This is a genomic window from Venatorbacter sp. C2-1 (assembly GCF_022832715.1).
In the GTDB taxonomy this organism is placed as follows: Bacteria; Pseudomonadota; Gammaproteobacteria; order Pseudomonadales; family Oceanobacteraceae; genus Venatoribacter; species Venatoribacter alkanivorans.
In genome coordinates, this window is record NZ_CP094879.1 from 743,700 (window position 1) to 801,370 (window position 57,671).

52 protein-coding genes (2 of these 52 cut by a window edge) are annotated in these 57,671 nt (G+C 54.2%); 28 read left to right on the forward strand and 24 right to left on the reverse strand.

From position 1 onward, the window contains the following. On the reverse strand, positions 1–1,663 hold the 5' portion of the coding sequence (locus MT343_RS03275) for a sensor domain-containing protein (protein WP_145469898.1). Its footprint begins 2,510 nt before the window's first position; the window shows 1,663 of its 4,173 coding nt (coding positions 1–1,663); the start codon lies at positions 1,661–1,663; its stop codon lies off the left edge, out of view. 215 nt (positions 1,664–1,878) lie between these two features. On the opposite strand from MT343_RS03275, the gene ettA reads away from it, so the two are divergent. The 5 genes from ettA (at position 1,879) to MT343_RS03300 (ending at position 7,123) form a co-directional block, all read left to right on the forward strand. After that, complete coding sequence (gene ettA / locus MT343_RS03280) at positions 1,879–3,540, forward strand: energy-dependent translational throttle protein EttA (protein ID WP_145469897.1); 1,662 nt, start codon at positions 1,879–1,881, stop codon at positions 3,538–3,540. Positions 3,541–3,699: 159 nt separating this feature from the next. Beyond that, positions 3,700–4,065, forward strand: coding sequence for a PilZ domain-containing protein (locus tag MT343_RS03285; protein ID WP_145469896.1), 366 nt, complete (start codon positions 3,700–3,702; stop codon positions 4,063–4,065). A gap of 69 nt (positions 4,066–4,134) precedes the next feature. Then, positions 4,135–4,800, forward strand: a complete 666-nt coding sequence (locus MT343_RS03290; protein WP_145469895.1) for a fumarylacetoacetate hydrolase family protein — start codon at positions 4,135–4,137, stop codon at positions 4,798–4,800. Next, positions 4,800–6,035, forward strand: coding sequence for a molybdopterin molybdotransferase MoeA (moeA, locus tag MT343_RS03295; protein WP_145469894.1), 1,236 nt, complete (start codon positions 4,800–4,802; stop codon positions 6,033–6,035). Before MT343_RS03290 ends, moeA begins: the two co-directional genes overlap by 1 nt. 83 nt (positions 6,036–6,118) lie before the next feature. Then, positions 6,119–7,123: a cytochrome-c peroxidase gene (locus MT343_RS03300; protein ID WP_145469893.1), complete on the forward strand. Its 1,005-nt coding sequence runs from the start codon at positions 6,119–6,121 to the stop codon at positions 7,121–7,123. A gap of 82 nt (positions 7,124–7,205) precedes the next feature. Here MT343_RS03300 and ssb read toward each other — a convergent pair whose 3' ends face one another. Together ssb and MT343_RS03310 are read right to left on the reverse strand one after the other, a co-directional pair. Next, a complete protein-coding gene (gene ssb / locus MT343_RS03305; protein WP_145469892.1) occupies positions 7,206–7,874 on the reverse strand; it encodes a single-stranded DNA-binding protein in 669 nt (222 codons plus the stop codon). After that, positions 7,858–9,258 carry an MFS transporter gene (locus tag MT343_RS03310; protein ID WP_145469891.1) on the reverse strand — a complete coding sequence of 467 codons (1,401 nt, stop codon included), beginning with the start codon at positions 9,256–9,258 and terminating at the stop codon, positions 7,858–7,860. Before MT343_RS03310 ends, ssb begins: the two co-directional genes overlap by 17 nt. 285 nt (positions 9,259–9,543) lie before the next feature. On the opposite strand from MT343_RS03310, the gene MT343_RS03315 reads away from it, so the two are divergent. From MT343_RS03315 to MT343_RS03325, 3 genes are all read left to right on the forward strand, one after another. Further along, complete coding sequence (locus tag MT343_RS03315) at positions 9,544–10,224, forward strand: LuxR C-terminal-related transcriptional regulator (protein WP_145469890.1); 681 nt, start codon at positions 9,544–9,546, stop codon at positions 10,222–10,224. Positions 10,225–10,288: 64 nt separating this feature from the next. Next, positions 10,289–13,126, forward strand: coding sequence for an excinuclease ABC subunit UvrA (uvrA, locus tag MT343_RS03320; RefSeq protein WP_145469889.1), 2,838 nt, complete (start codon positions 10,289–10,291; stop codon positions 13,124–13,126). Further along, positions 13,123–13,707 carry a tRNA-uridine aminocarboxypropyltransferase gene (locus MT343_RS03325; protein WP_145469888.1) on the forward strand — a complete coding sequence of 195 codons (585 nt, stop codon included), beginning with the start codon at positions 13,123–13,125 and terminating at the stop codon, positions 13,705–13,707. Before uvrA ends, MT343_RS03325 begins: the two co-directional genes overlap by 4 nt. Positions 13,708–13,794: 87 nt before the next feature. Here MT343_RS03325 and MT343_RS03330 read toward each other — a convergent pair whose 3' ends face one another. The 3 genes from MT343_RS03330 to MT343_RS03340 all read right to left on the reverse strand — a co-directional run bounded on the left by MT343_RS03330 (position 13,795) and on the right by MT343_RS03340 (position 16,731). Beyond that, complete coding sequence (locus tag MT343_RS03330; RefSeq protein WP_222428585.1) at positions 13,795–14,223, reverse strand: phosphate ABC transporter substrate-binding protein; 429 nt, start codon at positions 14,221–14,223, stop codon at positions 13,795–13,797. A gap of 11 nt (positions 14,224–14,234) precedes the next feature. After that, positions 14,235–15,359, reverse strand: coding sequence for a porin (locus MT343_RS03335; protein ID WP_145469887.1), 1,125 nt, complete (start codon positions 15,357–15,359; stop codon positions 14,235–14,237). A 109-nt stretch (positions 15,360–15,468) separates the two neighbouring features. Then, entirely contained in the window at positions 15,469–16,731 is a 1,263-nt protein-coding gene (locus MT343_RS03340) for an adenylate/guanylate cyclase domain-containing protein (protein ID WP_186435979.1), read from the reverse strand. A gap of 260 nt (positions 16,732–16,991) precedes the next feature. Here MT343_RS03340 and MT343_RS03345 point away from each other — a divergent pair, with 260 nt between their 5' ends. Both MT343_RS03345 and serB read left to right on the forward strand, forming a co-directional pair. After that, positions 16,992–17,162 (forward strand): hypothetical protein, encoded by a 171-nt coding sequence (locus MT343_RS03345; RefSeq protein ID WP_186435978.1) that lies wholly within the window; start codon positions 16,992–16,994, stop codon positions 17,160–17,162. 36 nt (positions 17,163–17,198) lie between these two features. Beyond that, positions 17,199–18,410, forward strand: a complete 1,212-nt coding sequence (gene serB / locus MT343_RS03350) for a phosphoserine phosphatase SerB (protein ID WP_145469885.1) — start codon at positions 17,199–17,201, stop codon at positions 18,408–18,410. A gap of 74 nt (positions 18,411–18,484) precedes the next feature. On the opposite strand, the gene MT343_RS03355 is transcribed toward serB, so the two are convergent. The 3 genes from MT343_RS03355 to epmB form a co-directional block, all read right to left on the reverse strand. Continuing rightward, a complete protein-coding gene (locus MT343_RS03355) occupies positions 18,485–20,584 on the reverse strand; it encodes an EAL domain-containing response regulator (RefSeq protein WP_145469884.1) in 2,100 nt (699 codons plus the stop codon). Positions 20,585–20,701: 117 nt separating this feature from the next. Next, the gene (locus MT343_RS03360) at positions 20,702–22,519 is read right to left on the reverse strand and encodes a GTPase (protein WP_145469883.1); all 1,818 of its coding nucleotides are present in this window, start codon (positions 22,517–22,519) and stop codon (positions 20,702–20,704) included. A gap of 133 nt (positions 22,520–22,652) precedes the next feature. After that, positions 22,653–23,675, reverse strand: a complete 1,023-nt coding sequence (epmB, locus tag MT343_RS03365; protein WP_145469882.1) for an EF-P beta-lysylation protein EpmB — start codon at positions 23,673–23,675, stop codon at positions 22,653–22,655. A gap of 47 nt (positions 23,676–23,722) precedes the next feature. Between epmB and efp the strand changes: the two genes are divergently transcribed. Together efp and epmA are read left to right on the forward strand one after the other, a co-directional pair. Then, a complete protein-coding gene (gene efp, locus MT343_RS03370) occupies positions 23,723–24,289 on the forward strand; it encodes an elongation factor P (protein ID WP_145469881.1) in 567 nt (188 codons plus the stop codon). 77 nt (positions 24,290–24,366) lie between these two features. Beyond that, positions 24,367–25,290, forward strand: a complete 924-nt coding sequence (epmA, locus tag MT343_RS03375; protein ID WP_145469880.1) for an EF-P lysine aminoacylase EpmA — start codon at positions 24,367–24,369, stop codon at positions 25,288–25,290. 1 nt (position 25,291) lies between these two features. Here the strand turns inward: epmA and MT343_RS03380 are convergent, their stop codons facing one another. The 5 genes from MT343_RS03380 to MT343_RS03400 all read right to left on the reverse strand — a co-directional run bounded on the left by MT343_RS03380 (position 25,292) and on the right by MT343_RS03400 (position 30,408). After that, positions 25,292–25,762 (reverse strand): GNAT family N-acetyltransferase, encoded by a 471-nt coding sequence (locus tag MT343_RS03380; protein ID WP_145469879.1) that lies wholly within the window; start codon positions 25,760–25,762, stop codon positions 25,292–25,294. Between the two features lie 220 nt (positions 25,763–25,982). Continuing rightward, positions 25,983–26,849: a DUF2167 domain-containing protein gene (locus MT343_RS03385; protein WP_145469878.1), complete on the reverse strand. Its 867-nt coding sequence runs from the start codon at positions 26,847–26,849 to the stop codon at positions 25,983–25,985. A 145-nt stretch (positions 26,850–26,994) separates the two neighbouring features. Further along, a complete protein-coding gene (asd, locus tag MT343_RS03390) occupies positions 26,995–27,852 on the reverse strand; it encodes an archaetidylserine decarboxylase (RefSeq protein ID WP_145469877.1) in 858 nt (285 codons plus the stop codon). 8 nt (positions 27,853–27,860) lie between these two features. Then, on the reverse strand, positions 27,861–28,697 hold the full coding sequence (locus MT343_RS03395; protein WP_145469876.1) for a sulfurtransferase: 837 nt from the start codon (positions 28,695–28,697) through the stop codon (positions 27,861–27,863). 82 nt (positions 28,698–28,779) lie between these two features. Further along, the gene (locus MT343_RS03400; RefSeq protein WP_145469875.1) at positions 28,780–30,408 is read right to left on the reverse strand and encodes an HDOD domain-containing protein; all 1,629 of its coding nucleotides are present in this window, start codon (positions 30,406–30,408) and stop codon (positions 28,780–28,782) included. Positions 30,409–30,613: 205 nt separating this feature from the next. On the opposite strand from MT343_RS03400, the gene motA reads away from it, so the two are divergent. Both motA and motB read left to right on the forward strand, forming a co-directional pair. Next, positions 30,614–31,465, forward strand: a complete 852-nt coding sequence (motA, locus tag MT343_RS03405; RefSeq protein ID WP_145469874.1) for a flagellar motor stator protein MotA — start codon at positions 30,614–30,616, stop codon at positions 31,463–31,465. Further along, positions 31,465–32,490 carry a flagellar motor protein MotB gene (gene motB / locus MT343_RS03410; protein WP_145469873.1) on the forward strand — a complete coding sequence of 342 codons (1,026 nt, stop codon included), beginning with the start codon at positions 31,465–31,467 and terminating at the stop codon, positions 32,488–32,490. The genes motA and motB overlap by 1 nt, the downstream gene beginning before the upstream one ends. 71 nt (positions 32,491–32,561) lie before the next feature. Here motB and rsgA read toward each other — a convergent pair whose 3' ends face one another. Next, a complete protein-coding gene (rsgA, locus tag MT343_RS03415; RefSeq protein WP_145469872.1) occupies positions 32,562–33,593 on the reverse strand; it encodes a small ribosomal subunit biogenesis GTPase RsgA in 1,032 nt (343 codons plus the stop codon). Between the two features lie 364 nt (positions 33,594–33,957). Between rsgA and orn the strand changes: the two genes are divergently transcribed. After that, a complete protein-coding gene (gene orn, locus MT343_RS03420; protein ID WP_145469871.1) occupies positions 33,958–34,500 on the forward strand; it encodes an oligoribonuclease in 543 nt (180 codons plus the stop codon). 76 nt (positions 34,501–34,576) lie between these two features. Here the strand turns inward: orn and MT343_RS03425 are convergent, their stop codons facing one another. Beyond that, positions 34,577–35,626: a sensor domain-containing diguanylate cyclase gene (locus MT343_RS03425; protein ID WP_145469870.1), complete on the reverse strand. Its 1,050-nt coding sequence runs from the start codon at positions 35,624–35,626 to the stop codon at positions 34,577–34,579. 112 nt (positions 35,627–35,738) lie between these two features. After that, positions 35,739–36,836, reverse strand: coding sequence for a tRNA epoxyqueuosine(34) reductase QueG (gene queG / locus MT343_RS03430; RefSeq protein WP_145469869.1), 1,098 nt, complete (start codon positions 36,834–36,836; stop codon positions 35,739–35,741). A 65-nt stretch (positions 36,837–36,901) separates the two neighbouring features. Between queG and MT343_RS03435 the strand changes: the two genes are divergently transcribed. The 13 genes from MT343_RS03435 to MT343_RS03495 all read left to right on the forward strand — a co-directional run bounded on the left by MT343_RS03435 (position 36,902) and on the right by MT343_RS03495 (position 50,442). Continuing rightward, the gene (locus MT343_RS03435; protein ID WP_145469868.1) at positions 36,902–38,422 is read left to right on the forward strand and encodes an NAD(P)H-hydrate dehydratase; all 1,521 of its coding nucleotides are present in this window, start codon (positions 36,902–36,904) and stop codon (positions 38,420–38,422) included. Continuing rightward, complete coding sequence (gene tsaE, locus MT343_RS03440) at positions 38,422–38,898, forward strand: tRNA (adenosine(37)-N6)-threonylcarbamoyltransferase complex ATPase subunit type 1 TsaE (RefSeq protein ID WP_145469867.1); 477 nt, start codon at positions 38,422–38,424, stop codon at positions 38,896–38,898. Before MT343_RS03435 ends, tsaE begins: the two co-directional genes overlap by 1 nt. Further along, entirely contained in the window at positions 38,895–40,223 is a 1,329-nt protein-coding gene (locus tag MT343_RS03445) for an N-acetylmuramoyl-L-alanine amidase (RefSeq protein WP_145469866.1), read from the forward strand. Before tsaE ends, MT343_RS03445 begins: the two co-directional genes overlap by 4 nt. Before the next feature lie 18 nt (positions 40,224–40,241). Continuing rightward, positions 40,242–42,125, forward strand: coding sequence for a DNA mismatch repair endonuclease MutL (mutL, locus tag MT343_RS03450; RefSeq protein ID WP_145469865.1), 1,884 nt, complete (start codon positions 40,242–40,244; stop codon positions 42,123–42,125). Then, positions 42,125–43,084: a tRNA (adenosine(37)-N6)-dimethylallyltransferase MiaA gene (gene miaA / locus MT343_RS03455; protein ID WP_145469864.1), complete on the forward strand. Its 960-nt coding sequence runs from the start codon at positions 42,125–42,127 to the stop codon at positions 43,082–43,084. Before mutL ends, miaA begins: the two co-directional genes overlap by 1 nt. A gap of 105 nt (positions 43,085–43,189) precedes the next feature. Continuing rightward, complete coding sequence (gene hfq / locus MT343_RS03460) at positions 43,190–43,444, forward strand: RNA chaperone Hfq (RefSeq protein ID WP_145469863.1); 255 nt, start codon at positions 43,190–43,192, stop codon at positions 43,442–43,444. Between the two features lie 17 nt (positions 43,445–43,461). Further along, entirely contained in the window at positions 43,462–44,772 is a 1,311-nt protein-coding gene (hflX, locus tag MT343_RS03465; RefSeq protein ID WP_145469862.1) for a ribosome rescue GTPase HflX, read from the forward strand. 97 nt (positions 44,773–44,869) lie between these two features. Beyond that, positions 44,870–46,051, forward strand: a complete 1,182-nt coding sequence (hflK, locus tag MT343_RS03470; RefSeq protein WP_145469861.1) for an FtsH protease activity modulator HflK — start codon at positions 44,870–44,872, stop codon at positions 46,049–46,051. After that, on the forward strand, positions 46,051–46,920 hold the full coding sequence (gene hflC, locus MT343_RS03475) for a protease modulator HflC (protein WP_145469860.1): 870 nt from the start codon (positions 46,051–46,053) through the stop codon (positions 46,918–46,920). Before hflK ends, hflC begins: the two co-directional genes overlap by 1 nt. Before the next feature lie 114 nt (positions 46,921–47,034). Next, the gene (locus MT343_RS03480; RefSeq protein ID WP_145469859.1) at positions 47,035–47,232 is read left to right on the forward strand and encodes a DUF2065 domain-containing protein; all 198 of its coding nucleotides are present in this window, start codon (positions 47,035–47,037) and stop codon (positions 47,230–47,232) included. An 11-nt stretch (positions 47,233–47,243) separates the two neighbouring features. Beyond that, complete coding sequence (locus MT343_RS03485; RefSeq protein ID WP_145469858.1) at positions 47,244–48,410, forward strand: ATP phosphoribosyltransferase regulatory subunit; 1,167 nt, start codon at positions 47,244–47,246, stop codon at positions 48,408–48,410. Between the two features lie 24 nt (positions 48,411–48,434). After that, complete coding sequence (locus MT343_RS03490) at positions 48,435–49,727, forward strand: adenylosuccinate synthase (RefSeq protein ID WP_145469857.1); 1,293 nt, start codon at positions 48,435–48,437, stop codon at positions 49,725–49,727. A 262-nt stretch (positions 49,728–49,989) separates the two neighbouring features. Then, positions 49,990–50,442 carry an acyl-CoA thioesterase gene (locus MT343_RS03495; RefSeq protein WP_145469856.1) on the forward strand — a complete coding sequence of 151 codons (453 nt, stop codon included), beginning with the start codon at positions 49,990–49,992 and terminating at the stop codon, positions 50,440–50,442. 107 nt (positions 50,443–50,549) lie between these two features. On the opposite strand, the gene sph is transcribed toward MT343_RS03495, so the two are convergent. The 7 genes from sph to pgi form a co-directional block, all read right to left on the reverse strand. Further along, complete coding sequence (gene sph / locus MT343_RS03500) at positions 50,550–52,055, reverse strand: sphingomyelin phosphodiesterase (protein ID WP_186435977.1); 1,506 nt, start codon at positions 52,053–52,055, stop codon at positions 50,550–50,552. Between the two features lie 99 nt (positions 52,056–52,154). Further along, positions 52,155–52,865: an acireductone synthase gene (mtnC, locus tag MT343_RS03505; RefSeq protein ID WP_145469854.1), complete on the reverse strand. Its 711-nt coding sequence runs from the start codon at positions 52,863–52,865 to the stop codon at positions 52,155–52,157. 12 nt (positions 52,866–52,877) lie between these two features. Continuing rightward, the gene (locus tag MT343_RS03510; protein WP_145469853.1) at positions 52,878–53,423 is read right to left on the reverse strand and encodes a 1,2-dihydroxy-3-keto-5-methylthiopentene dioxygenase; all 546 of its coding nucleotides are present in this window, start codon (positions 53,421–53,423) and stop codon (positions 52,878–52,880) included. A gap of 9 nt (positions 53,424–53,432) precedes the next feature. Then, positions 53,433–54,056, reverse strand: a complete 624-nt coding sequence (locus MT343_RS03515) for a methylthioribulose 1-phosphate dehydratase (RefSeq protein ID WP_145469852.1) — start codon at positions 54,054–54,056, stop codon at positions 53,433–53,435. 9 nt (positions 54,057–54,065) lie between these two features. After that, positions 54,066–55,082, reverse strand: coding sequence for an S-methyl-5-thioribose-1-phosphate isomerase (gene mtnA, locus MT343_RS03520; protein WP_145469851.1), 1,017 nt, complete (start codon positions 55,080–55,082; stop codon positions 54,066–54,068). 163 nt (positions 55,083–55,245) lie between these two features. Continuing rightward, positions 55,246–56,862: a methyl-accepting chemotaxis protein gene (locus tag MT343_RS03525; protein WP_145469850.1), complete on the reverse strand. Its 1,617-nt coding sequence runs from the start codon at positions 56,860–56,862 to the stop codon at positions 55,246–55,248. 178 nt (positions 56,863–57,040) lie between these two features. Continuing rightward, a protein-coding gene (gene pgi / locus MT343_RS03530; protein WP_145469849.1) for a glucose-6-phosphate isomerase crosses the window boundary here: on the reverse strand, positions 57,041–57,671 show its 3' portion. 1,028 nt of this gene lie beyond the right edge of the window; 631 of the gene's 1,659 nt are visible here — the last part of the coding sequence; its start codon lies beyond the right edge, outside the window — the gene reads right to left on this strand; the stop codon is at positions 57,041–57,043.

The window sequence follows — 57,671 nt, forward strand, 5'->3', positions numbered from 1 at the left end:
CTTTCTTGCGTTCGGTGACATCCAGAACGGTCATCAGTGCCTGACCGGGAGTGCCGGAGCGCAGGCTGAGGTTGACCCAGAAATCACGCTGCTCACCGCTGAAGATGCGCAGCGGTAATTCAAATTCGGTGGTGTTCAGTTTCAGATCAACCGCACGTTGCAGAGCAGAGCGCAGTTCGCGGCTGCCCTGTACCAGTAAGTGGCTGTAATCCTGCAGCAGTTGCTGGCGGTCGCGGGCTTTGGTCATGCGCACGGCGGCATCATTGATATTCACCAGACGGACGCTTTCCAGCTGACCATCAAAGTGAGAGATATCCAGCAGACAATGGGCAACGCCGGCTTCTTCAAACAGGGCTTTATAGCGTGAACGGCTCTCTTCCAGCGCGCTGGTGGCATGTACGGCATCGGTAATATCGCGCAGCAGCCAGACGATGCCGGTAATGCGCCGGCCTTCGTACAGCGGGTTATATCCCTGCTCAAGAATGCGCTGTTCTTCACCAATGCGGACGGTCAGCTGGCGGCCGTTATCCTGCAACAGCTCCAGTTCATCGGCGGTCAGGCCACGGTTCCAGAGCGCCTGTTTGTCAGGCCAGACATCGGCCAGGCTTTCGCCAATAAAGTCGCGCTGGCCGTTCTCAATCAGCAGTGCAGCCCCTTTGGGGTTAACGTAGTTGATCAGGCCAAAAGCATCGGTGGAGATCAGGGCATCATCGATTGACATCAGCACCCGGTCGGCGCGTTGTTCGGTCTGACGGCGGATAATTTCCAGCTCGGCGGCACGGCGCTCCTGACGGCGCAGGAATATCCACAGTATGCCGGCCAGCACCGAGAAAGTTGCCAGTACCACCAGGGGAGGATGAATGCGGCTCCATAACTGGGCCCGGGCGTCTTTAGCGACCGGCAGGGCAATAACATCCCAGTGAGTGAAGGGGATGTTGGTACGGTACAGAATCTGCTGTTCTTCGGTTTTAGTCAGCCTGGGCTGATGGGATGAATCGGCGTAGTAGTGTTCACGGATACCAATGGAATTATCGCGGGTATCCAGCAGCAACATCTCGAAGCCGGGAAATTCGCCATTGTAAATAATGCTCGACAGCTTGCTGTAGGAACGGCGACTGACAAACATATAGTGATGGCCGCTGGGGGCCTGAAAACGGGTGTAAAAGTAATAGCCGCCTTTGCCACCATAGCGCAGGGAAAACATGCCTTTTTCGCCACCCAGGCTCTGGATATTGGTATAGATGTCGCGGGTTTCATCGGCGTGCAGCGGCGCGCCCTGATGCATCAGATAATGGCCATCATCATCAAACAGCACAAAGCCGGTCAGGTTGAAGAAGGATTGCTTCATCTCTTGCCAGAGCCGGACGGCAGCCGCTTCGTTGCCACTGGCCGACTGTTCCAGCAAAGCGGCATAGCCATGGCTGAACATGGTGTTTGCGGCCAGACCGGCCTGTGCCAGCAGCCCGGATTGCTGGACGTAGTTTTCCAGCGTCAGCGCCACTTCTTTACTGAATGCCTGCTGATCATGGTGCCACTGACGATAGCCGTTACCGGCCAACACCAGTGCCAGAAAGACAAAACTGAGCAGAAACAGCGGGAAGTTAATCAGCGTTGAACGGCGCAGGTCGTCCTGGCCGGCCCGCTGTAACAGGCGAAACAGCATGGTTAATGAATCTTATCTTTATTAATCATCATGGCCGAAGTATAGACAGCTTAAGGTGGGATAGGCGACTTAATATGGCGCTGATGACATTTCTGTGACTTTGCCCGCAGCAAATCGCGTGTACAGGCAGAAAAAGCCCGGAGAACGGCCTGTTATGTTGCCATTGGCGACGCTTTTCAGTAGCTTTGCCGCCATCTGATACGAGGTATTTTTCCATGGCACAGTATGTATTCACCATGAACCGTCTGGGCAAGATTGTTCCGCCCAAACGCCAGATTCTGCGTGATATTTCCCTTTCGTTCTTTCCTGGCGCCAAAATCGGCGTGCTGGGTCTGAATGGTTCCGGTAAATCCACCCTGCTGAAAATTATGGCCGGTCTGGATACCGACATTATCGGTGAGGCACGTCCGCAACCTGATCTGAAAATCGGTTATCTGCCGCAGGAACCGGAGCTTGATCCGGCCAAAGACGTTAAAGGTAACGTCGAAGATGGCCTGCGTGAGCTGATTGATGCCCGCGCAGCACTGGATGCCGTGTATGCCGCTTACGCCGAGCCGGATGCCGACTTCGATGCGCTGGCGAAAAAACAGGGGCAGCTGGAAGCCTTTATTGAAGCGGCCGGCGGTCATGATATGGAGCGCCATATGGAAGTCGCCGCCGATGCGCTGCGTCTGCCACCCTGGGACGCCGACGTGACCAAACTGTCCGGTGGTGAGCGCCGCCGCGTGGCATTGTGCCGTCTGCTGATGTCTAAGCCGGATATGCTGTTACTCGACGAACCCACCAACCACCTGGATGCAGAATCCGTGGGCTGGCTGGAGCAGTTCCTGGAAGAGTATCCGGGCACTGTGGTGGCCATTACCCACGACCGTTACTTCCTCGATAACTGTGCGGAATGGATTCTGGAACTGGACCGTGGCCATGGCATTCCGTATCAGGGCAACTACACCACCTGGCTGGAAGCGAAAGAAAAACGCTTAGAGCAGGAAAAGAAACAGGAAGAAGCACACTCCAAAGCCATCAAGCATGAGCTGGAGTGGGTTCGTCAGGGGGCTAAGGGCCGTCAGGCGAAGAGCAAGGCACGTCTGGCCGCGTTTGAGGAAATGAACTCACGCGAATTCCAGACCCGTAACGAAACCAACGAAATCTACATTCCACCCGGCCCGCGTCTGGGCGATAAGGTGATTGAGTTCCATAACGTTACCAAAGCCTATGGCGACCGGGTGCTGATCGATGACCTGAGCTTTACCGTACCGCCGGGTGCCATCGTCGGTATCATCGGTGGTAACGGTGCCGGTAAATCGACCCTGTTCCGCATGATTGCCGGTACGGAACAGCCGGATTCCGGCTCAGTGGTCATCGGTGAAACCGTGAAGCTGGCCTTTGTTGAACAGCTGCGTGATGAACTGGACGACAAGAAAACCGTATGGGAATCCATTTCCGACGGTCTGGATATGATCAACATTAACGGTAAAGACTACCCAAGCCGCTCTTACATCGGCCGCTTTAACTTCAAAGGCGGCGATCAGCAGAAGCGTGTTGGTGAACTGTCCGGTGGTGAGCGTGGTCGTCTGCAGCTGGCCTATACCCTGAAGCAGGGCGCCAATGTGTTACTGCTGGACGAACCGTCCAACGACCTCGACGTAGAAACCCTGCGTGCGCTGGAAGAAGCGGTACTGGCTTTCCCGGGTGCAGTAATGGTGGTTTCCCACGATCGCTGGTTCCTCGACCGTATTGCCACCCATATTCTGGCTTACGAAGGCGACTCCAAAGTAACTTTCTTTGAAGGTAACTACACCGAGTACGAAGCCGACCGTAAGAAGCGTCTGGGTAATGATGCCGCGCCTAAGCGTATGAAGTACAAGCGTCTGGCGTAAATCGTTGCCGGAAGCCAGCTGCTGTCAGCATCTGGCTTCCGGCGTTCTCTTTCTTTTCTGTCATAAACGTCAGCCTCAGCGGTTTGCGATCTCAGCAATACGGACTAAACCTTTATACATCTGTGGGCATAATGCCCCGGAATATGACAGAGGTAAGTCATGGATTCTCGGCAGTTCAAACGTGTGCATTTCCTTCAGCGGGTTCAGGTTGAAACCGATGGGGAGCGGCTTGAAACCCATTGTCTGGATATCAGTTTGCGTGGTGTGTTACTGGTGCGTCCGGAAAATGTTAACTGGCGCCTGGAGCAGCAACTGGTGGTAACCCTGGTTTTGTCGCCGCAGGAAACCATCGAAATGCGCTGCTCGCTGGTGCATATCGACGATGACGTTGTCGGCTGTGCCTGTGATTCGATGGATCTCGACAGCATGACCGCATTGCGCCGTCTGCTGGAGCTTAATCTGGCCGATCCACAGGCTGTACACCGCGAGCTGGCCGAACTGGTGCGCCCGAGTCCTGCGGACTAGATCCTTCTCCCGGCGAGCCGGGTGACAAGGTATAGTAACGGCCTGTGATCCTGATCAGGCCGTTTTTTTATGTATTTTCCCATCCTCGAAGGTCAGCCCTTTACCCATTCAACCGGCAAAATTGTCTGTGTCGGACGTAACTATGCTGAACATGCCCGTGAACTGAATAACCCCATTCCCAGCCAGCCGATTCTGTTTATCAAACCCGCTGACGCTGGAGTGTCTATGGCGCCATCGTTCCGTATCCCGCAGGGGCAGGGGTCTGTGCATCACGAACTGGAAATCGCGGTGTTGATTGGTCAGCGCTTATGTCACGCCGCTGAAGATGACGTTCCGGCCGCTATTGCCGGTGTGGGCCTTGGTCTGGATCTGACCCTGCGTGATGTGCAGGACGGACTGAAAGCGAAAGGCCAGCCCTGGGAAATCGCTAAAGGCTTTGATGGCGCTTGTCCGCTGAGTGATTTTGTTGCCGCCTCGCGGGTGGAAGACTGGCAGCAGTTGAGTCTGACCCTGGTGCGTAATGGCAAAGTACAACAGCAGGGCTGCAGCGCCGATATGCTGTTCCCTTTGCTGCCGCTGATTGCCCATATGAGCCGGATTTTCACGCTGAATCCGGGCGATATCATTATGACCGGCACCCCGGCTGGTGTTGGACCTCTGCAGCCCGGCGACCAGCTGGAAGCCCGTCTGCAGGACTGGCTCAGTGTGCACTGCAGTGTTGAGGAGATGGGCTGATGGCATCCTGTGATATGCCGGGTCTGACACCGCTGGATCAGGCACTGGAAAGCTTACTGGACGGTATTGAAACACGGAGCGATAAAGAACTCATCAGGCTGGAGGAGGCGCTGGGTCGGGTGCTGGCTGATGATGTCTGCAGCACGCTGAATGTCCCTCCGGCTGACAACTCGGCGATGGATGGTTATGCCGTGCGGGCTGCCGATTTAAGTGCCGGCTGCGAATTAACCCTGTTGGGTAAAAGCATGGCGGGTCATCCCTTCAGCGGCAGCGTTGGTCAGGGGGAATGTGTCCGTATTATGACCGGCGCACTGCTGCCTGCCGGAGCCGACACCGTGGTCATGCAGGAAAATGCCGCTGTGCTGGAAAGCGGCCGGATACAGTTTCAGGCTGGCGCGCCACAGGGCGACAACGTGCGCTATTGCGGCGAGGATATCCGTGCAGGGCAGGTGATTCTGCATGCCGGGCGGCGTCTGCGTCCGGCGGACGTTGGCCTGCTGGCCAGTATTGGCATTGCCGGGGTCAGTGTGCGGCCGCGACTGAAAGTTGCATTGCTGGCGACCGGTGATGAGCTGGTGATGCCGGGTGAGCCTTTGGCAGATGGGCAGATTTATCAGAGCAACAGCTTTACCGTGGCGTCTGTTGCCAGACGCCTTGGCTGTGACGTGCTGGATCTGGGCAAAGTGGATGACAACCCCGAAGCACTGCGTCAGGCCTTTATTCAGGCCGACCGTCAGGCCGATGTGGTCATTACCTCTGGTGGTGTATCGGTGGGTGAAGCCGACTACACCAAAGATATTCTCGCCGAGCTTGGCGAAATCAGTTTCTGGAAGCTGGCGATTAAACCGGGTAAGCCCTTTGCCAGCGGCCGTCTGCCCAACAGCGTATTTATCGGCTTGCCCGGTAATCCGGTATCGGCACTGGTGACCATGCATCAGCTGGCGGTGCCGATGCTGCGCAAACTGGCCGGTGAAACGCAGACTGCAGCGCTGCGTCTGCCGGCAGTTGCCGCCAGTGTTATCCGCAAAAGTCCGGGACGCACGGACTTCCAGCGTGGTATCTGGCAACTGAATGAACAGGGCCAGATAGTGGTGCGGCCAACCGGTGGGCAAAGCTCCGGTGTGCTCAGTTCGATGAGTCAGGCTAATTGCTACATCGTATTGGAGCAGATGCGTGGCCGGGTCGAAGAAGGTGAGAGCGTTATGATCGAGCCTTTTGATGCTTTACTGGGATAGTGTTGTTCAGCAGCCGGTGGAACTCTCATGAGTCGTCTCCGTCCTACGCCGCTTACTGCACTTAACCTGATGAAGAGTAATTTATGATCCCGACAATCTGCCGGGTCGCAGCGACCCCTTTCACAGTGGGCCTGATGGCCTTTGCTGCTTTGAGCGCCATGTTATCGGCACCTGCCAGTGCAGATGCTCTGCAACAGCAGGCTCAGGCTGTATTTGGCTCAGGAGAAGCGCCCAAACCGCATTTTTCAAAAGCCGAAGCAGCATTGGGCCGGGTGCTGTTCTTTGATACCCGTATCGGTCGCGATGGCACTAACTGTGGTACCTGTCATGAACAGAGTAAAGGTGGGGCCGATGGACGCAAAACCGCGCTGGGAGCCTTCGGCCGGCAAGGTAAGCGGAATACACCGACCATTGTCGATATCGTGCCGCAGATCAGCATGCACTGGACCGGCGACCGGGAATCTCTGGCGGATCAGGCGATACGCGCACTGACGGCGCCACCGGCCTATGCTCATGCTTCGACCGATGAAGCGCTGGCGGTTATTAAGGCCCTGTCAGATCTGAATGAAGGTTTTAATGCGCTGTACGATGATGGCGTCACCGCCGCCAACTGGGGTAAAGCGTTAAGCGCTTATCAGGAGCATCTGGTAACCACCTCGGCTTTCGACCGCTATCTGCAGGGCGATGCTCAGGCTCTGAACGCAGCGCAGAAAGAGGGGTTAAAAACCTTTATCAATACCGGCTGTGCAGGCTGCCATAATGGCCGCTTGCTGGGCGGAACCTCTTACCAGAAGTTTGGCATTGTGGCCGACTACACGCAGTATACCGGCTCGCAGGAAGACATTGGCCGTATGGCATTTACCGGTAAGGAAAGCGACCGCCGGGTATTCAAAGTGCCACCGTTACGTCATGTGGTACAGACCGCACCTTATTTTCACGATGGTTCTGTGGCAGAGCTGAAGGACGCCATCGACATCATGGCAAAAGTGCAGTTAGGGCGAACGCTGAGTGACGATGATAATCAGGCAATTCAGACCTTCCTGCAGGCGGTTACTGCGCCCATGCCGGCTGAGTTGCAACGGCCATAACCGGACGGCCCCGCTGACAGACAATAAAAAACCCTGCATTGGCAGGGTTTTTTATTGCTCTTATAACCGCCGGGGCGGTTAATCAGAATGGGATATCGTCATCAAAATCGTCAAAGCTGTTGCTTGGCTGTGGTGCGTGCTGCGGCTGTTGCACCGGAGCCTGAGCTGGCTGCTGGTAACCACCCTGATAGGCTGGTGGTTGCTGAGCATGCTGTGGAGCCTGTTGCGGTGCCTGTTGCGGAACATGCTGCGGTGCCTGTTGCGGAGCTTGCTGATAGCCACGCGGAGCCTGAGGTGCGGCCATCGGAGCTTGCTGTGGTGCTGCCTGAGGAGCCTGCTGATAACCCTGTGGTGCGTTCATGCCCATAGGCTGGCTCATTGTCTGTGATGGCGCTGAGTAAGACCCCATATTGTCGCCACGGCCATCGAGCATCATCATATCGTTGGCGATGATTTCGGTGGTGTAGCGTTTAACGCCGTCTTTTTCCCATTCGCGGGTACGCAGTTTACCTTCGAAGTAGGCTTTTGAGCCTTTTTTCAGGTATTGCTGAATAATTTCTGCCAGCTTGCCGTATACCGTAATACGGTGCCATTCGGTGGATTCTACTTTCTGGCCGGTCTGTTTGTCGTTGTAGCTTTCGTCGGTGGCCAGTGTCAGATTGGCCACGGCGTTGCCATTCGGCATATAACGAACTTCAGGGTCACGACCCAGAGTACCAATGAGTGTCACTTTGTTAACGCTGCGACCCATGCTCTTCTCCTGTGGAATGAATGATGGCCAATGCCTGTGTTCGATCAAAGGCATCAGCACTGACTTTTAAATAGATTGCGCCTTCACTGGCAAGCAGACTGACTTCCGAGACTCCGGTCAGTGCCATCAATTGTGCAAGTTGTTGTTCGCTGCAGCCATCCGTGCTGTCCAGACGAACACTGGTAAGGTGTTGCGGGGCGGAAGACTGTGACATAAGCAGCACCCAAAGTATCACTAATGCCCCCAGTCCGACAAATAATGCACTGCTGCCGTACTGGCTCATAAGCCAGCCGCCGAGGCTGCCGCCGGCAAAGGCGCCGAGGAACTGCATGCTGGAATAAATGCCCATGGCGCTGCCCTTGGCGCCGGCCGGAGCAATCTTGCTCAGCCAGGATGGCAGGCTGGCCTCCATCAGATTAAAGCCCCAGAAATACAGCAACAGCAGCACAACCCAATGCCACATTTCAGCGGCTGCTGACATACCAAACAGGCTGAGAGCAATAACGCAGGCACCGGTAATCACTACGCTTTTCATTTTGCGTCGCTTCTCGGCGATGATGATAAAGGGCACCATTAATACGAAGGCACTGAGAAGTACCGGTAAATACAGCCAGCTGTGATGCTCTGCCGGTAAATCCAGCTTCAGCAATTGTCCGGGAATGGCGATAAAAATAGCCACCATTAAGGCGTGCAGCAGGAATATCCCCAGATTGAGCGGCCACAGCTGGGTATTACGCAGCTGAACACCGACTTCGCTCAGTACCGCTGAGGCATCGCGATGGGGCAAAACGGGTGGTGTTGGAATAACAAACAGCGTTACCAGAATGCCCAGCAGGGCAAGTACGCCGGTCAGGCCAAAAATCAGGCTCAGACCGCCTAATCCGGCAAGCCATGGCCCCAGTACCAATGCGACAGAAAAAGACAGGCCGATGCTGGCGCCAATAGACGCCATCGCTTTCATGCGGTTTTCTTCGCGGGTCAGATCCGTAACCAGTGCCATAATCGCACTGGCAATGGCGCCACCACCCTGTAGCGCGCGGCCAAGAATAACACCGTACACGCTGTCGGCACTGGCGGCGATCAGACTGCCAAGAGCAAAAATCAGCAGGCCACCGATAATAATAGGTTTACGGCCAAAGCGGTCCGACAGGGTTCCGGCGGGAATCTGCAGCAGCGCCTGAGTGAGGCCATAGACCCCCATCGCCAGACCAAGCAGTTGTGGCGTAGCGCCATCGAGCTTCTGTCCTTCGATCATCATCACCGGCAGCACCATAAACAGCCCCAGCATACGCAGGGCATAGAGTGACGCGAGGGAGACGACTGCACGCTGTTCGACGGCAGAAATGCCGCTGTGCTCAGTTTCTGGAGAGGTAGAACTCGACATACTCACTGGTATTCCGGTTGGTACAGCTAAAAAGTGCGCCAGTTTAACAGCAATGCCGTCTGTGGATTAAGTCTTAAGCACGGTTATCTGCAGATTGCTTGTTTACGGTGGCTCCGGACAGACCCGGGAATGGTACGGAAGTTCTTCAAAAAGCCGTGGGTCAATCCGTAAAACTACGAAAAAAAGTCATGCTCAAGTGGCAATTTGCATTGGATTGCGTACACTCTTAGCACTGGTTTTGGAAGACCGGTTAAGGATCAGCAACAGGCATAAAGGAGTTATGTTATGGATCGTCAGGCAAGCCTCCCAGGTCGTCGCATTATCTTATTCGGCCAACAAAATCTGCAGAATTCCATTCTCATTGGTTACATTCACCAGCGTACAAATATCGACTGCCAGCTGGTCAGCGTGCCGGAATGGCGTGAAGACTGGAATCGTTACCCCTGTAAAACGCTTGTGCTGGTTGACGCTGAATGCGCACGTCCGGAAAAACTGCATGATTTACTGGAGCAGGTGTACGAGCAGCCGGTGGATATAAAGGTGGCTTTCTTCAATACTCCGCATAATCATCCGGTTGAACGCCTGATGGCCTGGCCAATGGTCAATGGTCTGTTCTATCGTGAGTGTTCACAACAACAGCTGAGCAAAGGCATTGTTGGCCTGTTTGAAGGCGAATACTGGCTGCCGCGTCAGCTGGTTGGGCAGTATCTGGAACGCACCCGCCATAAGCCCCGTAAAATGACCACCACCACCACGGTACTGACCAAGCGCGAGAAGCAGATCCTGCGTTTAACTGCGACTGGCGCGACTAATATCGAAATTGCGGACAAGCTCAACGTCAGCATGCATACAGTTAAAACCCATATTTATAACCTGTTCAAAAAGATTGGTGCGGGCAACCGTATTCAGGCTGTGAACTGGGCTAAAGAGTATATGGAAGAGCTGTTGCACGAATCAGTTGAATAAGCGGCTGAACTCAACCTCTGCCTGAACTACAATGGCGGCTTTTCTCTGATGTGATGAGCCGTCTATGGATAAGATTCAGGTGAGAGGGGCCCGTACCCACAATCTCAAGAATATCGATCTGGATATTCCCCGTGACAAGCTGGTTGTTATTACGGGGCTGAGTGGCTCGGGCAAATCCTCTCTGGCATTTGATACGCTCTACGCCGAAGGGCAGCGCCGTTACGTCGAGTCTCTGTCGACCTATGCCCGTCAGTTCCTGTCGATGATGGAAAAGCCCGATGTTGATCTGATTGAAGGTCTGTCACCGGCTATCTCCATCGAACAGAAGTCCACCTCACACAACCCCCGCTCGACCGTTGGTACGGTTACCGAAATCTACGATTACCTGCGTTTGCTGTTTGCCCGTGTTGGGGTGCCACGTTGCCCTGAGCATGAAGTCGCACTGGAAGCCCAGACGGTCAGTCAGATGGTCGACAGCATTATGGATCTGCCGGATGACAGTAAACATATGATTCTGGCGCCGGTAGTACGTGATCGCAAAGGCGAACATCTGCATGTGTTCGACAGCCTGCGTTCACAGGGTTTTATCCGCGTGCGGGTGAATGGTCTGGTCTGTGATCTGGACGATACACCGGAGCTGGATAAACGCCGTAAGCACAGCGTCGAAGTTGTGGTGGACCGCTTTAAGGTGAAAGAAGGTATTGAACAGCGTTTGTCAGAGTCGCTGGAAACCTGTCTGGAGCTGAGCGGTGGCCTGGCTCTTGTGGCCTCGATGGATGACGATAAAGCCGAGCCTCTGCTGTTTTCGTCACAATTTTCCTGTCCGCATTGTGGTTATAGCTTATCCGAGCTGGAACCGCGTCTGTTCTCCTTTAACAATCCGGCCGGTGCCTGTACCAGCTGTGATGGTCTGGGTGTAAAACAGTATTTTGATCCGGAGCTGGTGGTGCACGATCAGAATCTGAGCATTGGTGAAGGTGCGATCCGCGGCTGGGACAGACGCAGCATTTACTATTATCAGATGCTGAGCTCGGTGGCTGAGCATTATGGTTTTGATATTGAGAAAAACTTCGGCAAATTAACCGCTAAACAACGCGACCTGCTGCTCTACGGCAGTGGCGATGAAGCGGTGAATTTTAATTACGTCAATTCCCGTGGCGACCAGATTATCAAGGCGCATCCTTTTGAAGGTGTGCTGCCAAACCTCGAACGTCGCTACCGCGAAACCGATTCGCAGATGGTGCGCGAAGAACTGAGTAAATATCTCAGTGTACAGCCATGCCCATCCTGTGAAGGCTCACGTCTGCGGGTTGAAGCACGTAATGTGTTTGTCGGCGATAAAACCATTCATGCCTGTACAGCGATGCCGGTTGAGCAGGCATTTGATTATTTTACGGAGCTTCACCTGGCTGGCCATCGTGGTGAAATTGCCGAAAAAATCCTGAAAGAAATCCGCGAGCGCCTGCGTTTTCTGGTTAACGTCGGACTCGAATATCTGACGCTGAACCGCAGTTCCGATACTTTATCCGGTGGTGAAGCGCAGCGTATCCGTCTGGCGTCGCAGATTGGTGCCGGTCTGGTTGGCGTTATGTATATTCTCGATGAACCTTCTATCGGTCTGCATCAGCGCGATAACGACCGTCTGCTGAAAACCCTGTTTCATCTGCGTGATCTGGGAAATACCGTGCTGGTGGTCGAACACGATGAAGATGCCATCCGCAGCGCCGATTATTTAATTGATATCGGCCCCGGGGCTGGTGTGCATGGTGGCGAAGTGATTGCACAGGGCACGCCGGAGCAGGTGTTTGCTAATCCAAACTCGGTTACCGGACAGTTCTTATCCGGCAAGCGTTCTATCCATGTACCGGAAAAACGTACGCCTTATGATCAGAATAAGGTTCTACAGTTAAAAGGCGCCCGTGGTAATAACCTGAATAATGTCGACCTGACCATTCCGCTGGGACTGATGACCTGCGTGACCGGCGTGTCCGGCTCCGGTAAATCCACTCTGATTAACCGCACATTATTCCCGTTGGCTTCAACAGCGTTAAATGGTGCCACGACCCTGAAAGCCGCTGAGTACGATTCGATCGTTGGCCTGAAGCAGCTGGATAAAGTCGTCGATATTGATCAGAGCCCGATAGGACGGACACCACGTTCCAACCCGGCAACCTACACCGGTATTTTTACCCCGGTACGGGAATTATTTGCCGGTACGCAGGAATCCCGTTCCCGTGGCTATAAAGCCGGACGTTTTTCATTCAACGTGAAAGGTGGCCGTTGTGAAGCCTGTCAGGGTGATGGCGTTATTAAGGTAGAAATGCACTTCCTGGCTGATATCTACGTTCCCTGTGATATCTGTAAAGGCAAGCGCTACAACCGCGAGACGCTGGATATCCGTTATAAAGGTAAAAATATCCACGAAGTGCTGGATATGACGGTTGAAGATGCGCGTGAATTCTTCGACGCTATTCCGGCGGTGGCGCGTAAATTACAGACGTTGATGGATGTTGGCCTGAGTTATATCCGCCTTGGTCAGGCAGCGACAACCTTGTCTGGTGGTGAAGCTCAGCGGGTAAAACTGGCGAAGGAATTATCGAAACGCGATACCGGTAAAACGCTGTATATCCTGGACGAACCAACCACCGGCCTGCACTTCCATGATATTGAACAATTACTGGCGGTATTGCATCGCCTGCGCGATGACGGCAATACCATCGTGGTGATTGAGCATAATCTGGATGTGATTAAAACCGCCGACTGGATTGTTGATCTTGGCCCTGAAGGTGGTTCCAAAGGTGGTTATATTATTGCCGAAGGAACGCCGGAAGAGGTGGTGAAGAATAAAGCTTCACACACCGGTCACTTTCTTAAATCGTTGCTTAAACCGCGGAAAAAATGAGCTCAGAGTTTGTTCAGAAACGCCGGCACTGTGAACAGTGCCGGCGTCCTCTGTCGGTTTGTCTGTGTCCGTACATCCACGTTTTTTCCAGTCCGGTAGAACTGATTATCTGGCAGGATCCTACCGAGGCGCGTCATCCTTTATCAACAGCACCCTTACTGCATAAAAGCATTGCTGGCAGTCGTTTGCTGGTGGCTGATTGCCTGCAACCACAGGATATTTTTGCTGCAGGTGAGCAGAGTACAACAGCGCTGCTGTATCCGTTTACACATAAACCCGCATTGGCAGAAAACGCGCGTATTCACATTCGGCAATTACTGATATTGGATGGAACCTGGCGTAAAGTCCGGCGTTTATTGCACCTGAATCCCTGGCTGAATGATTTACCTCATATTGTTTTAACACCACAACAACCCAGTGGTTATGCAATACGTGCATCACAGCAATGTGGTGGGTTGTCGACTATTGAGGCCGGTGTCAGTGCATTGCAATGGCTTGATCCGTCGCAGGATTATCAGCCTGTTTTACGGGTATTGAACAGAATGGTCGAAGTTCAGCAGGGTTTTGGTCATAAGGGCTGAAGGTGCAGCGAATATTCTGGGTTTTTATTTTCGGACATAAAAAAAGGCGCCGAAGCGCCTTTTCAGAGTATTTAATATCTGAATAAATCAGAATTTAAAGACAACCTTAACCGAGCTATCCACGACAGATGAGTCGACATAACCGATAAGGTTAGGGTTTTTAGAGACCAGATTTTTGATGTCGGCATCTGAGCCAGATTCTTTTGGCGGAGTACCTTTACCGGTAAAGATCAGTCGCGACCAGTAGGCTTTTAACTGGCTGGAGCTTTTGCCCAGCACTTTATCGTTAAAGGCTTCACGGCTGGCAGAACCTTCGTTCTGATCGACGGGAATCGCCTGACTGCCATCGGGAAAGTTCGACGTCTTTCCCAGAAAAACCCGTGAAATGGTATCCTGATCCAGTGCAGAGTTGGCGTTGGAAGCGCTGACAATCACAGCAACTTCGGCATTGGCCAGAGCAGTGACAAAGAACGTCATGGCAATGGCAAGTCGGGAGATCACTTTAAACATATTCATATACTCTCTCCTTAAAATACCAGACTCATACCGACATTATAGAGCAGGCCGGATTCACCTTTTGCACCATTAACCAGTTCTTCGTCATGCTGTTGAATATCGACTTTAAACGCTGTACTGCTGTCGTAGTCATAACGCATCCCGAGGATAATACTGTTTTCTTTGGACTCTGCATTTTTCTGGACCTGACCGACAACACCAGACTCAAGATCATCTTCTGCAACGGTATAGGTCAGGTGCACTGTTGCATCACCGAAGCGCTGGGCAGCACTGATCAGATAGGCGCTGTCATCGTTGAGTAATGCGGTAGTCTGGTCCAATGCAGTCCATTCAGCAATTACCGCAGTACTGCCGTTATCGTATGACACGGATGCCTGATAGAACTTGGCTTTATCTTCATCGGCAGTGAACTCATCACCGACGCCAGCAAGAGCACCGCCTGCTGCAAGATTATCGAGGGCGCGGCCATTAGGCCCAGCCAAAGCTGCATTTGCATCTAAGGTCAGATCTGCCTGGTGATAACTCAGACGGGCACCGAAGTCACCGGAGTTCAGGCTGAAAACCATACCCGCTGCGCGGCGCAGTTCAATGTGGTAGGTGTCGCCGCTCAGCGTAAAGTCGTCATTGTAGCGACCGGTGTAAGCCTGGATAGAACCGTCCATGCCGCCGATGGCGAAGCGGTGTGTCACATCAACACCACTGATGGATGAAAATGCATCCAGACGATAAACAATTGAAGGCGGACGCACCCAGTTATAGGCGTAGCCTACTTCAAGGAAGTCTGAATAATAGAAAAATGGTGTACGCAGACGACCCATACGGATGTCGGTATTTTCATTGGCTGCGTAAGTAACATATGCCCAGGATGCTTCAGTGCTGTAGTTATCGCTGCCGCGGGATATTAACTGGACGGTGGCTGATGTTGTGTCGTTGACCTGCTTGGACATCTGCAGCCCAACCACTGTGCCGACATCGAATGAAACGCCGTCATCGTAACCATCCAGTGAAATATCTTCGGTGGACAGATTGCCGGCGGTTACATTCATGAAGCCATTAATATTTAAATCGTCAGAAAAAGCAGCGGGGCTGCAGGCCAGCAGCACTGCCGCTGCCAGGCCAGATTTGCGAAGAACCATGGATAGTATCCTCTACTGTTGGTTTCACAGATAACCTTAGTAGAGGTCTGGAATAGTTCAAATTGGCAATGTTTTTATTTTCTTCTGTGTTTTGGGGAATAAAAGATCTTCAGGCATTTTCTGTCATTGCGGTGATATGTTTGATCTGCCGCTGAATTAACAATTGGTTCTTTTCGGCCAGACTGTTAAGCCAATAGCTGGCCTGCTCACGTCCGTGTAAATCGGATACCATCGGCCCTTCTTCCCAAGCAATACCTGCATCCTGAGGGATATGGCTGAGCAGCTCCTGACTGACCAGCAGGCGACGTTCTTCACCACTGGTAGCAAGGTGGGAAGCCCAGTGCACTGTATCGCCGATCAGGCTGCACTGGATTTGCTCATCATCACTTAATGGTGCCATCAGTACCGGGCCCCAGTGGGCGGCAACGCGGAATTCGACCGGGAGTGTTTTGCTGTCGTGATCGCGAAGATGAGAGATCAGGCCGAGGAATAATTGCGCGGCATAAAGGCAGTGCAGGGCTTCATTACCGTGTCCTGATTGCGGGTCGCGTGACATACCGAACAGCATGACAACACCATCTCCCAGATAACGATCCAGCTTGCCGTTATAAAGTTTGGCCGCATGGGACAAAAGCCGATGATATTGGTTGAGGGTTTTACTCAGTTGCTCAGCACTCAGACGGTTCTGAAGAATTTCGAGATCCTGAATCTCAATAAACAGCAGTGCGCATTCATGGTAACGCAGCAGCTCACCTGTGGCCGGCGGAGCAGAAATGAAACGTCCCAGCGCTTCCTGCATCGCACGTTGCTGTTGCTCTTTAATGGCAATGTTATTCAGGGTGCTGTGCAGCTGTTTCAGGTCGGACAAAAGCGGTGGTGGTGGCAGGTGCAGAAGGTCTTTGCCTTCCTGCCAGTTAGACAGGCGTTGTTGTAACTGGCGTAAATAATGGAGATAGCGTTCGCTCAGCTGATACACGACAAGAGCTGCCAGCAGTGCTGCCAATGCGCTGGCAATTAATCCGAGGGCAAAATAGCGGCGGGCAGTTTGTTCCGCGCTGCTGAGATTGATGTCGGCGCGCAGTAGCCCAATGGACAGATTGTCCTGAGTAACCGGCTGGCTGATCTCAATGCTGTCCGGTGATGGCCGGCCACTTTCGGCGATGACCTGCTGGCTGGCATTGAGTACACGGATGGCATCGATTTCGGGTCCCTTACTCCAGTCGCTCAGGGTAAGGCTGATACTGATGCGGTCCTGACGCAGCAGGCTGGGTGCGAGGGCAACGGTCAGACGCTGTAACTGGCGCTGTGCATCCTGACGCAGCTTTGCAGACAGCTGGGTTTCCAGATGGGTGTATGTCAGGCTGCTGATCAACAGGCCTGTCAGTAAAATCAGAAAGGCTGCGAGCAGGCCGCAAATTTGACTTGTATTCAACTTTTGCCCAATCAGGCTGGCGATCCGCATCACATTACTCAAACAAACGAAGATTTCCTCAACATTGGTGGTATTATATGCGCCGCCTGCAGTAACGCTAGGGCGAAACGGCAATTGTCAGTCCTCTTATTTGAGGACAGCGGATGATCATCCGGCATGCTGTAAACCGAATTTATAATTTTGATGAATGGGGATTCACCATGAGCGACGTGAAACAGTCTCTGCAAGATAAGCTGCAACAACTGGAAAAAGGTCTGTACCTGATGAGCGTTGACCGCGTACGCGCGCTGTCTGTACATGAAACCGTTGAGCTGATCGAAGAGCTGCGTGCGGTTGTTGCTGCTGCCAAAGCTGACGCCGGCAAACTGTAATTGCATCAAACTGATCTGCCTGCAGGTGTAACGTCCGTGACTGAATTGGTTCTAATCCGAGTGACTGGGGCCGATAAGCCCGGGTTAACCTCCAGCATCAGCGCCATTCTGGCGCAATATGATGTCACCATTCTTGATATTGGCCAGGCCGAAATCCACGACACCTTGTCGCTGGGTATTCTGGCCGCCATTCCTTCCCGTGCCGAATCGGCACCGGTATTAAAAGATGTGCTCTTTAAGGCTCACGAGCTGGGCCTGTCTGTCCGCTTTACTCCGGTTACACCGGAAAGCTACGAGCATTGGGTTAATGGTCAGGGCAAGCCGCGTCATATTATTACGCTGCTGGCCCGTGCCATTGAAGCCGATGCTATTGCCCGTATTACGGCAATTGTGGCTGAGCATGGTCTGAATATTGATCAGATTAATCGTCTGTCCGGGCGTGTTCCTCTGGTGCAGACTGAGCAGAACACCCGTGCCTGCGTCGAGTTCTCGGTGCGTGGTGATGCCGAGCAAAGCGTGATGCGCGCTCAGTTTCTGCAGGTTGCCAATGAACTGGGCGTGGATATCGCCTTCCAGGAAGACAACGTTTACCGTCGTACCCGTCGTCTGGTTTGCTTCGATATGGATTCAACCCTGATTGAAGCAGAAGTGATTGATGAGCTGGCCCGGGCGGCCGGTGTGGGTGAGCAGGTGGCGGAAATCACCGAGCGCGCCATGCAGGGGGAACTGGACTTTATCCAGAGCTTCGAACAGCGTGTGGCGCTGCTCAAAGGCCTGAGTGGCGATGTGCTGCAGGGAATTGCCGAACAACTGCCGGTTACCGAAGGCGCTGAACGCCTGATCCGTAACCTGAAAGCGCTGGGTTATAAAACCGCCATTCTGTCGGGGGGCTTTAATTACTTTGGCCGTTATCTGCAGGACAAGCTGGGCATCGACTATGTGTATGCCAATGAGCTGGAAATGGAAGATGGCGTAGTCACCGGCCGGGTGACCGGGCGTGTGGTGGATGGTCAGCGTAAGGCTGAGCTGCTGCGTGAACTGGCGGAGAAAGAAGGCATTCGTCTGGAGCAGACCATTGCGGTGGGGGATGGTGCAAACGATCTGCCGATGCTCAGCATTGCTGGTCTTGGTATTGCTTTCCGCGCCAAACCGCTGGTGCGGGAAAACGCTAAGAATGCAATTTCGACACTTGGGCTGGATGGTATTCTGTACCTGCTGGGCTATCGCGACCGCGATATTCTTGAGTAAAACACTCTGCAACAGCCACAAAAAAGCCCGGCTCAGTATCATGGTACTTGCCGGGCTTTTTTGTGACTCAGTGATTACTCCTCATTTTCGTCACTGAAGTTGTAGCTCATTGCGCTCTGTGGTGGCTGAACGTAGTAGCCCTGAATAAAGTGAACCCCCAGCTGCCAGAGTGAAGCAACCGAGTTTGCGCTTTCAACCAATGGCACAATGGTGCGTTTTTCTTCTTCGTGCAGACCTTCAAGCAGGGCTTTCAGGTGTTTCTGCGCTTCAGGGTTTTGTCCCAGTTCTTGAGTAAAGGAACCATCAACTTTAACGTAATCAACCGCCAGGTGTTTCAGGGTCTGCATCGGATTCAGCGCGCAGCCGAAACGGCTGAGTGCCGCCGGAATGCCTTTTTCCATCAGCGAGTGGCTGAATTGCTGAGTTTGTTTCAGCAGACGGCTGGCGTCTTCTTCATTGAACTGGAAGATCACCGAACCTTTTGGCAGCTTGGCGGCGTTGATTGCGACACCAATCCAGCCGGGCAGAGTGTCATCGGCCAAGGATGCGGCTGACAGGTTGATAAACATCCGGGTGTTATGCCCCTTCGCCCGATGTTCACCCAGTAATTTAGTGGTGTGCAGAATGACCCAACGGTCAATCTTGCGCTTCAGATCATCGCTGATATCAGTGTTATTCAGGAAATCACCGCCAGACAACTCATCGCCATTCGGATGATGCAGACGCAGTAAGGTTTCATAGTGTTCGGTTTCTTCGCCGCGCAGGCTGATCATCGGCTGGAACAGCAGGCGGAAGCTGTTATTGCGGATGGCGTCAGTCAGCGTTTGCTGCAGGTTGCTGCTCTGTTGCGGCTCGTCCATTTCTTTTGGCAGGAAGAGATGAACACCATTGCCACGCTCATGGCCAGCCTGCTTACGCACATCATCGGATGCATGATGCGATTGCTGCAGAATATCTTCCGGCCGTGAACTGTTTTCGGTGATCAGTGACAGGCCGATACTGGCGGTCACTGTAACGGTGCGGTTGCCGATATCAATTAAGAGATGCTCAATCTTATCGCGCAGGCGCTCGCCAAACTGCAGTGCGGATTCGGCATCGGCGCCCATACGCATACAGGTGAAAATATCCTCACCAATACGGGCCAGTACGTCTTTCTCATTGATCTGTGCTTTGAGGCAGTTACCAATTTCACTAATCACGGTATCGGCATTGCTGATGCCAATTTCGCTTTTGATTTTGCCGAAATGGTCAATGTTGATATACAGCACTGCACCTTTAGCACCTTTTAATACAGCGCTGTCGACGGCTTCTTCCAGACGGGCATTGAAGTAGGGTTTGTTGTACAAGCCTGTCATCAGATCACGGCTGCTGATTTCTTTCAGTTTGGCTTCCAGCTCGCTGTTATCGGCATTAGTGCGGATAACGACCTGAGTACAGCGTTCATCACCATAAGTGGCCGCAGAGAAGGTCATCAGCATAGGAAAGGTGTGGCCCTTGTCGTTGATACCGGTGGTTTTCAGTTCCTGACTGCTGCCCTGTTCGGCATGATAGGTTTTCAGAAAGCTTTTAAAGCCGGCCTGACCTGAGCTGTCGACCATATCCATGATCGGCATTCCTTCCAGCTCTTCTACTGACGCATAACCAAAGAGTTCGAGATAGGCCTGATTGGCGTATACGTGCATACCATCGTGAATATAGGCCACCGCATCTTTTGAACTTTCGAGCAGATTCTGGCAGCGCTTTTCGGCATCACGGATACGAACTTCCAGTGTCCGCAGTTCACGACGGGTGCGCAAATGGCGTAATTCCCGCTGGATAACCAGCAGCAGCAGATTGCTTTCGTCAATGGGAACCACGGTACAGGCGCCACGTTTGATGGCCGCTTCCATAATCATGGCATCGACATCTTCAGTGATCAGAATGACGGGCAGGTCTTTATTCAGTCGCTTGATCTGCTTCAGCAAATCATCATAACCGATGCCATTAACGTCTGGCTGAGCAACCAGAAGGTCCCAGGATTTTTCCTGAAGCTGTTCGTTCAGGTCTGCCAGTGAGGTAATCTGATGCGCCCGGGTGGCGCTGCCGGAATTACGCATCAGACTCACCAGGCTTTCGGCATCATTCTGGGTTTCTGTGAGCAACAGCAGATGCAATGTGTCCCGACTTGTCGACATGCCAACCTCTGGTAAATAAAAAAGCGATTATAGAGCCCGTGAGTAAAAAAAAAATGACCGGGTGTGACAAAACGGTCAGAAGGGCATTTTAAAACGATCAGATGGTGGTATATAGGATCAGAGTTTGTTCCAGATGGAATCAAAGTCATCTTCACCCAGTCCCGGCGTTTGCTGCATCCCTGATGACTGAGCCTGACTGGCTGCACCGGCACTGCGGAACTGAAACTGACTGAAACTGCTGGTTGATGTCAGTCGCTTGGTCAGCTGATAACGACCCTGTAATTCAGGATACATTAATTCGACCTTATTGCCTGTGCGGAAGGGGATGCGCGGCAGCAGCAGTGTTGCAGGCTGAGCAATGGCCTTGATTGCGGGCAACAGCAACGCTCTCATATAAGGACCGTTGCTGCCGGTTTTCTGCAGTAACCGCGCTGCGCCGACTTCGGCTTTTGGGGCTAACAGTTCAACGCCGAGCTGTGTACCCTGATCGCGCAGGTGACGAATCCAGCGGATCACACCGATGGACCAGTGTTTAACTCCGCGCTCCTGAATGCCTAATAATTCTCCGGCCTGAATACTGGCCGGCACTTCTCCGTTCCAGTGAATACAGTAACCGCCCGGGCTGGTATTAATCAGATCAACCTGATGTGCAGGGTATTTTGTGGTGACTTCGTCACTGCTTTCTTCCTGCGCCTTGTGTTTATTGATGAACTCAATGGCATCAATATTCAGTGCGGTATTTTCGGCAATACGGGCACCGCCGGCATCGAAGGCATTAGCCCAGACATCGCCTTCGCTGCTGGCTTTGCCGACATCAACGCTGCGCTCAACCTCGCCTTCCAGAGTCTTGGGTTTAACTGAGGCCAGCATCTTTTCGAAATCCTGCTGACCACCGCTGTAATAGTGGGTTGCAGAAAGCCCGATGCAAATACGCAGCTGGCCTTCGGTATGTGCACGGCGGAAGGAGCGCTGCCAGTGGATTCCCCAGGACTGAATGGCGTGGGACAGCAGGTTGTCGCTGAGCTTGCCGGGAACGGTAATCTGATGGGTGCCATTAGGATTGGCTGCCCAGTGTTTCAGTGCTTGTACCAGCTGCGCGGTATTCAGGCTGCGGAACAACGGCTTTTGTGCATCTCGCAGGTGCTGGCGGTACTGTCCCGGACGATCACGGTGCAGGTTAATAATAAACAGAGCGCTCTCATCGTCGGCGGCAGACAGAGAAGCAGATTCCGCCCACAGCTCGCTGGCATCGTACAGTTGAGCCAGATCTTGCTGGCGCAGGTTATTAGGCTTGGCGGTTCCTAGCAGGTGAGCGCGGATATACACATCCTGAATGGTGGATGTGGATAAAAAACGGGTCTGGCGGTCACTGACTTTATAGGTCAGCAACTTGTGCATTTCTGCCAGCAGATAAAGCTGGTTGATCTCCAGCCAGGCGTGCTCCGGCGGCTGACAATACAGCTGGAAAGCACGCAGTATGGTTTGGTTGGTATCGGATATCGCGCGGTGGATCGCCAGCGTAACCACTTTGGAGGGCTTGTCTGCCGGGGCAACACGGCTGATGCTGTGCGCCACAACCATCTTATAACCGGTGGCCAGATGTCCCTGCAGCGCCTGACTGAGATTGGCGATTTTCAGCTGTTTATCGTTCAGTGATATGGACGATTGCAGAAAGTGTTTATTCAGCAGGGTGCAGATGGAATAGATGTAAGGACGCACCACTTCCAGCACTTTAAAGCGCAGCAACGGGTCGGTGTTCCATTGATTCAGCTCGCGGATAGCCTGATATAACTGACGTGCAGCTTCACCGGTGTTGGCCATAGGTAATTCTTTGGCCCACTGGGTAACGCCCTCAACATTACCCGCACAAAATGATGGCTGCGCGAGAGGCGTTGTCGGTATGTGCAGTTTTATCGGTGTTTTCGGGCTTTCCATGCAATCCTGCTGTGATTAAACCAAAGTTTTTCATCCGGCGGATTTTTGCCGAACCTCATACACAGTATAGCGACTTTGCCGTAAGTGCATGTGATTCATAGCAAAAGCCTACTTCCTTATAGGCAATATCCGTTTACCTGTCGAGGTTGATTGGGGACTTGTTCGCTTTGCCTGCTTCCTCGCGAACCAGGCGTGGAACCAGGTATCCGGGTAATTCAGCCAGCAGTTGTCGGTACAAAAACACGGCTTCCTGCTCGCTGATATCAAAATGATGAGCCCCCCGGACTGAATCAAGCAGGTGAAGGTAATAAGGCAGCACCCCAAATTCAAACAACCGTTCGCTTAAATCAGACAGAATACCGAGCGTGTTGTTCACTTTTCTCAGCAATACGGCTTGGTTCAGCAGGGTAATACCGCTCTGACGCAGTGCCTGTAATGGCAGGCGCAGGGCGTCACTGAGTTCGGTTGGATGATTGATATGCAGAACCATGCTGACCTGCAGACGGCTGTTGCTCAGCAGGCTTTGCAGTGCCGGGGTCAGACGCTGCGGGATCACGACTGGAAGGCGACTGTGAATGCGCAGGCGACGCACATGTGGGATGGCTTCTGTCAGGGTAACCAGTTCCTGCAGGGCATCATCCTGCAGCAGTAAAGGATCGCCGCCACTGAGGATCACTTCGCTGATGCTGCTATCCATCGCGACATAATTCAGCGCTTCTGCCCACTGCTTGCGGCTGATGCGGTTGTCGCCATAGGCAAAGTGGCGGCGGAAACAATAGCGGCAGTTAACGGCACAACCGCTGGTGGCCAGCAACAGCACCCGGCCGCGGTATTTGTGAATAATCCCTGGCTGGATATTGGTGTCTTTTTCCGCCAGTGGGTCGGTGATATAGCCCGGCCGGTGTTCGTTTTCCGTTGCCTGTGGCAGCACTTGCAGCAGTAATGGATCGACTGCATTGCCGCTCTGCATCAGTGCGGCATAAGTCCGGGGTACCAGCATGCTGAATTCCTGACAGGCCTGCAGGCGTTCTGGCATCTCTGACAGTGGCAAATCGAGGTATTCCAGCAGTTCCTGAGGACGGCGGAATGCCTGGGCCAGAATCTGCTGCCAGTCTTCGCCCTCAACAGCGGCGGCAGATCGCGTTATGATAGGCAACTTGATATGAATTCCTAAGAAGCGATTAATTTAAAACGGGTTATTACATGGCGAATTATTCTACCAACGAATTTAAATCAGGTCTTAAAGTCATGCTGGATGGCGAGCCCTGTTCCATTCTGGATAACGAATACGTTAAGCCGGGTAAAGGCCAGGCGTTTAACCGCGTTAAATTGCGCAACCTGCGTAATGGCCGTGTGGTGGAAAAAACCTTCAAGTCGGGTGATTCGCTGGAAGGCGCCGATGTGATGGAGCTGGAGATGGAATATCTCTACAACGACGGTGAATTCTGGCATTTCATGGCCACCGACGGTTCTTTTGAACAGCATGCTGCCTCTCAGGAAGCGCTGGGCGATACGGTGAAGTGGCTGAAAGAACAGGAAATCTACACCATTACTCTGTTCAACGGTGCTGTACTGACTGTCGCTCCGCCAAACTTTGTTGAGCTGGAAGTGGTGGAAACCGATCCGGGTCTGAAAGGCGATACCGCTCAGGGCGGTAACAAGCCGGCCACGCTGACCACCGGTGCTGTGGTTAAAGTGCCGCTGTTTATTAATATCGGTGACAAGCTGCGTATCGACACCCGCAGCGGCGACTACGTCAGCCGCGCCTGAGTCCTCGGCGCTGTTACAGGGGAGCTTTAAGGCTCCCTTTTTTGTGTCTTTTTTATACCGACATCAACAGGTAACTCATGAACTGGCAACCTTCTGCCGAAATGCATGCACTGCGTGCCCGCGCCCGGATGAATCAGCAGATCCGGCAGTTTTTTGCTGCCCGCGATGTACTCGAAGTCGAAACCCCGGTGCTGGCCTCAGCACCGGTCTCTGATCCGAATATCGAGCCCATGTGTACGACCGAGCAACGCTGGCTGCAGACTTCCCCTGAATATGCGATGAAGCGCCTGCTGTGTGCCGGCAGTGGCGATATTTTTCAGATTGCGCGGGTGTTTCGCCGTGGTGAAGCCGGGCGGCGTCATAACCCGGAATTCAGCCTGCTGGAATGGTACCGGGTAGGCTTTGATCATCGTCGGCTGATGGATGAAGTTGCCGAGCTTGTAACGCAGTTATTGTCAGCCCGTTACCCGCAACTGCCACGGCTTAACCTGAGCTATGGCGATGCCATGAGCTGTTATGCCGGGCTGGAAGTTCATTCTGCCAGCGATGAGCAGATCGCTGTTCTGGGCCAGCAGTTAGCGGGGCAGGATCTGCAGCTCAGCCGCGATGGCTGGCTGGATGTGATTATGAGTCATCAGGTCGAACCGTCCCTGCCGGCAGATACTTTGGTGTTTATCGATGATTTTCCCGCCTCACAGGCGGCATTGGCGCGGGTCAGTAACAACACTGAGGGTGTCGCGGTGGCACAGCGTTTTGAGTTGTATTTCAACGGTGCTGAGCTGGCTAATGGTTATCACGAACTGACCGATGCAGAAGAGCAGCGGCGGCGTTTTGTGCAGGAGGCCGGCGGCCGTCCGATTGATGAATATTTACTGGCGGCACTGGAGCATGGCTTACCAGACTGTGCCGGCGTGGCAATGGGGCTCGACCGTTTATTAATGCTGGTTCAGGACAGCGGCAATATTGCTGATGTGCTGAGTTTTGACTGGAGCCGTGCCTGAATCAGGCAACAGAGAGAGAAGCTTTATCGGCTCTCAGGCTCAGTTGTATCTGTTGACCGGCCGGAGTAAAGCCAAAGCGTGACAGCTGCTGCTGTATGGTGGGGTTTATATCGGTCTGATGGACAACAATTTTGCTCCAGCCAGCCTGGCGTGCCTGATTGATCGCGGCCTGTAACAGCATACTGCCTGCTCCCTGACCCTGATACGCCGGCAGTACCGCCATATCATTCAGCCGCATAATGGCCGGTTGGTCGCTGCCGGGATTGAGGCTGCTCAGGGTCAGCATGGCAATGACTTCTTCCTGATCGCGGATGCAGAGTACCAGGGCATGTTCTTTTGCCAGCAGCAGATTACCCAGACGGCGTACCTGCTGATGGCGGCGGCCAAAAAAGTCACCTTCCTGTGTTTCCAGCAGCGACGCCAGGTCACAAAGTGCAGATATATCTGAAGTTGAAGCCGTATCGATATACATCGTCTACCCACCGCTGCAGTAATTCATAAACTGATCAGGAATGCAGAAGCTTACCCCGGATAAAAGGTGCTTGCCCAGACAATTGCTGATAAATGTGTAGGCATTGTTGCCGTTGGTCATAATATCGCGGTGATATTGAAGAAGCCGTGCTGAACTTCGCAATTTGTCCAACCAGGCCAGGAGGTTGAGGGCAGCGCACAGAAGCGCTGCCCGGAAAGCATCAGGCTTCTTTATTGCGGCTGAACATCTTGCGGCCCAGAACGGCCAGACCGAGCACGATAAAGACACCAAATTTTTTCAGGAACACCAGCGCCAGTGCGAGGAAGCCTGTTTTTGCCAGCACCTTGCCGGTAATCAGGGCGCCAAGACCGTAGGCCGCTACCTTATCCATATCCGGATTAAAGTCGGCATAGGTTGAGCCCTGATCGAATTCGGCAATATTCAGCACATTGTTCAGATTGCTTTCGATGGTTGTCAGCTGGTCAACGCCGGCAATAAAGTTCAGAACCAGAACGCCCTTACGGCCCAGCACGCGGATGTTGTAGTTCAGCGTGTGCAGCTCTTCATCACCAAAGCGCAGCTCTTTGGCCCAGTGCAGTTTCTTTGCGCTGGCATCGTAATAAGGCGTGGCAGCCCAGCCGATCAGCTCAATGGATTCATAACCCATAGCGGCGCGTTCTTTGTTTTCTGCGCGGATATCATCCTTCATCTGTTGCAGCAGTTCGCTGTAGTCGATGTCGGCAGCGTCTTCGTCAGAAACGTAGCCTTCTTCTTCATATTCAATGGTTACTGCCCAGGAATTGTCATCAAACGGCGTCTGATCCGCAGGGAACAGCATGCCGAGAACATTCTGGCCCGGAATATTGCCCCAGACATCTACCAGTACACGCTCACTGTCATTGCCATCAAGAAAGTAGAAACCTTCCGGTACATGCAGGGTGGCGCCGGCGCCATAGAGAGGAATGTCGCCTTGCTGGCGGTTAAGGGAGTCCCAGAATTGCTGGGCAGTCATGCCGCTTTCTTCTTCAGCGCAGACAAACAGGGATACAGCCAGCAGTACGATACTGGCAAGCAGACGGTTAAACATCGTATTTCCTTACACGGAGATAGTTAAAGTCAGAAGATCCATTTCGGCGGTGTTAACCACGGCTGGAAGGATATGCCGGTATCCGGCAATGTAAGGAATTGTCAGGGAGCTCCGGGTTTTATGCAACCCGGAGCTGACAGATATATCAGTCGGCTTTGGCGATGGCTTCGCCCATGCGCAGCGGCGAGTCGGCTTTGAGCTGATCCAGCCAGTCGATTTTATCCTTGCCGAAGCAGAGAACAACGGTCGAACCGAGCAGGAAGCGACCCATTTCTTCACCTTTTTGCAGGGTAACAGGCTGCGGGTTAGTGAAGTCGGTGACTTTCAGCTGACGTTTCGGCGGGGTAATCAGTCCGGCCCAGACGGTTTCAATCGCAGCCACAATCATGGCACCAACCAGCACCATCGCCATCGGGCCATGCTCGGTATCGAAGATAGCAACCAGGCGCTCATTACGGGCAAACAGACGCGGAACATTTTCGGCGGTAGTTTTGTTCACTGAAAACAGGTCGCCCGGCACATAAACCACTTCACGCAGCGTGCCGGTCACCGGCATATGCACGCGGTGATAATCCTTTGGCGACAGGTAGATAGTCGCGAACTCACCGCCCATAAAGGGTTCTGCACGCTGGGTGTCACCACCGAGCAGTTCGATCAGCGAGTAGTCCTGACCTTTGGCCTGGAAAATACGGCCGTTTTCAATGGGCCCCAGCTGGGACACCGCACCATCGGCCGGAGAAACAATCACATCATCACCGCTGGCGATGGTGCGTGCGCCGTCTTCTAATTCGCGGGTGAAGAAGTCGTTAAAGCAGCGGAATTCCTCGGCGGTTTTACGCTGCGCTTCGTTCATGTTGACGTCGTACTGATCGATAAAGGCACGGATCAGCGGATTTTTGATCCAGCTGGTTTCGCAGCTGGCCAGCCAGCCAACAGCACGGGATAACAGGTGTTGTGGTAACAGATACTGGGCGCCGATAAAGGCTTGATCTTTAAATGACATGGGATTCCTCAGGGTTGGCTGCCAGTGCTGACAGGAGTGGCCGGGTCGTTGCCCCATTCGGACCAGGAGCCGGCATAGCCTTTGATGTTCAGGCCAAGAATTTTTCCGACCAGATAGGTAAAGCCGGAACGGTGATGGGTCTGACAGTGGGTGGCGATTTCTTTGCTGCTATCGATGCCCATCTCTGCCAGTAACTGACGGAAGCCGTTCAGTTCGTTAATGCGCAGACCGCGGGATTTATTCATTCCCAGCGTCCACTCGTAGTTCACCGCGCCGGGGATATGTCCGCCGCGTTGTGATATTACTTTTTCGCCGCTGTATTCCGCTGCAGAGCGGGCATCCCAGATAGCAAAATCCGGCTGGCCGATACGGGCAATAATCTGATCTTTGTCCAGTGCAAATTCATGGTGCAGTGCGCCCACCTGATAGCCGGACGCCTGTACTTTATGCTCACCACTTTCGGTCGGCAGACCGGCTTCACGCCAGGCAACAATGCCGCCGTTGAGATAGGAATAGTGCTGGTGGCCAATCATATCCAGTACCCAGATCAGACGTCCGGCCCAGCCGCCGCCTTCATCGTCGGAGCAGATAACATGGGTATCCGGGGTCAGCCCCAGTTCACTGAATACTTCGGACAGCTGCTCAACCGGTGGTAACTTGCCGGGAATCGGCTGGCCGCTGCATTGCAGACGTTTGAAATCCAGATGCACGGCACCGGGGATGTGCTGCTGCAGGTAATCTTCGTATTTCGCCTGCTCAATAATCAGTACTTTGCCCTGGGCCGGCGTCAGGGGTAATTGCGCCGCCAGCGCTTCCGGTTCCAGCAACAGAGGAAAATCTGCCATGGAAAACTCCGCCAGTGTGAATAATAAAGGCGAGAGTTTATCCAAGCCGGGGACGGATGTCAGGCGCCGCTTGCGTCAGCGCTTATGGCTGACCGTGGTTTGCGGCTGCGCGGCGCCGTTTTTCGGTGTTGGCTTTCAGGGTTGCCAGACTCTGGCTGGTAACCTGACAGAGGTTTTTAAAGCTGATGTATTCCGCCTGGGATAATTCCGGCTGATGTTCGGCGGCAAAACCCATTACCAGACCTATCGGAGCTGCGCCGGCGTCAATCGACATCATCATGGTCTGCTGTGGAATCAGCTCGCTGGTGGCTGCTGGCAGATGCTGCAGAAAACGTTGGCGGTTGTCGCTGTTAAGTAACAGGCTGGATTGTTTTTCCAGCAATTTGTTGAACAACGAAGGCTTACGCAGGTCGACCACAAAACGCCGCATCGGCGCCTGTTCGCTCATGCCTTCAGCATAAAACACCTTCAGCACGGTTTTGTCTTTATTCAGCAAAGCAATGCAGGCCGCCGACAGACCGATACCTTCGCAAACTCCTTTCAGCATGCCACGCATCAGATAGTGCCAGTCGCCGAAGCTGTCCGGTTCCTGCTGCAGCTGGCGCAGCAGCTTCTTCATATATTTATCGTCGCTGTGGCGCTCTTCAGGCTCTGCATTAACCGCTGGTGTTGCCCTGCGCTCATGATAAGGCTGTGCCTGCTCCTCGTGCACTGGCTGCTTAGGTGCGGCATTTTCTGTATCAATCCAGGGGTATTCGTGGACGGCTGGTTGCGGGCTGAGCAGCAGCTGCAGGCCGGTAGAAATACCGCTGTGCTGTTGCTTGCTGGTTTGCACCTGCAGCTGGCGCAGTTCCGGTTGCAGCATGTGCTGCGGTTTGCCAAGCCAATGGCTGACCAGAGTTTGCCAGCGTTTGCTGTGACGACCGTCAGGGGCAATATGCCAATGCCAGGCGAGGCTGTTTGCCATCAGGCTGATCATCGCTGGTTGTTGGCAGTGATGCAGCAGCGGGCGCTGATTGTCCAGATCGCGAGGGTCATGATGACGCAAAACCCGCCATTGTTCGGCATCTGGCCAGTTTTCTTTGTTGAATACTGCCGTGGCCATAACGGGTAGCGACAGCTGTTTATTCAGTTTCTGTATGGCAGAAAGCTGGCTGCCGAAAATAGCCCGGGTACTTTCGGCCAGCTCACAGCCACGACTTAGCAGGTGCAGCCAGTTCTGCGCCGGTTTGTAGTTCAGCAGTGCCAGCCATAGCGGAGCAGAGGTCAGCATGGTGCTCCAGCGGGCATAGCTGACGGAGGTATTACCTTTACTGGCGGCCCATACTGCGGCCAGATTGCCCGCCAGCTGGGCCGTTAACAGTGCATTGCGGTAAAGCTGAGCGGCGGGATCTTCAGTCTCCGCTGAGACGACAGGCAGCTGCTTCATCAGCTTAACCAGTTCCTGCATACCCAACAGAGACAGGCAGCTGGCAGCCCCTGAAATCTGTTCGTTGCAGCCGGGATGGCGCTCCACACTAAGGCGTAATAAATGCAGGCAAAGCGCCGGATCGCGCTCAATTGAGCTGGCGAGGTCTTCAAAGCTGACGCTGCGGTTATGCATTTGCTGGCGGATACGCTCACGCGATTCCTCCAGAACGGGAAAGTCATGACAGTCTGCGAGCGTCTGCCAGAGTGTTGCCGGTGGTTTTGCTATCGATAAGTGTGTCATGACCCTGTTTGTGTAACAGCCGTTTGTAGCCTTTACTTAACTATAGAAGTGTCTGAATAAACCTGCACAGCTCTCGGCTCTGGCATTCGGCTTTGCTCGGCATCCTGTATCTCTGCCGTCGTGTACGAGTCTTTCCGGGTTATTCAGAGACTCCTGTAGTCTTAATCCTTCCCTCCGGGAGTTGTTGCACCAAGGACTCTAGTGAATGCTGTTTTTAATTGGGCTGGTGATCGTAATCGGAAGTGTGCTGTACGGCTATGTCATGTCTCATGGCAATTTGCTGGCGCTATGGCAGCCCTTCGAAATTCTGATTATTTGTGGTTCCGCGTTCGGAGCCTTTTTGCTATCGAATCCGTGGCATGTGGTACTGCAGTGTTTCAAACTGACACCACAGGTCATTATGGGCAGCAAGGTCAATAAGGCGATGTATATGGATGTACTCGGCCTGATTTATGACATCCTGAATAAAGCCCGGCGTGAAGGCATTATGGCGATTGAAGCTGATGTTGAAAGCCCGGCGTCCAGCGCAGTGTTCTCCCGTTATCCGGCGATCCAGGCGAACGAAGAACTGGCTCATTTTATTGCCGATTATTTCCGTATTATTGCGGCCGGTAACCTGACCTCATTTGAACTGGAAGCTCTGATGGATCAGGAAATTGATGCCCGTCTGCACGAACTGGAATTACCGGGTAATGCGGTGGGTAAAGTTGCTGATGCGTTACCGGGTTTTGGTATCGTGGCGGCAGTACTGGGTATTGTAATCACCATGGGTGCCATCGGTGGCGAGGTCAGTGAGATTGGTGCGCACGTAGCCGCCGCACTGGTCGGTACCTTCAGTGGGGTATTTCTGGCATACGGTATTGTTGGCCCGGTGAGCGCGGTGATGCGTCATCTGGCAGAAGAAGAAATTAAACTCTACGAAGCCAGTAAATCCTGCATCATTGCTTCTCTTAACGGCTTGCCACCACAGCTTGCGGTTGAGTTTGGACGTAAGTCATTGTTTACCCATGGCCGTCCGAGCTTTACCGAAGTTGAAAGCAAGGTTCGTGGTCGCTGATGGAAAATCTAGGTCCTCACCAGAATATTATTGTCCGGCGTAAGAAAAAGGGCCGGCATGACGACCATGGCGGCGCCTGGAAAGTCGCTATGGCTGACTTTGCTCTGGCGATGATGGCGCTGTTTCTGGTGCTGTGGGTAATTAACTCCTCCAATGAGCAGGAACGCGCGGCTATCTCTGGGTATTTTCAGGATCCGAAGGCCTTTGAAGATGGCAAAAAAGTGCCGTCTAAATACGTCATCGATCTGGGTGGTTCACCTTCTGTATCGGATAACGTCTCTGAATCGGAAACCATCGATCCGGAAGATATTCTGCAGGCCGAAGAAATTGAAAGTCTGGCCGAAGCGATTGAGAAAAAACGGATGGAAGATATGAAAGCGCAGATTGAAGCGCAGATTAACGCCAGTCCTACTCTCAGTCCGTTCAAAAATCAGTTGCTGCTGGATATCACCACCGAAGGTCTGCGTCTGCAGATTGTCGATCAGACCAAACGTCCGATGTTTGATCCCGGCAGTGCACGGCTTAAATATTATTCTGAAGATATTCTGTGGGAACTGGCGCCGTTACTGGCCACCATGGAGCACCGTTTATCCATTGCCGGTCACACCGATTCATCCCGTGCCGGCGGTACCCGCGATGAGGATGATGCTAACTGGGGTTTATCTTCTCTGCGGGCAGATTCGGCACGCCGGGCATTAATGGAAGCTGGCGTACCTAAATCGCAGATCGCGCAGGTGATTGGTATGGGGGATACCGCACCACTGAAACCGGATGATCCGGGTAATGAAGTGAATCGTCGTATTTCCATTACACTGCTGAACAGAAAATCGGAAGAGACTGTGCGTGACCGTTCCGGTGGTGAGCCACAGGTCGAATTTATCGACAGCAATAATCAGGCTCCGGGTGACGCCCGTCAGCCGGTTATTAATAAAGCCGGGTCATTACTGGAAGAGCTGCGTAAAAAACGCGAATCAAAAGATAATACCTACGATAATCCACCGAATAAAAATGAGGCGTTCTGGTAGTTACCGATCCATCAGAAACAACATAACAAAACGGCAGCCTGAGGCTGCCGTTTTTTATATGCATTGCATACTCAGAGTTCGGTCAGTGTCTGCAGGATACGCTGATAACTCTGGAAGCGTTCGGGTTTAACCTTGCCTTCTTCAACCGCCGTACGGATCGCACAACCTGGCTCCTGATTATGGGCGCAGTCGCGGAAGCGGCAATAACCGGCCAGTGGGCGTAATTCGCGAAAGCCATACAAGACTTCATCTTCACTCATATGCCACAGACCAAACTCACGGATTCCCGGGGAATCAATCAGATCACCGCCAGCCGGAAAATGATACAGGCGCGCGGTGGTGGTGGTGTGTTTCCCCTTGCGGGTATTTTCTGACAAGGCACCGACTTTTAATTCTTCACCCGGCAGCAGGGTGGCAATTAATGAAGACTTACCAACCCCCGACTGGCCGACAAAAACACTGATGCGGCCATTCAGGAATTCTTTCAGTTCGCCCAGACTGCTGTCGTCTTTGCTGCATACCCGCAGAGTGCGGTAGCCCAGATCTTCATAAGCACCGAGCAGCTGGTCAAAATGACCACGGTTACTGTCATTCAGCAGGTCGGTTTTATTGAGCAGAATAATGGGCTCGATATCGCAGTTTTCGGCGGCCACCAGATAGCGGTCAATCAGGTTACTGTGTGCTTCAGGTTCCGGTGCCACAACCAGCACAATAAAGTCGATATTGGCCGCTACCGGCTTAATTTCGTTATAAGGGTTGGGGCGGGATAATTCGGAGCTGCGCTTCAGTACCATTTCGACAACCCCGGAGTGTACGCCGTTATGTTCAGCGCCCGGGCGGAATACTACGCGGTCACCGGTGACCAGAGAGCCCAGATTCGCGCGCAGGTAGCAGCGATAACGCTGAGCGCCTTCTGCGCGGCTTTCGATTTCCACCTGAGTGCCGAAGTGCGCAATCACCTGACCTTCGCATTCATCGCCCAGTTCGCCGGCGTTCAGCTGCTCGGTAATTCCGCTTTCTTTCTGCTGGGCGCGCTTGGCTTTTTCTTCCTGGATTTTCTCCACGCGCCAGGCCTGGCGTTTGGTCAGTTTACGTTTGCTCATCAATCTTCGCTGTAGTGAGGGCAAGGCGGCCATTGTCCGTGTTGGCCGGGGCTGGTGCAAGTTGCTAAACAGGTGGGGCCTGTTAACACTAAGTGAATCGGGCCTGCTGAAAGCCAGTTTTTCTCAGAACAAGGAGAGAGGAGTGATATTAGTGGGCTAAATGAATGACGAGCGACGCAGTTAATGGGGAAAACTGGCCTCAGCCCGGAGGGTTATGGCTAAAAATTCCTCATCCTGCGTTGCTGTTCGTTTGCTTAACCCGTTAGGCTACACTCTCAGCGCCTTGTCTGAAATATTTTTAGCCGATAACAGGCCTGTTTAATTAGCGTTAACAGGCCCCAGTGTTTATTTATGAGCAGCCGTTATGAGCCAAAACGAAAATTTAGTCTGGATGGATCTGGAAATGACCGGTCTGGAGCCAGAGCAGGATGTGATTATCGAAATCGCGACCATAGTCACCGACAGCAACCTCAACATTATTGCCGAAGGCCCGGTGCTGGCGGTTCATCAGCCCGATGTATTGCTCGATGCCATGGATGAGTGGAATACCAAAACCCACGGCAACTCTGGCCTGACCGAGCGGGTGCGCAACAGCAGTACCAATGCCCGTGAAGCCGAACGGTTAACGCTGGAATTCCTGCGTCAGCATGTGAAACCGGGCACTTCACCGTTGTGCGGCAACAGCATTCATCAGGATCGCCGCTTTCTGGTGAAATATATGCCGGAGCTGGAAGCCTATATGCACTATCGCAATATTGATGTGTCCACGCTGAAAGAGCTGGCCAAGCGCTGGAAACCGTCGGCGGTGTCATCTTTCCAGAAGAAAGGCAGCCATCAGGCGCTGGATGATATCAAAGAGTCGATTGCTGAAATGCAGCACTACCGTGAGCACTTTCTGGCGTTGTAAGAGCTTGGCAGGCCAGATCCTGTGCAATAAAAAAAGCCCCGCGATTGCGGGGCTTTTTTATAACCGGCAGGAGCGTTCAGTCTTGCGCCTCTGTGCTATGCAGCAGGCAGATCTGATCCCGGCCATTATTTTTGGCCCGGTATAACGCCCGATCGGCCAGATCCATCAGATCGGTTTCGCTCTCCAGTCCGCGTGCCGATGAGCCGGCAATACCAATACTGAGGGTAATTTTCAGATCCGGAGCAACATCGGGAAAGCGGAGATTACGCACCCGGCTGAGGATGCGTTTGGCCAACTCTGCGGCTTGTCGTGGTTCGCAGTCATCCAGAATAATCAGAAATTCTTCACCGCCGTAACGGCCAATCGCATCCTGCGGCCGCAATGCCTGACGCAAGGCTGAAGCGATGTTCTGCAGAACTTTATCGCCAGTAGTATGGCCGTAGGTGTCGTTCACTTTTTTGAAGTGATCGGCATCGATCATCAGCACTGACAGCGGCGTAAGATTCAGCAGGTGGCGCTGAAAGGCACGGTGCAGAATCTGTTTGATGGTGCCCTGATTCCACAGCCGGGTCAGGCTGTCGATCCGCGCCTGCTGATAGGCTTCGTCCAGCTCGCTGATCAGCTGTACCTGAGCGTCGCTTATCTGGGTCAGGTTAAGTTCGGTTTGCGCCCAGCTGGCGATATCGGCGAGGGCAGACAGATCGTCCTCGCTGAAAGTTCGTGGTTTGGTATCAACAATGCACAGCGTGCCGACATTTTGTTCGCGGCTTTTGAGCAGGTAACCGGCATAAAAACGCGCATAAGGCGCGCCTGTAACGTAGGGGTTGTCGGCGAAGCGCGGGTCCTGAGTCATGTCTTCACAGATCAGATATTCGTCTTCCAGCAGAGTGTGCTGGCAGAGTGCATCAGAGCGCGGCGTGCTGATCAGGTCGAGGCCATGAATCGATTTGAACCACTGGGTTTCGTCATCAATCAGCGACAGATACGCAACCGGGACATCAAATAACCGGCACAGTGTACGGGTTATACGATCAAAGCGGTCTTCCAGCGGCAGGTAGAGAATATCCAGTTCCTTTAATGCCTGCAGGCGCTGATGTTCGCGGGCCGGATGTGAGGCAACGGTCATAAAGGTCTCCAACAGCTGGGGCGTCTGCGAAATCGCCCGGTAATTCTGAAGTTTAGACAGTCTGACGGTATCAGACAGGTGCTGTTTGCCCACGGGTTTATTGTGTGGCTCATCATGGGGTTTGCTGTTGCTGTAACGCCCAGTCGATATGTTCCTGCACCAGAGCGCTGACCTGCGGCCGCCGGCGTTGCAGGGCGTCGGCCACTTCCAGACTGCGCGGCGCGTTACCCAGGGCAACGGCGATATTGCGCAGCCAGTTTTCGTAACCGGTGCGGCGGATGGGCATGCCTTCGGTGCGGTTTAAAAAAGTGGCTTCATCCCAGGCGAACAGCTGCAACAGACTGGCCTTGTCGAGCTGATGGCGTGGGCTGAAATCGCCTTCTTTGCTGGCGTTGCTGAAACGGTTCCAGGGGCAGCCGATCTGGCAGTCATCACAGCCGAAGATACGGTTGCCGATGCCGGATCGCAGGTCTTCAGGAATCGGCCCGTTCAGCTCGATGGTCAGATAAGAAATACAGCGCCGGGCATCCAGCACGTGGGGGCCGACAAAAGCCTGGGTCGGGCAGATATCCAGACAGGCTGTGCAGCGTCCGCAATGATCCTGTGTGTAGGGCTCGTCCAGAGGGAGCGGCAGGTCGGTGAGGATTTCGCCCAGGAAAAAATACGAGCCGGCTTTGCGGTTGATCAGCATGGTGTTCTTGCCGATCCAGCCGAGTCCGGCGCGGTTGGCCAGCGCCCGTTCCAGTACCGGTGCGCTGTCGACAAAGGCGCGGAAGCCCATCTCGCCGGCGGCCTGTTGCAGGCGCTTACCCAGTTCGGTCAGGCGCTTGCGCACCAGCTTGTGATAATCGCGGCCGAGGGCGTAACGCGAAATATAGGCCTGATTTTTATCGCTCAGCTGATCGGTGATGCGGATATCCGGCGCCAGATAATCCATACGTACGCTGATGACCCTGAGGGTGCCGGGCAGTAACTCCGCCGGACGTGAGCGCATATTGCCATGGTCGGCCATATAGCCCATTTCACCGTGATAACCGGCGGCAAGCCATTGCTGCAGGCGCTGTTCATGCTCGCCCAGATCGACCCCGGTAATGCCCAGTTGCTGAAAGCCGAGTTCTTCTGCCCAGCTGTGCAGCTGGGCGCGTAATATGGCCCATGACGGCGATAAATCTGTGCAATCCGGTGCATTGTCCGACGATCTTTCTGTCATGGGTTCGTCTTCAGGCTCAGCTTCTATATAATTTTGCGCAATTTAACATATTAGGCAGCCAAGGGATGAATCGACCTTACACCGCCAGGGATCATCTGCCGGGTGAACTCTACCGCGCTGATCAGGTGCGCGAGCTTGACCGGTTGGCAACAGAACAGGAAAACATCAGTGGTTTTGAACTGATGTCGCGTGCCGGTGAAGCGGCGTTTGCCTGCCTACTGGAACGCTGGCCGGACGAGCAGCAGATCTGCGTCTTTGCCGGACCGGGTAATAACGGTGGTGATGCCTGGGTGCTGGCGGCACTGGCCTGTTACCACGGCATGGATGTTTGCTTTTATACCCTGGGCGATCTGCAACAGCAGTCGGACAGCGCGCAACAGGCGCGGACAATGGCACTGGACGCTGGCGTGCAACCGCAGGTCTTCAGTGGGGAACTGGATTACGAAGGGCGGGTCATTGTTGATGGGCTGCTGGGCACCGGACTGAATGCCGAAGTTCGTGGTGATTATGCTCAGGCCATTGCCGCCATCAACCAACACTGGGCTGATGTACTGGCGCTGGATCTGCCTTCCGGCCTGAATGCCGATACTGGCCGCATTATGGGTAATGCGGTGGAAGCCAGCCTGACGGTGACTTTTATCGGTATGAAGCGCGGCATGCTGACCGCGGCCGGACCGGATGTCTGTGGCGCGATCGCCTTTGCTTCACTGGCCGTCGATCCGCTGCTGTACCGCCAGTTGCCGGCCGATGCCGAACGCATCAGCTGGGATCGCCTGGACCGTCTGGGTCAGCGTTTACCGGCGCGGCTCGGCAATGCCCATAAAGGCGAGTTCGGCCATGTGCTGGTGATCGGTGGTGATCAGGGCATGGGCGGTGCTGCTGCTATGGCATCTGAAGCGGCAGTCCGCTGCGGTGCGGGCCTGGTCAGTTGTGCGACCCGTACCGAACATGTGGCGCCACTGCTGATGCGTCGCCCCGAAGTGATGGTACGTGCTGTTGAATCCGGTCTGGAGCTGCAGCCATTGCTCAGCCGTGCCGCGGTACTGGCGGTCGGTCCGGGGCTGGGGCAGAGCAGCTGGTCAGAGCTGTTGTTGCAGCAGGTTTTAGGTGATGAGCGGCCGCTGCTGCTGGATGCCGATGCCCTGAATATTCTTGCATCACCGGGCTGGCGCTGTGATTTTTCCGGACGTGATGCTGTGCTCACACCGCATCCGGGTGAAGCGGCACGGTTGCTTGGCTGCAGCATTGCCGAAGTGCAGGCCGACCGTTTTGCTGCGGCCCGCAAGCTGGCGCAGGAATATCAGGCGGTGGTGGTGCTCAAAGGACAGGGCTCACTGATTGCCGCGCCTGATGGTCGTCTGGCGCTGTGTACCGACGGCAATCCGGGGATGAGCAGCGGCGGTATGGGCGACGTGCTCAGTGGCGTGATTGCCGCGTTGCTGGCGCAGGGCATGACTCCCTGGGCGGCGGCACGTTATGGCGTTTGTTTGCACAGTGCTGCGGCTGATATGGTGGCGGCACGTTACGGTCAGCGTGGTTTACTGGCCAGCGATTTAATGATGATGTTGCGGGAGCTGATTAACTGATGACCATTCGCCTGTGCGGAGAATCCGCCATGACGGCCTTTGCGGCGGCCTGTGCGCCGGTATTAAGCGAAGGCGGCCTGCTGTTTCTGGAAGGTACGCTGGGGGCGGGTAAAACCACCTTCAGCCGTGGCCTGATTCAGGCGCTGGGACATCAGGGCGCGGTGAAAAGCCCGACGTACACTCTGGTTGAGGATTATCCGCTGGCGGCCTGTCATGTCTGCCATTTCGATCTGTATCGTCTGGGCGATGCTGAAGAGCTGGAATTTATGGGAATCCGCGATTATCTCGATAACCAGGCGTTGTGTTTAATTGAGTGGGCTGAAAAAGGCCGCGGTGTTCTGCCTGCGGCCGATCTGGTACTGCATATTGATGATCTGGGCGACAGCCGCGAACTGAGCTGGCAGGCCGGCAGTGAGCGTGGTCAGCGCTGGGTGCAGTCTCTGGATAAGCTGGCGCAGGAGTTTGAGCAGACATGAAACCTGTTTTTCTGCCTGTTTTCCTGTTGGGGCTGATATTGCCGCTGTTGCTCAGCCCGGCACTGCATGCCGACGTTAAAGATGTGCGGGTCTGGCAGTCGCCGGATAAAACCCGTCTGGTGTTTGATTTATCCAGCCCGGCGGAACATAAAATATTTACCCTCAGCAATCCTGACCGGGTCGTGATCGATCTGGCCGACTCCAAAGTGCTGAACGATCTGGCGAAAGTTGATCTGCAGTCCACGTCCATCCGCGGTATCCGCAGTGGCAAGCGCAATGGTAATGACGTGCGTATCGTGCTCGATGTAACAGAACCTCTGAACCCGAAAAGCTTTCCGCTGGCGCCGAATAATGTGTATGCCAATCACCGTCTGGTGGTTGATCTGGAGCGTGAGGTGGGTGCTCAGGTCGTGGCGCCGGTTAAAAAAGCCGATATTTATACCGACAACAAACGCGACATTATTATTGCCATCGATGCCGGTCACGGTGGTGAAGATCCGGGTGCGATTGGTCATGGCCGTACGCGGGAAAAAAATGTGGTACTGGCCATTGCCAAAGAATTACAGCGACTGTTAATCGCAGAGCACGGTTTCCACCCTTTTATGGTGCGTACCGGCGATTACTATATCGGCCTGCGTGAACGTACCGAAAAAGCACGTAAAGCCAATGCCGACTTTTTTGTGTCGATTCATGCTGATGCGTTCAAACATCCGAGCGCCCATGGCAGCTCGGTATTTGTGCTGTCGGAACGTGGCGCAACCTCAGAGGCGGCGCGCTGGCTGGCCGATAAAGAAAATGAATCGGATCTTATCGGTGGTGTCAGCCTGGAAGATAAAGAAGATCATCTGGCGATGACACTGCTGGATTTATCCATGACCGCCAAACGCAATTCCAGCGTGAAACTCGGCACCCATATTCTCGACAATATTGGTAACGTTTCCCGGCTGCACAAAAACCATGTGGAAGAAGCGGCTTTCGTGGTGTTAAAAGCTCCGGATATGCCAGCGCTGCTGGTAGAAACCGGTTTTATTTCCAACCCGGATGAAGCGCGTAAACTGGCCACCAGTAATTATCAGAAAAAAATGGCACGGGCGATTTTTGCCGGTATTACCGAATATTTCCGTGAGCATCCGCCACGGGGAACCTTGCTTGCCGTGCAGAAAAGCAGTGCGCCGGTATTTAATACCTATGTAATCCGCAGTGGCGATACCCTGTCGGATATTGCCGTTAAAAATGGTGTGGCGATTAATGAGCTGCGTCGCGTCAACGAACTGAAAAATGATCAGCTGCGCATCGGCCAGCGTATCAAAATTCCTAATACCTGATTTCCGGGCTGTATTTTTATGAGTCGAATTCATCTGCTGTCACCGCGCCTGGCGAACCAGATCGCCGCCGGTGAGGTAGTCGAACGTCCTGCCAATATCGTTAAAGAACTGGTGGAAAACGCCCTGGATGCCGGTGCAACCCGCATCGAAATTGATGCTGAGCAGGGCGGGGTCAAGCTGCTGCGTATCCGCGACGATGGTCATGGCATTGAACACGATGATCTGCCGCTGGCGCTGAGCCGTCATGCCACCAGTAAAATCACCACGCTGGATGATCTGGAAGCGGTTGCCAGTCTTGGTTTTCGCGGCGAAGCGCTGGCCAGTATCAGCTCGGTCACCCGGTTAACCCTGACTTCAAGAGCGCAACATGCGGAAGAAGCCTGGAGTGTGCATGCCGAAGGCCGTGATATGGCCGCAAGCGTGACTCCGGCGGCGCATCCGGTGGGTACGACGCTTGAGGTGCGCGATTTATTTTTTAATACCCCGGCGCGGCGGAAGTTTTTACGCACTGAAAAAACCGAATTTTCCCATCTGGAAGAAACCGTTAAGCGGCTGGCGTTAAGCCGTTACGATGTGGCATTTTCGCTGCGCCATAATGGCCGGGTGATTCACCAGCTGCGCAGTGCCGAGCGCACTATTGATCGCGAAAAGCGCGTTGCCAGCCTGCTCAATAAAGATTTTATCGACAGCGCGGTGCATATCGACGCCGAAGCGGTGGGTCTGCAACTGCAGGGCTGGGTCGGTTTGCCGACCTTCTCGCGCTCGCAGGCGGATATGCAGTATTTCTTTGTTAATGGCCGTGTGGTACGCGATAAATTAGTGGTGCATGCGATTAAGCAAGCCTACCGCGATGTGCTGTATCACGGTCGTCATCCGGCCTTTGTACTTTACCTCTGGCTGGACCCGAAACTGGTGGATGTGAACGTGCATCCGACCAAGCATGAAGTGCGCTTCCGCGATGGCCGGCTGGTGCATGATTTCCTGTTCCGCACTCTGCATAAAGCATTGGGTGATGTGCGTCCGGATGATCGTCTGGCGGGCAGCACACCGGCGACGCTGGTGCCACAGACGGCGCCGCTCAGTGGTGTGCAGGCCGGTGAGTTTCAGGAGCAGGCACGCCTCGACTGGCAGGCGCAGGCGGTACAGGAAAATGCCGGCAGCTATCAGCCTGCATTTAATGCCGTGCCGCAACAGGGGGCCGTCAGTGCGCAACTGGACGGCCTGCGCTCGCTCAGTCAGCCGCTCGATGATGCGCCCTGGGGACAGGAAGTACGGCAGGGTCAGCCACAGCCGTTACCACAAACGCCCAGCGCCGATATGCCGCCTCTGGGTTATGCCATTGCTCAGCTGCACGGCATTTATATTCTGGCTCAGAACGCACAGGGTATGGTGGTGGTTGATATGCATGCGGCCCATGAACGTATTACCTACGAGCGGTTAAAGATCGCCGTTGATCAACAGGGCGTGCAGAGTCAGCCGCTGCTGGTGCCGGTGACGCTGGCGGTGAGTGAGCGCGAAGCTGATGCCGCCGAGCAGTTTGCCGATGAATTCCGCTTGCTCGGCGTTGAGCTTGCGCGGGTAGCGCCGGAAAGCGTGGTTGTACGCCAGATTCCGGTGCTGCTGCAGCAGGCGGAAGTACCACGGCTGATCACTGACATGCTGGGCGACCTGCTTGAACACGGCACCTCCGACCGTATTCTTGCGCACCGCAACGAATTACTCGGCACCATGGCCTGTCATGGCTCGGTACGTGCAAACCGCAAACTCAGTATTCCGGAAATGAACGCCTTACTGCGCGATATGGAAGCCACTGAGCGCAGCGGCCAGTGCAATCATGGCCGTCCGACCTGGACTCAGCTCACCATGGGTGAACTGGATAAACTGTTTTTACGGGGCCGCTGATGAGCACTGTGCATGAATTACCGCCGGCCATCTTTCTGATGGGGCCGACCGCTTCCGGCAAAACCGCACTGGCACTGGAGCTGGTGGAAAAATATCCGTGCGAAATTATCAGCGTTGATTCGGCGCTGGTGTACAAGGGGATGGATATCGGTACCGCCAAACCCGATGCAGACATGCAGAGGCGTGCGCCGCACCGGTTAATTGATCTGATTGATCCGGCAGAGAGTTATTCCGCGGCAAGTTTTTGTGAGGATGCACTGCGCGAAATGGCTGATATCACCGCCCGCGGCAAGGTACCACTGCTGACCGGCGGCACCATGATGTACTTTAAATTTCTGCGTGATGGCGCTGCGCAATTGCCACAGGCCGATGAAGAGGTTCGTGAGCGTCTGCTGGCAGAAGGGCTGCAATATGGCTGGCCGCATATGCACGAAAAACTCGCTGCCATCGATCCGCAATCGGCGGAACGGTTAAAGCCGATGGATTCACAGCGTATTCAGCGCGCACTGGAAGTGTATGAAGTATCGGGCAAAACCCTGACCGAGTTCTGGGCTGAGCAGCAGAGCGAACCACTGCCTTATCATGTGGTCAATCTGGCCGTATGTCCGCGTGAACGCAGTACCCTGCATGAACGTATTGCGCTGCGTTTCCGCCAGATGGTGGAGCAGGGCTTTATCGATGAAGTAAAAAAGCTGCATGCGCGCGGTGATCTGAACGTCAATATGCCTTCCGTGCGGGCCGTCGGATACCGCCAGGTATGGGACTATCTGGACGGCAAATATGATTATGAGGAAATGATTGAGCGTGGCATTATAGCCACGCGCCAGTTGGCGAAGCGGCAGGTGACCTGGTTGCGCAGCTGGCCCGATCTGTACTGGCTGGAGACAGAGGATAGTAATCTTCTGCAAAGCGCCTTGAAAATCCTGCATGCCAACGCCATATTTAGCGCATCGTCCTGATTTCGCAGCTTTATCGCATTCGCGTCGCTCCGGACGAACTGGGGCTTATTATTTTTCTTGGCTGTCCCCACATTGGACGGCACACCTTCATTTAAGGAGACCATTATGTCAAAAGGGCATTCTCTACAAGACCCTTACCTCAATCAGCTGCGCAAAGAACGTATTCCAGTGTCTATCTTTCTGGTAAACGGCATCAAGCTGCAAGGTCAGATCGAATCATTCGACCAATTTGTTATTCTGCTGAAAAACACGGTCAGTCAGATGGTTTATAAACACGCAATTTCTACTGTTGTACCATCCCGCAATGTGCGTCTGCAGCCTGCAGATACCGGCGAAGTTGATGGCAGCAGCGACGAGTAAACGCAGGAGCCGCTGATTTGTTCTTTGAACGCCCGGATAATGGCGGCGAAACCGCAGTACTGGTTCATATTGATTTTCCTGAGGGTCTCAACCGTGAGGACCTTAACGAGTTCAGGGAACTGGTTATTTCGGCAGGTGCCGATCCGGTGGATCTGGTAACCACCAAACGCTCAACCCCCGATCCCAAAACCTTTATCGGTAAAGGTAAAGTGGAGGAAATCGGTCAGGCTCTGCGCCTGCATGGCGCAGAACTGGTTATTTTCAATCACGCATTGTCACCCAGCCAGGAGCGTAACCTGGAGCGGGCATTACAGTGCCGTGTTCTCGACCGTACCGGTCTGATTCTCGATATTTTCGCCCAGCGTGCGCGTACCCACGAAGGTAAGCTGCAGGTTGAACTGGCGCAGCTGCAGTTTCAGTCGACCCGTCTGATCCGTGGCTGGACTCACCTTGAACGCCAGAAAGGTGGTATTGGTCTGCGCGGGCCGGGTGAAACCCAGCTTGAGACCGACCGTCGTCTGCTGCGTGAACGGGTAAAAAATATCAACGCCCGGCTGGACAAGGTTCATGCCCAGCGCGATCAGAACCGCCGTGCGCGTAAGCGTTCATCGATTCCCAGTGTGGCCATTGTCGGTTACACCAACGCCGGTAAGTCGACCCTGTTTAATACCCTGACCACCGCCGATGTGTATGCGGCCAATCAGCTGTTTGCGACTCTTGACCCAACGTTGCGCCGCTTTGCGGTGGATAACGTCGGTGAAGTGGTACTGGCCGATACGGTGGGATTTATTCGCCACCTGCCACACAAACTGGTTGAGGCCTTTCAGGCCACATTGCAGGAAGCGGCCGAAGCGGATCTGCTGGTGCATGTGATCGACTGTGCGGCACAGGAACGCGAAGGCAATATTCAGCAGGTTGAGCTGGTATTAAAAGAAATTGAAGCCGATGTGGTGCCGCAACTGCGGGTCTACAACAAAATTGACCTGCTGGAACACGGCGAAGCACGTATTGACCGCGACGATCAGGGCAAACCGGTGGCGGTGTGGGTATCGGCACAGCAGCGCCTTGGACTGGATCTGTTGAACCAGGCTATTGGCGAACTGCTGAGTACGGAAGTCTTCAATGAAGATATCTGTCTGCACCCGGCGGAAGCCAAGTTACGTGCAATTCTTTACGAATTGGGTGCGATACAGAAAGAACACTATGCTGAAAACGGTGATATGGTACTGACCCTGAGAATGCAGCGTCAGGATTTCAAACGTGCTCTGGCGCGCGCTGATATGGCCGAAAGCCGTTTTCTTGAACCGGTACAGGAAGCCTGGCACTGAGTGACGATGTTACTCAATGCAACCGGTTCTGATATTTTTCAGGATGCGTTGTCATACGGACGTGCGCATCGAATTGTCTGCCTAACTGGAGTGACTTATGGCCTGGAATGAGCCCGGCGGAAAGGGCAATCCCAATGATCCCTGGGGTAACAACAACCGCGGTAATAAAAATCGCGGCAATCAGCCACCGGATCTGGATGATGCCCTGAAACAGCTGATGGACAAGATTAATGGTCTGTTCGGCAAGGGAAATGGCAATAACAATAACGGCGGTGACAGCGGTAGTGGTGCCGGCGGTTTTTTTGGTATTGCTGCGGCGATTCTGGTTGTTATGCTGGCTTTTAACTCCTTCTACACCCTGGATGAACAGGAGCGTGGTGTTGTACTGCGTTTGGGTAAATACCTGAAAACTGAGAATCCGGGTCTGCACTTTAAAGTGCCTCTGGTTGATCAGGTGATTCCTGTAAACACCACCAAGGTGCGTGAAGCCGAAATTAAAGAGCGCATGCTCACCGAAGACGAAAATATCGTCGAAGTGGAACTGAACGCGCAATACCGTGTGGCCGACCCGATTGCTTTCGCCCTGCGTGTTGAGCTGCCGGAGCGTACCCTGCTGTCTGCGGCGGAAAGTGCGCTGCGTCATGAAGTCGGTTCTGCGGCGATGGACCCAATCCTGACCACCGGCCGTGCGGTATTGGCTGAAAAAGTACAGATCCGTCTGCAGGATTACCTCGATCGTTACCAGACCGGTATGGTGCTGACCAACGTCAACATTAAAGATGCCCGCCCACCGGCTCAGGTGAAAGCGGCATTCGACGACGTACAGAAAGCCAAACAGGATAAAGAACGTTTTATCAACGAAGCTGAAGCCTACGCCAATGCGGTTGTGCCGGAAGCCCGTGGTCGCGCCCAGCGTCAGCTGGAAGAAGCCAGTGCTTATAAAGACCGCATCATCGCCCGCGCAGAGGGTGAGGCAGCCCGTTTCAACAATCTTTATTCCGAATACAAAAAAGCGCCGGCGGTTACCCGCGAGCGTCTGTATATCGAAGCGCTGTCTGATGTGTACAGCAATACCAGCAAAGTGCTGGTGGATGTTAAGGGCGGCAATAACATGATGTATCTGCCGCTGGATAAACTGATGCAGAGCCTGCCGACAGCCAAGGGCGACGGCGCGTCTCTGAGCAGCGGTGATATTTCCCGTCTGACTGATCAGGTACTGAATGAAGTCCGCACCCGTCAGAACAGCACTGGCAACACTACTCGCAGGGAGGGTCGTTAATGTCTCCGAAAGCTTTATTGAGTCTGATCGTTCTGGGTGTGCTGCTGCTGGTCGCCAGTCAGGGCCTGTACGTCATCAACGAAACTGAACGCGCGATCAAGCTGCAGTTCGGTGAAGTGGTCGACAATGACATCAAACCGGGTCTGCACTGGAAAGTGCCTTTTATGCAGAACGTTAAGCGTTTTGATGCACGGGTACTGACGCTGGATACCAATCCATCGCACTTCCTGACCTCCGGTAAAAAATATGTGATCGTCGATTCGTTCACCAAGTGGCGTATCAAGGATGTGAATTCCTACTACAAAGCCACTTCCGGTAACCGTCAGGAAGCATCTAACCTGCTGGCTAACCTGGTCAACAAAGGTCTGCGTGATGAAATCGCCAACCGTACCCTGCATGAAGTGGTATCCGGTGAGCGTGATCAGCTGATGACCAAGCTGACTGCTGCCTTGAATACTCAGACTCAGGATGACCTGGGTATTGAGATTCTCGACATGCGCGTTAAAGCCGTCGATCTGCCGGATGACCTCAGTGCCTCGGTGTATAACCGTATGTCGGCGGAACGTGAGCGTGAAGCGCGCGAACACCGCTCACAGGGTAAAGAGCTGTCAGAAGGTATTCAGGCCGATGCCGATCGTCAGAAAACTGTTCTGGAAGCTGAAGCTTACCGTGATGCTGAACGCACCAAGGGTGAGGGCGATGCTGAGGCTGCGCGTATTTATGCGTCTGCTTACAACAAAGACCCTGAGTTCTATGCCTTTACCCGTAGTCTGAAAGCTTACACCCAGACCTTCAGCCAGAGCGATGTGCTGCTGCTGGAGCCGGACAGCGACTTCTTCCGTTATATGAAGGACGCACAAGGCAAGTAAGCAATAACCAATGCCCGCGCCTTAACCATGTTCAAGGCGCAGCGGCTTTGGTAGAATCCTGCAACCGGGCCTGGTGCCCGGTTTTTTTGTGCGATTTTCTTTTGAGGACCTCCGGTGCAGCCTGATTTATGGCGCGAATTCGCTATCGCCCTCTGCCTGGTGTTTATTCTTGAAGGGGTAATGCCGTTTCTCTACCCCGCCCGGTGGCGCAAGCTGGTCGCTCAGCTGGCCACAGTCGATGATCGCACGATGCGCATGACCGGTCTGATCAGTATGCTGATCGGGCTGGGTTTACTTTACGTAATCAATTAAAAGGCTGGACGATGACTAGCGCTGACCGTTGGCTATTGCCGGATGGTATTGAAGAAGTGCTGCCGCCACAGGCGCGGCGGATTGAACAGTTGCGTCGCCGTTTGCTCGACCTGCTGGATAACTGTGGCTATGACCTGGTGATTCCACCGGCGCTTGAATATCTGGACTCATTGCTGACCGGTGTTGGCAAAGATCTCGATTTGCGTACCTTTAAAGTCACCGACCAGCTGTCTGGCCGTCTGATGGGACTGAGTGCCGATACCACGCCTCAGGTTGCCCGTATCGATGCCCACAGTCTGGCTCCGGAAGGCATCAGCCGTCTGAGCTACTGCCGTACCGTATTCCATGCCAAGGCCAGCTCGCTGCTGGCCAGCCGCACCCCGACGCAGATTGGTGCTGAACTGTACGGCGAAGCCGGTGTTGGTGCCGACGTTGAAATCATCAGCCTGATGCTTACCCTGCTTGAGTCCGCCGGTGTACAGCAGGTGCATCTGGATCTGGGCCATGTCGGCGTATTCCGTGCGCTGGCAGCCAAAGCCGGCATCAGTTCTGAACAGCAGCGCGAGCTGTTTGATCTGCTGAAACTGAAATGCGCCACCGACCTTGAAGCCTGGGCCGCGCGCGAAATTCAGGATGCCGCACTGGCTGAAGCCTTTGCACTGCTGATCCGCCTGCAGGGCGACCGGCAGAAACTGGATGCCGCCATCAGCCGTATGGCAGAGCTGGTACCGGAAACTTCCACCGAACTGGCGCATATTCAGCAGGTTGCAGAGCAACTGGCGCAGCGTTTCCCGCAGACGTCGCTGTATTTCGACCTGACCGAACTGCGTGGCTATAACTATCACACCGGTCTGGTGTTTGCTGCTTATATTCCTGGCTATGGCGATGCCATCGCTCAGGGTGGCCGTTATGACGAAACCGGTGCGGTGTTCGGCCGTGCCCGTCCGGCAACCGGCTTCAGTGCTGATCTGAAGGTACTGGCCCGTTTCGGAACCTATCAGGCAGAAGCAAAACAGACAGTAGTTGCACCCAATGATAATGACCCGGCCTTATGGCAACTGATTGCGCAACTGCGCGAGCAGGGCAAACGGGTTCTGGTGCCGTTGAACGATGATGCGATCCGGGCGGATCTGTATCTGAAAAAACTGGATGGCCAGTGGCAGCTGGTCGAAGCTTAATTTTTTAGAGTGATTGATACCGCGATGGGCAAAAGCGTTGTTGTTCTGGGCACCCAATGGGGTGACGAAGGTAAGGGTAAGATTGTTGACCTGCTGACTGAAAAAGCCGCCGCTGTTGTGCGCTTTCAGGGTGGTCACAATGCTGGTCATACACTGGTAATCAACGGTGAGAAAACCGCACTGCACCTGATTCCGTCCGGCATCCTGCGTGATGGCGTGACCTGTATCATCGGTAACGGTGTGGTGCTGGCACCGGATGCTCTGCTGAAAGAGATCCGGGCACTGGAAGAGCGTGGCGTACCGGTAATGGAACGTCTGCGTATCTCTCATGCCTGTCCGCTGATTCTGCCGTATCACTGCGCTCTGGATCAGGCTCGTGAGATCAAGCGTGGCAATGCCAAGATCGGTACCACCGGTCGTGGTATCGGCCCGGCTTACGAAGATAAAGTATCCCGTCGCGGCCTGCGCGTTGGCGATCTGTATCAGCCGGAGTTCGCCGACAAATTGAAAGAAGTGATGGAATACCATAACTTCTCGCTGAAAAATTACTACGGCGTTGACGAAGTCAGCTACGAAGAAACCCTGGCGTCCTGCATGGACTGGGCAGCACAGATCAAAGACGTTGTTGTTGACGCTGTGAACCTGGTGCACGAGATCCGCGAAAGTGGTGGCGACATCATGTTCGAAGGTGCGCAGGGCACTCTGCTGGATATCGACCACGGTACTTATCCGTTCGTAACCTCGTCCAACACCACTGCCGGTGGCGTAGCGACCGGTTCCGGTGTTGGTCCGCTGTATCTGGATCAGATTCTGGGTATCACCAAGGCTTACACCACCCGTGTAGGTTCTGGCCCGTTCCCGACCGAACTGTTCGACGACGTGGGTGTACACCTGGCGACTGTTGGTAAAGAAAAAGGTACCACCACCGGCCGTGACCGTCGTTGTGGCTGGTTCGATGCGATGCTGGTGAAACACGCGATCCGTGTAAACTCCATCAACACCATCTGTCTGACCAAGCTCGACGTGCTGGACGGTCTGGAAACCATCAAAGTTTGTGTTGGTTACGAAGATGCCGATGGCAATGCTGTGAATGTACCGGCCAGTGCTGATCAGTTCGATAAGATCAAACCGGTCTACAAAGAGCTGCCAGGCTGGACGGAATCGACCTTTGGTGCCAAGAGCATTGATGATCTGCCGGAAAATGCCCGTGCCTACGTGCGTTTTGTCGAGCAGGCTATTAATGCACCGATCGATATTATTTCCACCGGTCCTGACCGTGTAGAAACCATCGTTCTGCGTCACAGCTTCGAGCTGTAATCCGCATCTGGTGCAGCAAAGAAACCCCGCAGCTCAGGCTCCGGGGTTTTTTTGTACCTGCTGTTTATGATTGGTGTCACCGGCCCTTAAATGAGCTGAATAATATTCATCAATTTCCTGATTTTAGTATTTTCGATGATTTAACGGCAATAAAGGCATGTCTATTGCTAAAGTGTCTTTTCTGACTTTTTAGACATTGATGATTGTCAGAAAACCGGCACAAAGAGGCCGGTCGTCACCACGTTAACTACAGGAGAATGCTATGCAGGATTTGTATGAATATCCGGTCGTCATTGAAGTACCGGTAGCCTGGGGGGAAATGGATGCTTTTCAGCATGTGAATAACATCCAGTTCTTCCGCTATTTTGAAAGCGCCAGAGTGCAGTATTTCGATAATCTGAAGATTCTTGATTATATGAACAACTATGCCCGCGGGCCGATTCTGGCTTCCACTAATGCTAAGTTTCTGGCGCCGGTAAAGTACCCGGATACACTGAGTGTCGGTATCCGCAGTCTGCGTCTGGAAAGCGGGCGTATTACCCAGGAGTACGCGGTCTGGAGTCATGAAACCTCACGCCTGGTGGCGAAAGGTGAAAGTCTGCTGGTGTTCTTTGATTACAAGGCCGGACAGCCCTGTGATATCCCGCAGGGGCTGGCAGACAGTATTCTGGCACTGGAGCCTTATCTGGCAGCCGGAATAAAAGCCCCTTCCTGAGGGAGCGTTCTGTAAAGAGCAGGCTCCGTAAGGGAAATTTGTCTTAAAGAGAACATGCCTTAAAAAAACAGTGCCATGCGGAATAACCGCATGGCACTCTTTGGCGCTTAATCTATTTCAACGCGGAAGCGGTGATCGTTACCGTAGCTGCGATCCCAGAGGAACAGGTGGTTGTGCCAGTTACCACCCTGCCAGTTGCGTACGTAGTACCAGAAACTGCCGCCGAAATCACCGAACACCACTTCATCGCCGTCTTTCAGGCAACCATCACTGACGGGTCCGACTTTACGTAAATACAGGTTCTCCGACGGGCTGCTGGCGGCGTAATAACCGTAGTCGCCATCGCCGCCGCGCCAGTAATTCATATAGCGGCCGTTCTGGTTGCTGCGCAGCTTGATATAGGCTCCGGGCCAGCCGCCGACATCTTTATAGTTATTACTGGTCAGGCAATAGAGGTCGGTAAACTGAGTTCCCCAGCCTTCAATACTGAAACTGCTGCTGGCATCGCTGGCGCTGTGATTGGTGGTCAGCCAGCCGTCGCTGTTATTGCTCAGACCCAGATAGCCGCCACTGTTCAGCGCTTTGAAGCGCACCTGACGATAACGCTCCTGACGCGGACTGATGTCCGGCTGGCTGGCAGCGGCGCCTAAACCCACAACCGGGAAGTGGTCGGAATATTCATCCGATTCATAATGGTAGCTGTCGGGAATAATGACGGTATCCCGCCAGGTGCTGGCTGCCGCAATCGGCAGGGTGGCGTTGCCCCAGCCCGGGATGTCTGCATGGGCGGCCGACAGCAACAGGTAATCCAAGTGTTCAGGGGCGTAGCCGGGGTATTGTTTGGCCGCGAGGTCGTTCTGCTCAGGGTTCCAGCTGGGGATATCATTCAGGTATTGCGGAGCACGGGCGTTCAGTGCGCTGAGCATGTTCTGATATTCCGGACCCTGGGTTTTAACATTCAGGTCGCCGGCGATAATCACGGGTTCATGTGCAGGGATATTCTGCGCAGCAATAAAATCGCGGATTTTTCCGAACTGCGCCAGACGCTCCGCCGAGCCTTTTGGCGTACCGCCGCAGCTGGATGATTCTGACTGGGTGTGAGTGGCGATCAGGTGCAGGCGTTCACCGTTACGCAGAATGCGCGCATAGGCAAAGCCCTTGTTGTCGAGAGAGTCGTCACCGCAGCTGTTGTTAAACATCACCTGCGCCTGATACTCAATCGGCCAGCGGCTGAGGATGGCAACACCGCCATTCTTTTTAACCGGATCAATATAACCAATGCTGTCATCCCACTGGCTGGCATTCAGGTCGGAGGCGATCACCGGCGTCTGATACGGATAGTCGTTTGCCAGCCCCTGCAGAATGACATTGGCCGGGCCGCTGCCGTCGTAGTTCAGTTCGAACAGTTCATTCAGCGCGACCACATCGTAGCCGCGGATATAGTCTGCCTGGGCGACCAGCGCTGCACGCTGATCGGTACCCGGGCCGGTGCCCAGTCCCCAGAGGAAGACCGGCAGATACACGTTATGGGTCAGAACACGCAGATCGTTGTAGCTGGCCTGAGCGGGAATGCCCAACAACAGCAGAAACAACAGAGGAAGAACGGATTTCATGGTGAGCTCGTTATAATTGTAAGAGCGTACCACTTTAACGGAGGGGGATAATTCTGACATCTGGCGTATCGGGCCAGATGCCATGTTTGTCTTAAGCGATCAGTTTAAAACAATATCCGCAAAGCTACTGACGGCGGTATGAGTGGGGTTCTGCGGTAGGGCACCATCACGTACCAGCCAGCAGGTTTGCAGTCCGGCTGCGCGTGCGGCATCCAGTTCTTCAGCGATATCCGACAGAAACAGCACATCCGCCGCCTGAATATCATGCTGCTTCTGCAGTTCGGCGAGGATAGTACGGTAGGAACCGGCCTCCCGTTTGCCGCCGATCAGGGTATCGAAATGACCGCTGAACAGCGGCAGCAGATCACCGTCCTGTGAATAACCGAAAAACAGCTTCTGTGCCTGTACTGAGCCTGAAGAATAGACATACAGCGGAATGCCGCTGGCATGCCAGCGCTGCAGGTATTCGGTGGCATCGGCATACATGTGCGCGGCGTAGTCGCGGTTTTTGTAGCCGGCTTCCCAGATCAGTCCCTGCAGGGCTTTCAGCGGTGTTACTTTGCGGTCGGCGGCGATCCACTGCAGCAACAGTGCAATCAGCGCTTCATGGTCGGTGGCGTCAACGTCGATGCCTTCGGCGGCAGCCAGTTGCGTAGTCTGTGCCAGTTGCTGCTGCACCTGAGCATCCTGCAGATGACTGCGCACGTAATCCGGCAGGTGCTGTGCGGCGTATGGAAAGAGCACGTCTTTGACAAAAGAGATGGAAGACGTGGTGCCTTCAATATCGGTCAGAATCAGTTTTACGGTCATCAGGGGTGCGGCTCAGTTTTCCAGGCGGTTAAAGCGTTCGGCAATGTCGCTGCCGGTGAAGTTGGCGACCCAGCCGTCAGGGTTGTTGAACAGACGGATGGCAATAAAGCCCGGATTCGGGCCCATATCAAACCAGTGGGGGGTGTTGGCCGGCACACTGATCAGGTCGCCTTTCTTGCACAGGACTTCAAACACTTTATTGTCGGCATGCAGGGTGAACAGACCTTCACCGGCGACGAAGAAACGCACTTCGTCTTCGCTGTGGGTGTGTTCGCTGAGGAATTTCTGCCGCAGTTCGGCTTTCTGCGGATGGTCGGCGCTGAGGCTGACCACATCAACGGTCTGATAGCCGTCTTCCTGCATCAGGCGGTCGATGTCTTTGCGGTAGGCGCTGATAACTTCTTCCGGTTGGGCGCCGGCGCTCAGATCGCTGCCGGTTTGCCACTGTTCGAAGCGTACGCCAATCTCTGCCAGTCGCGCCTGAATCTTGCTGCTGTTATCACTGGTAAACAACAGATTCGTTGTGTCGTGGTCGGTATAGATGCGGATAATGCTCATGGCAGTCCCTTAGAGTTGACGGAGTTTCAGCAATTCGAGCTGGTAGCCTAACAGGTTTTCCAGCGCTTCCAGATGACGGAAACATTCCGCCAGATCTTTGCCCCAGGTGTACACGCCGTGACCGCGTATCAGATAGGCGTGGCCCTGACCCTGAGTGCTCATATGCTGTTCGACCAGAGCAGCCAGACGGGCGATATCCTGATCGTTGGCAAACAGCGGGAAGCTTATGGTGTCTGCGTGGGTGGTTTCCCCGGCGAAGGCTTTCTGCAGTTCCCAGCCGTTAAGCTGCAGCTGATCCTGTGGCCAGATCTGCGACAGTACTACCGCCACCGGCGAGTGGGTATGCAGCACGGCACCAATGGCCGGATCACGTTCGTACAGCTGAGTATGCAACAGGGTTTCGGCGGAAGGCTTGCCCGGAGTCAGGGCGTAGCCATTCCAGTCGACCACCAGAATATCCGCCGGTGTCAGCTCGCCCTTGTGCTTACCGGAACTGGTCAGTGCACAGCACTGCTCATTCAGGCGTACGGAATAGTTGGAACTGGTGGCCGGTGACCAGCCACGGCTGTAGAGGATGCGGCCATAATCACACAGCGCCTGGGCGGCGCGGGCAAAATCCTGCTGATTAAACATGGCCATTCCTCAGCGTGCCAGCAGCAGCGCAACGCTGTCGCGGTCGGGTTGCATAATCAGGCCCTTTTCGGTGGCGATGACATCGATCAGGCCAGCCGGGGTAACATCAAATGACGGGTTAATGGCCTGACAGCCGGCCGGTGCAATCGGCTGACCAAAGAGGCTGGTCACTTCTTCCTGCGGTCGCTGCTCGATTGGAATATCTTCACCGCTTTCGAGGGTTAAGTCGAAGGTGGTGGTTGGGGCGGCAACCATCACTTTGACCCCATGGTGTTTGGCCAGTACCGCCAGACTGTAAGTGCCGATTTTATTGGCTACATCGCCATTGGCGGTAATACGGTCGGCGCCGACAATCACCCAGTCGACATTGCCCTGACGGAACAGCTGCGCGGCGGCACCGTCGCATACCAGGGAGACAGGAATCTGATCCTGCATCAGTTCCCAGGCGGTCAGACGCGCGCCCTGTAACCACGGGCGGGTTTCTCCGGCGTATACCTGAGTAACCTTACCTTCGGCGTAACCGCTGCGGATAATGCCAAGGGCAGTACCGTGACCACCGGTGGCCAGTGCGCCGGTGTTGCAGTGGGTGTAGATCACGGCATTTTCCGGCAGCACCGAGGCACCGAACTCGCCCATGGCGAGGTTGGCGGCGATATCTTCTTCGTGAATCTTGCGGGCTTCGGCTACCAGAGTGTGCGCATCGGCGGTGTTCAGCGCGGCCATGCGCTCCAGTGCCCAGAACAGGTTAACGGCAGTCGGACGGGATTCAGCCAGAACATGGTAAGCCTGCTGCAGATCGCGGCCGGCCAGAGCGTCGAGGGCATAGCCATAGGCTGCGGCAATACCAATGGCCGGGGCACCGCGTACGACCATGGCGCGGATGGCATCGGCGACTTCGGCGGCGGTGGTGTATTCGAGTACACGGTGTTCGTGCGGGAGTACGCGCTGATCAAGCAGATGCAGGCTTTGCTGGCGCCATTCGATGGCATGGAAAGAAGCGTGTGCGGATGCAGAATGTGCAGACATGATGGCCGTCCTGATAACAAGGTGCGGGCAGCGGTAACACTCTGCCACACACTTAAAATAAGGCGGCTATTCTAGCTGAATGGCACCTGATCCTAAACTTTAAACTCGTTTACGATGCTGCGCAGTTGTTCGGCCAGCTGTTCTGGCTGAATGGCACCCGATCCTAAACTTTAAACTCGTTTACGATGCTGCGCAGTTGTTCGGCCTGCTCGGCCAGCTGCTCGGAGGCGCTGGCGGTGTTGCTGGCCTCGCGTACGGTATTCTCGGACACCTCATTGATACGCACGATATTGGCGCTGATTTCGGCCGCCACCTGGCTTTGTTCTTCCGCGGCAGTGGCAACCTGAGCGTTCATATTATTGATGGTGGCAACGTGCTGCATAATGCTGTTGAGTGAGTTTTCGGCCTGACGTGACTGTTCCACTGCTTTCTGGGCATTGCCCTGGCTGAGCTCCATCACCTGAACGGCTTCCTTCATATTGCGGTTGAGTCGTTCGGTAACACTCTGGATATCGCTGGTGGTTTCTTCTGTGCGGGCGGCCAGTGCGCGGACTTCATCGGCGACCACGGCAAAACCACGGCCCTGTTCGCCGGCACGGGCGGCTTCAATGGCGGCGTTCAGCGCCAGCAGGTTGGTTTGTTCGGCAATGCCCTGAATGGTTTTGGAGGCATTGCCGATCTGTTCGCTTTCTTTTGCCAGCGTCTGGATAACGTCACGGGCGCGCTGTACATCCTGCACCAGCTCGGTAATGGCGCGGATATTGGCTTCCATCACTTTTTGCGAGGCGCTGGTTTCTTCACTGGCTTTGCGGGTGGCATCGGCGGCGGACTCGGCGCTCTCGGCGACTTCGGAGGCGGTGGCGGACATCTGGTTGACCGCAGTGGCTACCTGTTCAATCTCATCCTGCTGATGCTGGATGCCACGGCGGGTGGCGGTGGCGATGGTCAGCACCTTTTCTGAACCGGCAGACACACCAAGGCTTAAGTTAGCCATTACCCGTACCAGCAGCTGCAGGTGACTGATAAAACCATTGAAGTTGGTGACCAGTTTGCCGATTTCATCGGTAGCGCGGGTTTGCAGGCGGATGGTCAGATCGCCGTGGCCGGTAGCCATTGAGCCCAGTGAGTGAACAATACGGTTAACCAGCCGGGTAATCAGGCTGGAGATGTACCAGGCGGTGAATTGCAGCATGGCGATCATAATCAGCGCAATCATCAGGCCGACCTTGAGGGTGCGCGAGCTTTCATCGCTGGTGGCCTGAATTTCTGCAGAAAAGTTCTGGTAATTCTGCTGGCGCAGCTGCTCCAGCATGGTGCTGAAAGCATCGTAAGTCTGGTTTGCCTGCTGAGCACGTTGTGCCAGTTGGGCCAGCTCTAGAGAGCCTTTAATCATGCCCTCAGCCATCTGACTGGCGCTTTGCCAGTACTGTTTATAGGCATCGCTGAGTTGCTGGATTTGCTGGTTCTGAGGCAGCAGCTGGCGGATAGCATCCAGTGTTGTCAGCATATCCTGATGATGACGGCGGGCTTCGGCGATGCGGTCTTCATCCAGATCGGCGACGGCATTGGCCAGCTCATTGCGGACTTTAAACAGCAGCAGGCCGCTGCGGTCGATTTTTTCGGTTAACGGGAAAGCAACCTGCTCCATATGCTTCAGGTTGGATTCTATGCGCTGCTGCGCGAGCAGTGAATAACCCAGGTAAATGAGAAAACCGGCGGCACCGGTCAGGGCAATGGCAAAAATTTTGTAGCGCAGGGATAGTCCGTTAAACAGCGTCATTCAGTATCATCCTGATTGAAAACTCAGGATTAGGAATAGCTTAGGAGTCGGAATGCGACAAGTTGCCTGACCTGATAGTCAGTACGTCCTTATGGGAATAACTGAAAGCACCCACACTCAAGAGTCGGAAGTCATGCCGGAGTATGAATGGGGGCTCATACTCCGGCATCAGACAGGATCAGAGCATATCCTGCATTTGCTGGTAAGCGCGCACCAGGCCGTTGGTAGAACCGTCAAAATGCTGCGGAATACGCTGTGATTCCAGCGCTTCCAGTACTTTATTACCAAGCTGTTTACCCAGTTCCACGCCCCACTGATCGAAGGAGTTTACGCCCCAGAGCATGCCCTGGGCCGCGACCTTGTGCTCGTACAGAGCGATCAGTGCGCCAATGGTCCGCGGCTTGGATTTGGGGAAGTACAGGGTATTGCTCGGACGGTTACCGGGAATGACCTTCTGCGGTGCCAGTACGATAGCTTCAGCTTTGCTCATGCCGGCGGCGATCAGTTCTTCGATGGCTTCGTCTTCCGATTTGCCCTGCAGCAACGCCTGGCTCTGGCTCAGGCAGTTGGAGACCAGCATAGCGTGGAAATTGTCGATCGGGTTGTGGCTGCACATCGGCATGATGAAGTCACAGGGCGAGAAATGCGTGCCCTGATGCAGCAGCTGGTGGAAAGCATGCTGGCCATTGGTGCCAACGCCGCCCCAGATGATTGGGCCGGTCTGATAATCGACCTGATAACCATCGGCGGTGACCGACTTGCCATTACTCTCCATATCGAGCTGCTGCAGGTGGGCCGGCAAGGTACGC

Excerpts from the sequence above, each read along its gene's own strand:
- MT343_RS03325 (WP_145469888.1), top strand. The coding sequence starts at position 13,123 with ATGAGCTCAGAGTTTGTTCAGAAACGCCGGCACTGTGAACAGTGCCGG.
- MT343_RS03485 (WP_145469858.1), top strand. The coding sequence starts at position 47,244 with ATGACTAGCGCTGACCGTTGGCTATTGCCGGATGGTATTGAAGAAGTG.
- MT343_RS03285 (WP_145469896.1), top strand. The coding sequence starts at position 3,700 with ATGGATTCTCGGCAGTTCAAACGTGTGCATTTCCTTCAGCGGGTTCAG.
- MT343_RS03385 (WP_145469878.1), bottom strand. The coding sequence starts at position 26,849 with ATGTTTAACCGTCTGCTTGCCAGTATCGTACTGCTGGCTGTATCCCTG.
- miaA (WP_145469864.1), top strand. The coding sequence starts at position 42,125 with ATGAGCACTGTGCATGAATTACCGCCGGCCATCTTTCTGATGGGGCCG.
- mtnC (WP_145469854.1), bottom strand. The coding sequence starts at position 52,865 with ATGACCGTAAAACTGATTCTGACCGATATTGAAGGCACCACGTCTTCC.
- queG (WP_145469869.1), bottom strand. The coding sequence starts at position 36,836 with ATGACAGAAAGATCGTCGGACAATGCACCGGATTGCACAGATTTATCG.
- mtnA (WP_145469851.1), bottom strand. The coding sequence starts at position 55,082 with ATGTCTGCACATTCTGCATCCGCACACGCTTCTTTCCATGCCATCGAA.
- epmA (WP_145469880.1), top strand. The coding sequence starts at position 24,367 with ATGAACTGGCAACCTTCTGCCGAAATGCATGCACTGCGTGCCCGCGCC.
- MT343_RS03315 (WP_145469890.1), top strand. The coding sequence starts at position 9,544 with ATGGATCGTCAGGCAAGCCTCCCAGGTCGTCGCATTATCTTATTCGGC.
- MT343_RS03510 (WP_145469853.1), bottom strand. The coding sequence starts at position 53,423 with ATGAGCATTATCCGCATCTATACCGACCACGACACAACGAATCTGTTG.
- MT343_RS03495 (WP_145469856.1), top strand. The coding sequence starts at position 49,990 with ATGCAGGATTTGTATGAATATCCGGTCGTCATTGAAGTACCGGTAGCC.
- MT343_RS03445 (WP_145469866.1), top strand. The coding sequence starts at position 38,895 with ATGAAACCTGTTTTTCTGCCTGTTTTCCTGTTGGGGCTGATATTGCCG.
- MT343_RS03330 (WP_222428585.1), bottom strand. The coding sequence starts at position 14,223 with ATGAATATGTTTAAAGTGATCTCCCGACTTGCCATTGCCATGACGTTC.
- MT343_RS03400 (WP_145469875.1), bottom strand. The coding sequence starts at position 30,408 with ATGACACACTTATCGATAGCAAAACCACCGGCAACACTCTGGCAGACG.
- tsaE (WP_145469867.1), top strand. The coding sequence starts at position 38,422 with ATGACCATTCGCCTGTGCGGAGAATCCGCCATGACGGCCTTTGCGGCG.
- MT343_RS03345 (WP_186435978.1), top strand. The coding sequence starts at position 16,992 with ATGAGCGACGTGAAACAGTCTCTGCAAGATAAGCTGCAACAACTGGAA.
- ettA (WP_145469897.1), top strand. The coding sequence starts at position 1,879 with ATGGCACAGTATGTATTCACCATGAACCGTCTGGGCAAGATTGTTCCG.
- rsgA (WP_145469872.1), bottom strand. The coding sequence starts at position 33,593 with ATGAGCAAACGTAAACTGACCAAACGCCAGGCCTGGCGCGTGGAGAAA.
- hflK (WP_145469861.1), top strand. The coding sequence starts at position 44,870 with ATGGCCTGGAATGAGCCCGGCGGAAAGGGCAATCCCAATGATCCCTGG.
- MT343_RS03355 (WP_145469884.1), bottom strand. The coding sequence starts at position 20,584 with ATGTCGACAAGTCGGGACACATTGCATCTGCTGTTGCTCACAGAAACC.
- hflC (WP_145469860.1), top strand. The coding sequence starts at position 46,051 with ATGTCTCCGAAAGCTTTATTGAGTCTGATCGTTCTGGGTGTGCTGCTG.
- MT343_RS03300 (WP_145469893.1), top strand. The coding sequence starts at position 6,119 with ATGATCCCGACAATCTGCCGGGTCGCAGCGACCCCTTTCACAGTGGGC.
- uvrA (WP_145469889.1), top strand. The coding sequence starts at position 10,289 with ATGGATAAGATTCAGGTGAGAGGGGCCCGTACCCACAATCTCAAGAAT.
- MT343_RS03515 (WP_145469852.1), bottom strand. The coding sequence starts at position 54,056 with ATGTTTAATCAGCAGGATTTTGCCCGCGCCGCCCAGGCGCTGTGTGAT.
- asd (WP_145469877.1), bottom strand. The coding sequence starts at position 27,852 with ATGTCATTTAAAGATCAAGCCTTTATCGGCGCCCAGTATCTGTTACCA.
- sph (WP_186435977.1), bottom strand. The coding sequence starts at position 52,055 with ATGAAATCCGTTCTTCCTCTGTTGTTTCTGCTGTTGTTGGGCATTCCC.
- MT343_RS03395 (WP_145469876.1), bottom strand. The coding sequence starts at position 28,697 with ATGGCAGATTTTCCTCTGTTGCTGGAACCGGAAGCGCTGGCGGCGCAA.
- moeA (WP_145469894.1), top strand. The coding sequence starts at position 4,800 with ATGGCATCCTGTGATATGCCGGGTCTGACACCGCTGGATCAGGCACTG.
- MT343_RS03490 (WP_145469857.1), top strand. The coding sequence starts at position 48,435 with ATGGGCAAAAGCGTTGTTGTTCTGGGCACCCAATGGGGTGACGAAGGT.
- motB (WP_145469873.1), top strand. The coding sequence starts at position 31,465 with ATGGAAAATCTAGGTCCTCACCAGAATATTATTGTCCGGCGTAAGAAA.
- orn (WP_145469871.1), top strand. The coding sequence starts at position 33,958 with ATGAGCCAAAACGAAAATTTAGTCTGGATGGATCTGGAAATGACCGGT.
- MT343_RS03435 (WP_145469868.1), top strand. The coding sequence starts at position 36,902 with ATGAATCGACCTTACACCGCCAGGGATCATCTGCCGGGTGAACTCTAC.
- ssb (WP_145469892.1), bottom strand. The coding sequence starts at position 7,874 with ATGGGTCGCAGCGTTAACAAAGTGACACTCATTGGTACTCTGGGTCGT.
- MT343_RS03310 (WP_145469891.1), bottom strand. The coding sequence starts at position 9,258 with ATGTCGAGTTCTACCTCTCCAGAAACTGAGCACAGCGGCATTTCTGCC.
- motA (WP_145469874.1), top strand. The coding sequence starts at position 30,614 with ATGCTGTTTTTAATTGGGCTGGTGATCGTAATCGGAAGTGTGCTGTAC.
- mutL (WP_145469865.1), top strand. The coding sequence starts at position 40,242 with ATGAGTCGAATTCATCTGCTGTCACCGCGCCTGGCGAACCAGATCGCC.
- MT343_RS03335 (WP_145469887.1), bottom strand. The coding sequence starts at position 15,359 with ATGGTTCTTCGCAAATCTGGCCTGGCAGCGGCAGTGCTGCTGGCCTGC.
- MT343_RS03360 (WP_145469883.1), bottom strand. The coding sequence starts at position 22,519 with ATGGAAAGCCCGAAAACACCGATAAAACTGCACATACCGACAACGCCT.
- hfq (WP_145469863.1), top strand. The coding sequence starts at position 43,190 with ATGTCAAAAGGGCATTCTCTACAAGACCCTTACCTCAATCAGCTGCGC.
- MT343_RS03425 (WP_145469870.1), bottom strand. The coding sequence starts at position 35,626 with ATGACCGTTGCCTCACATCCGGCCCGCGAACATCAGCGCCTGCAGGCA.
- MT343_RS03525 (WP_145469850.1), bottom strand. The coding sequence starts at position 56,862 with ATGACGCTGTTTAACGGACTATCCCTGCGCTACAAAATTTTTGCCATT.
- MT343_RS03290 (WP_145469895.1), top strand. The coding sequence starts at position 4,135 with ATGTATTTTCCCATCCTCGAAGGTCAGCCCTTTACCCATTCAACCGGC.
- efp (WP_145469881.1), top strand. The coding sequence starts at position 23,723 with ATGGCGAATTATTCTACCAACGAATTTAAATCAGGTCTTAAAGTCATG.
- MT343_RS03380 (WP_145469879.1), bottom strand. The coding sequence starts at position 25,762 with ATGTATATCGATACGGCTTCAACTTCAGATATATCTGCACTTTGTGAC.